The following is a 46,849-nucleotide window of genomic DNA, read 5'->3' on the forward strand; positions in this document are numbered from 1 at the left end:
TGGTTCTGGAGCACCAGCATGGTCTGGAACAGCGGGTGGCGGTTCTGGGCCCGCTCGGGGTCGAGCGCGTCCACCAGGCGTTCGAAGGGCACGTCCTGGTGGGCGTAGGCCGCGAGGTCGAACTCCCGCACCCGGTCGAGGACCTCGGCGAACGTGGGGTCGCCGCTCAGGTCGGTGCGCAGGACCAGGGTGTTGACGAAGAAGCCGACCAGGTCGTCGAGCGCCTCGTCGGTGCGTCCCGCGACGGGCGTGCCCAGCGGGACGTCCTCGCCGGCGCCGTGCGCGCGCAGCAGGACCGCGAGCGCGGCCTGGAGCACCATGAAGAGGCTGCATCCCCGGGACCGGGCGAGGTCGGCGAGGGCGCGGTGCGTCGCGGCGTCGACCGGGAAGGGGAACGCGTCGCCCCGGTGCGTGGCGACGGCCGGGCGCGGCCGGTCGAGCGGCAGGTCGAGGAGGTCGGGCAGTCCGGCGAGCGCGGTCCGCCAGAACTCCAGCTGCCGGGCGGCCGTGCCGGACGGGTCCTCCTCGTCGCCGAGGAGCTCGCGCTGCCAGAGGGTGTAGTCCGCGTACTGGACGGGGAGTGCGGCCCAGGCCGGGTCCTCCCCCGCGACGCGGGCGCGGTAGGCCGTGCCGAGGTCGCGGGCGAGCGGGGCGAGGGACCAGCCGTCGCCCGCGATGTGGTGGACGAGGAGCACCAGGACGTGGGAGTCGTCCCCGAGGCGGAGCATCCGGGCCCGCACCGGCCGTTCGGCGCCCACGTCGAAGGCGTACGCGGTCTCGGCGCCGAGGACCGCGTCGAGCAGGTCCGGTGCGACGTCGCGGGGCGTCAGGTCGATGTCGGCGCCGGCGGCGTCGAGGACCCGCTGCCCCGGCACGCCCGCGGTGTCGGGGAAGACCGTGCGCAGGCTCTCGTGCCGTTCGACCACGTCCGTGAGGGCGCGGGTCAGGGCGTCCGTGTCCAGCGGGCCGTCCAGCCGCAGGACGAGCGGCACGTTGTACGTGGAGCTCGGGCCCTCGAAGCGGTGGAGGAACCACAGGCGCTGCTGGGCGTAGGACAGCGGCATCGGGTCGGGCCGGTGCGCGACCCGTCCGAGCCGTGCCCTGGCCGCGCCCGCGCCGTCGAGGGCGGCGGCGAGGGCCGCGGGCGTCGGGTGTTCGAAGACCGTTCTGACCTCGGTCTCCACGTCGAGCACGGTGCGCAGCCGGGCGGCGAGGCGGGTGGCGAGCAGGGAGTGGCCGCCGAGGGCGAAGAAGTCGTCGTCGGCGCCCACCGTCCGCAGGCCGAGCAGGTCGGCGAAGAGGCCGCAGACGATCTCCTCGCGGGCGGTGCGCGGGGCCCTGCCGCGGGCCGGGGCGTCGTGGTCGGGCGCCGGGAGGGCGGCGCGGTCCACCTTTCCGTTGGGGGTGAGCGGGAACGCGTCCAGCGGGACGATCGCGCCGGGCACCATGTAGGCGGGCAGGGCGCGGCCGACCTCGCGGGCGAGTTCGGCGGGGTCGGGCCGGGCGCCGGCGGCCGGCACGACGTAGGCGACGAGCCGGCGGTCGCCCGGCACGTCCTCGCGGACCAGGACGAACGCGTCGGCCACCTCGGGGCGGCCCGCGAGGACGGCCTCGATCTCGCCGGGTTCGACGCGGTGGCCGCGCAGCTTGACCTGGCCGTCGGCACGGGCGACGTAGGCGATGTGCCCGTCCGGGGTCCAGCGCACGAGGTCGCCGGTGCGGTACATGCGGCCGCCGTCGGCCGCGAAGGGGTCGGCGACGAACCGGGTGGCGGTGGCTCCGGGGCGTCCGGTGTAGCCGCGCGCCACGCCGCGCCCGGCGAGGTACAGCTCGCCCACCACGCCCGGCGGGACCGGGCGGAGGGCGTCGTCCAGGACGTGGAGCCGCATGCCGTCCAGGGGGCGGCCGATGGGCGGCGGTCCGGCCGGGAGGTCGCCGGCGACGGCGTACCGGGTGGCGAAGGTGGTGGTCTCGGTGGGTCCGTAGACGTGCAGGACGCGGGTCTCCGGGGCGAGCGCGGCGACCCTCTGCATCGCGTCGGGGGAGGCGAGTTCGCCGCCCGCGCAGACCGTCCGGAGTCCGGCGAAGACCCCGGGGTCGGTCTCGGCGACGACGTTGAACAGGGCGGTCGTCAGGAAGACGGCCGTCACCCCGTGCTCGTGGACGGCGTCGTCGAGGGTCCGGGCCTCCAGGAGGCCGTCCGGTGCCACGACGACCCGGCCGCCGTTGAGGAGCGGGGTCCAGATCTCGAACGTGGAGGCGTCGAAGACGTACGCCGAGTGCATCAGGACGGCGTCGGCGGCGCCGTCCGCCCAGGCCGCGTCGTGCGCGAGGGCGACGACGTCCGCGTGGCCGACGCCGACGCCCTTGGGCAGGCCGGTGGAGCCGGAGGTGAACATGGTGTAGGCGAGGGCGTCCGGGGCGGGTACGGGCGCCGGGGTTCCGGGCCGGTCCGGGGCGCCGCGCAGCACGCGTCCGAGCCGGTCCACGACGACGACCGGCAGGGTGCCGGCCCGCGCGGTCACCCAGGGGGAGGCGGCGTTCTCCTCGTCGACGACCAGGACGCGGGGCTCCGCCACGGCGGCGACCCGGTCGAGCCGTTCGCCGGGCCAGCGCGCGTCCAGCGGCACGTAGGCGGCGGCCGCGCGGACCGTGCCGAGGGAGACGGCGACCACGGCGGGCGACCGGCCCAGGAGCACGCCGACGGAGTCCTCGGGTCCGACGCCGAGACCGGCGAGGTCGGCGGCGAGGGCGGCGGAGATCCGGTCGAGTTCGGCGTAGGAGAGGGTGGTGGCGCCGTCCGCGACGGCCGGCGCGCCGGGGGTGCGGCGGGCCCACCGCGCGAAGAGGGCGGGCAGGGTGGCGTTCCCGGTGTCGGTCCCGGTTCCGGTGTCGGCTCCGGATTCGGCTCCGGCGGGGAGGGCGCGGCCGGTGCCCCAGCGGGTGACGCGGAGGTGTTCGTCCGGGGTGAGCGGGTCGTGTCCGGACAGGCGCCGGTCCGGGTCGGCGGCCACCTGTTCGAGCAGCCGGACGAGCCGGGCCGCGAGCGCCTCGACGGTGGTGCGGTCGAAGAGCGCGGTGGCGTACTCGATGCCCGCGCTCAGGCCGCCCCCTTCACCGCCGCCGTCGCCGTCCCCGTTCTCGTTCTCGTCGAACGCGAAGGTGAGGTCGAACTTGCTCAGTCCGTTGTGGACGAGCCGGTGTTCGACGGTGAGGCCGGGCAGGTCGGGGCGGACGGACCGCTGGTTCTGCAGGACCAGCATGGTCTGGAAGAGCGGGTGGTGGTCCCGGGCGCGGACGGGGTTGAGGCTCTCGACGAGCCGCTCGAACGGCACGTCCTGGTGGGCGTGGGCCGTCAGGTCGAACTCCCTGACGCGGTGCAGCAGTTCACGGAAGGTCGGGTCGCCGGACAGGTCGGTGCGCAGGACGAGCGTGTTGACGAAGAAGCCGACCAGGTCCTCCAGGGCCTCGTCGGTGCGGCCGGCGACCGGTGAGCCGAGCGGGACGTCGTCGCCCGCGCCGTGCTGCCGCAGCAGCGCGGCCACGGCCGCCCGGAGCACCATGAAGAGGGTGCTGCCGGAGGCGCGGGCCAGGTCGAGGAGGGCCGTGTGCAGGGCGGGCGGCACGTCGAAGGCGACCACGGCTCCCCGGGGGTCCGCGACGGCGGGACGGGGCCGGTCGAGGGGTAGTTCGAGCAGTTCGGGCAGGCCCGCGAGCGCGCCGCGCCAGTGGTCGAGCTGCCGGTCGAGGACGTCGCCGTCCTCCCGGAGGAGGTCGTGCTGCCAGAGGGCATAGTCGGCGTACTGGAGCGGGGTGCCGGCCGCGGGTTCGGGCGCCCGGCCGGCGAGCCGGGCCCGGTAGGCGTCGCCCAGGTCCCGGGTCAGCGGCCCCAGGGACCAGCCGTCGCCCGCGATGTGGTGGAGGACCAGGACCAGGACGTGGTGTTCGGGGGCGGCGCGCAGCAGCCGGGCGCGCAGCGGCGGATCGGTGAGCACGTCGAACGGTTCGCGCACGGCGGCCAGGACGGCCGCCTCCAGGTCCGTCGGCGCCGTGCTCTCGACGGGCGGCCGGGGTACGGCGGTGGCGGCGGGCAGCACCACCTGGTGGGGCACTCCGTCCCGTTCGGGGAAGACGGTGCGCAGCGACTCGTGGCGCTCCACGACGTCGAGCAGGGCGGCGCGCAGGGCGTCCGCGTCCAGCGTGCCGCGCAGTTCCAGGACCAGGGGGACGTTGTAGGTGGAGCCGGGCCCTTCGAGGCGGCCGAGGAACCACAGCCTGCTCTGCGCGAAGGACAGCGGCAGGGGGTCGGGGCGCCGCCGGACGGGCGTCACCGCGGGACGGGCCGGTGCCGCCGGGTCCAGGACCCGGGCGAGGGCGGCGGCCGTCGGGTGCTCGAAGAGGGTGCGTACGGCCAGGTCGGCGCCGAGGACGGAGCGGATCCGGCTGACGACGCGCATCGCGAGGAGGGAGTGTCCGCCGATGTCGAAGAAGCTGTCGTGCGGTCCGACGGACGGGCGTTCCAGGACGTCGGCGAAGATCCCCGTGACCAGGTCCTCGCGCAGGGTCCGGGGGCCCGGCCCCGTCCGGTCCGGGTCCTCGTCGGGGACGGGCAGGGCGCCCCGGTCCACCTTTCCGTTGGGCAGCAGCGGCAGCGCGTCGAGGACGACGACCGCCTCGGGCACCAGCTGGTGCGGCAGGGTCCCGGCGAGCGCGTCCCGCAGGGCGGTGGCTCCCGGCGCCGGGTCGGTGGCGACGGCGTACGCGACGAGCCGGGGGCGCCCCGGGGTGTCCTCGCGGACCACCGCGCAGGCGGCCGTGACGCCGGGCAGGCCGAGGAGGGTCGCGGCCACCTCGCCCGGCTCGATCCGGAAGCCGCGGAGCTTGACCTGGTCGTCGGCGCGGCCGACGTAGGCGAGCCGCCCGTCGCGGTCCCACCGGACCAGGTCGCCGGTCCGGTACATGCGGGCGCCGGGGGCGTCGAAGGGGTCGGCGACGAAGCGGGAGGCGGTGAGCCCCGGGCGGTCGAGGTAGCCGCGGGCGAGGTTGGGGCCCGACAGGTACAGCTCTCCGGTGACGCCGGGCGGCACGGGGCGCAGCCGCCCGTCGAGGACGTAGGCGCGCATCGCGTCGACGGGCCGCCCGATGGGCACGGACCCGCCCTGCGCCGACACGGCCTCCGCCGGGTCCACCCGGTGCGCGGTGGCGTCGATGGTCGCCTCGGTCGGCCCGTACAGGTTGTGTGGCTCGGCGTGCCACCGGGCGGCGACGGCGTCGGCGAGGGTGCGCGGCAGGGGTTCGCCGCCGCAGAGGACGGCCCGCAGGGCGGGCGGCGGTCCGGCCTCGGTCTCCTCGGCGAGGACGAGCGCGAGGTGGGAGGGGACGAACTGGGCCACGGTGACGTCGAACCGGCTCATCCAGGAGAGGAGTTCGCGCGGTTCGCGGTTGGCGCCCGGGGGTGCCACGCAGACCTCGGCGCCCTGCGTGAGCGGCAGCCACAGCTCCCAGACGGAGGCGTCGAAGCTGGTGGAGGTGCGGGCGAGGACCCGGTCGTCCCGGGTGAGGTCCAGATGGCGCGCCATCCAGGCCATGTGGTTGGCGAGGGCCTCGTGGGGGACGACGACGCCCTTGGGGCGGCCGGTCGACCCGGAGGTGTAGATGACGTAGGCGGCGTCGGCCGGATGGGGCGGGGTCCGGTCCCCGGCCTCGGCGGCCGGACCGGAGGTGCGCACGGCCGGGTCCGCGACTCGCGCACCCTGGTCCGTGGCCCGTATTGCCGGGTCCGTGGCCCGTACGGCCGGGTCGTCGAGGGAGAGCCGGGGTATGTCGCCCGTCGGTATGCCGGCGGGGACGTCCGTCCCGGTGAGGAGGAGGACGGGGCGCGCGTCGTCCAGCATCTGGCGGATGCGGGCGTGGGGGTACTCGGGGTCGACGGGCACGTACGCGGCTCCGGCCCGCAGCACGGCCAGCATGGCGACCGCGGTGTCCACCGATGCGGGGACCGCGAGCGCCACCAGGGCGCCGCGGCCGGCGCCGCGCTCGCGCAGCACGCGGGCGAGGGCGTCGGCCCGCGCGTGCAGTTCGGCGTACGTGAGGGTGGTGCGGGGGTCGCGCACGGCGGGCGCGTCCGGGGTGCGGGCGGCCCACTCCCCCACGGCCTCGGGCACGGTGAGGGACGGCAGCGGGCGGCGTTCGCCGCGCCCCCGCTCCAGGAGGTCCGCGCGCTCGTCCGGGGTGAGCGGGTCGAAGTCGTCGACGGCGCGGTCGGGTTCGGCCACGGCGAGGGCGAGGACGCGGGCGAACCGGTCGGCGAGCGCGCGGGCGGTGGACCGGTCGAAGAGCTCCGTGGCGTATTCGAGGTGGCCGCCGAGCCGGACGGCGGGGCGTTCTCCCGTGCCGTCGGCGCCCGGGGCCTCCGAAGCCTCCGGGACCTCCACGAGCGAGAACGTCAGGTCGAACTTGCTGATGCCGGTGTGCCGTGACCGGTCCCGCACGGTGACGCCGGGCAGGTCGAGCACGGCCGTCCGCTGGTTCTGGAGCACCAGCATGGTCTGGAAGAGCGGGTGGTGGCCGCCGGACCGGTCCGGGTTGAGCTCCTCGACCAGCCGCTCGAACGGCAGGTCGGCCCGGTCGAAGGCCGCGAGGTCGAACTCGGTCACCCGGCGCAGCAGTTCGCGGAAGGCGGGGTTGCCGGACAGGTCCGTGCGCAGCACGACGGTGTTGACGAAGAAGCCCACCAGTTCGTCCAGGGCCTCGTCGGTCCGGCCCGCCACCGCGGTGCCCAGCGGGATGTCGGTGCCCGCGCCGTGGGAGCGGAGCGTCACCGCGAGCGCGGCCTGGAGGACCATGAAGGGCGTGCAGCCCGTGTCGCGGGCGAGGGCGCCGAGCCGCGCGTACGCGTCGGCGGGCAGGTCGAAGGGCACGGCGTCGCCGCGGTGGTCCGGGACCGCCGGCCGGGGCCGGTCCAGGGGCAGTTCGAGGAGGTCGGGGGCGCCGCGCAGGGCGCCGCGCCAGAAGTCGAGCCGGCGGGCCACCGGGCTCTCCGGGTCGGCGTCGTCGCCGAGCAGTTCCCGCTGCCAGAGGGTGTAGTCGGCGTACTGGACGCGCAGTTCGGGCCAGTCGGGCGCGGTGTCCGTGGTCCGGGCGCGGTAGGCGGATCCGAGGTCGCGGCAGAGCGGGGCGAGCGACCAGCCGTCGGCGGCGACGTGGTGGAGCACGAGGACCAGGACGTGCCGGTCGGGGCCGGTGGCGAGCAGCCGGGCGCGCACGGGGAGGTCGGCGGTGAGGTCGAAGGGCTCCGAGGTCAGCCGGCGCACGGTCCGTTCGGCCCAGTCGCCGGCCGGTTCGCCCGCCGGGGGCGTCTCGACGGCGAGGGGGACGAGCGACGCGGCGGTCCGGGCGTCGGCCACGACCTGGCGGGCCGCGCCGTCGTGCTCGGCGAGCACGGTCCGCAGGGTCTCGTGCCGGGCGACCACGTCGGCGAGGGCGCCGCGCAGCACCCCGGTGTCGAGGGGGCCTTCGAGGTCGAGGACGAGCGGCACGTTGTAGGTGTCCCCCGCGTCCTCGGCGCGGTTGAGGAACCACAGCCGCTGCTGGGCGAAGGACGGCGGGAGCGGATCGGGCCGGTCCCTGGGGACGACGGCGGGCCGGGCCTCCCCGGCCGTTCCGAGGGTGGCGGCGAGGGAGGCCACCGTGGGGTGGGCGAAGAGGTCGCGCAGTTCGGTGTCGGCGCCCGTCGCGGCCCGCACCCGCGAGACGAGCCGGGTGGCGAGCAGGGAGTGGCCGCCCAGGGAGAAGAAGTTGTCGTCGACGCCCACGGCGGGCACGCCGAGGACGTCGGCGAACAGGCCCGCGAGCACCTCCTCCTGCGGGGTGCGCGGGGCGGACCCCTGGGTGGTGGGGGCCTGGGGGGCGGGCAGGGCCCGCCGGTCGACCTTGCCGTTGGCGTTCAGGGGCAGCGCGTCGAGGAGGACGAACGCGGAGGGGACGGTGTACGCGGGCAGGACGCGGGCGAGGGCGTGGGCGAGTCCCGGGCCGTCCGGGCGCGTGCCGGGGGCCGGTACGACGTAGGCGACGAGCCGGCGGTCGCCCGGGGCGTCCTCGCGGACCAGTACGCGGGCGTCGCGGACGTCGGGGCGGGCGAGGAGGGCGTTCTCGACCTCGGCGGGTTCGATGCGGAATCCGCGGAGCTTGATCTGTCCGTCGGTCCGTCCCGCGTACTCGACGTCCCCGTGCGCCGTCCAGCGCGCCAGGTCGCCGGTGCGGTACATCCGGCCGCCGTTCCCGTCGTACGGGTCGGGGACGAAGCGGGTCGCCGTGAGGCCGGGCCGGCCCAGGTAGCCGCGGGCGACTCCGGTGCCGCTCACGTACAGCTCGCCCACGACGCCGGGGGGCACGGGGCGGAGGGAGTCGTCGAGCACGTACAGGCGCGTTCCGTCGAGGGCCCGGCCGATGGGCGGGACGCCGGGGGCACCGGGCCCGACCCGGTGGCGGGAGGCGAACGTGGTGGTCTCGGTGGGTCCGTACACGTGCAGGACGTGGGTCCCGGGGGCCGCGGCGGCCATCCGTCCCATCAGGTCGGGGGCGGCGGCCTCGCCGCCGGCGGCGACCAGGCGCAGGCCCGCGAAGGCCGTCGGGTCGGTCTCGGCGACGACGTTGCAGAGCGCGGTGGTGAGGAAGACGGCGGTCACGCCGTCGCGGGCGGTCGCGTCCTTGAGCCTGCGGGCGTCCAGGAGGCCCTCGGGGGCGACGACGACCCGGCCGCCGTTGAGGAGCGGCACCCAGATCTCGAACGTGGAGGCGTCGAAGACGTACGCCGAGTGCATGAGGACCGCGTCGCCGGCGCCTCCGGTCCAGGCGGAGTCGGCGGCGAGGGCGAGGACGTCGGCGTGGCCGACCCCGACGCCCTTGGGCAGGCCGGTGGAGCCGGAGGTGAACATGACGTACGCGAGCCGGTCGCCGCGGAGGGGTCCCGGCAGCGGGCCGGGCCGTTCCGGGCCGCCCCGGAGGACGGTGCCCGTGCGGTCGACCACGAGGACGGGCAGCCGGGTGGCGGCCTCCTTCACCCAGTCGCGTCCGGCGGCGTCCTCGTCGACGACCAGGGCGCGGACGCGGGCGGTCCCGGCGACGCGGTCGAGGCGTTCGGCCGGCCAGTCGGCGTCCATCGGCACGTAGGCGGTCCCCGCCTGCACAGCGCCGACCGAGGCGGTCACGACGGCGGCCGAACGGCCCGCGAGGACGCCGACCCCGTCCTCGGCGCCGAGGCCCCAGCCGGTGAGGGCGCGGGCCAGGGCCGTGGCCCGCTCGGCCAGTTCGGCGTACGGGAGGGTGGTGGCGCCGTCCACGACGGCGGGGGCGCCGGGGGTGGCGCGGACGCGCGCGGCGAACGCCTCCGGCAGGCTCGTGGCCGTGGTCCCGGCCGGGAGTTCCGCGCCGCGCCCGTGGTCGAGGAGCGCCCCGGCGGCCTCCGCGTCGAGCAGCGGGAGGTCGCGCACGGGCGTGTCGGGGTCCGCGTCGGCGAGGGCGGTGAGGAAGCCGACCACGGCCTGCTGGTGGAGCCGGACGTCGTCGGGATGGTAGAGCGCCGGGTTGGTGTCGAAGCCGATCAGCGGGCCGGTCGCCTCGGCCCGTTCGGAGACGAACAGGGACACGTCGTCGACGGGGCCGATGGACAGCAGGCGGGAGGTGGCGGGGCTGCCGGCGAAGTCCAGGTCGTAGCCGTAGCCCATGATGTTCACGACGAGGTCCGTGAGCCGTGCCGCCCCGTCGGCCAGGTTCAGTTCGCGGGCCAGCTGTTCGCGCGAGAAGCGGCGGTGGCGCAGGGCTCCGCGCATCTCGGCGGCGACGCTCCGGACGAGTTCCCCGACCGTCGTGCCGGGGTCGACGGTCAGTCTCAGGGGCAGGACGGTGGAGGTCATCCCGACCACGTGCAGGAGCGCGCCGTGGCGGCCGTGGGAGGCGAGGCCCACGCAGACCTCGCGGCGTCCGGTGACCCGTGCCGCGTAGGCGGCGACCGCCGCGACGAGGACGGCGCTCCAGGTGGTGCGGTTGCCGGCCCCGAGCCGTCGCAGCCCGTCGAACACGGGCGGGGGGAGGGTCTCGCCCGTGTGGAGGGCGACGGCGCCGGGACCGGACGGGTCGTCGTTACCGGGGCGTTCGCCGTCTTCCGGCCGGTCGGTGCGTCTTCTGAGGAGGGGTGTCCCGTCCGTGCCGCCGGCTCCGTCCGCGGCGCGGTCGGAGAACTTCTCGGTCCAGTAGGCTCGGTCAGCCTCCAGCCGGCCGGAGGTGCGGTGGGCGGCCTCGTCGGCCACCAGGGCGTGCAGGGGGCCGGTGGGCGGTTCCAGTGCCGCGAGGTCCTCGCCGCGCGCCGCACGCGCGTAGAAGTCGGCCACGGTCCGGGCGAAGAGCGAGCCGCCGAGGCCGTCCACGGCGATGTGGTGGTAGCGGACGTACCAGTAGTGGAGCCGCGGGCCGAGCCGGAGCAGGGCGAAGTGGTGGTGCGGCGCTTCGAGGCGGTCGACGGTGGCCATGTCGTCGGCCATGTACCGTTCCGCCGCCGCGACGGGGTCGTCGGCTCCGGTGAGGTCCACCCGGTGCAGCCGGTCGGTTCCGGCCGCCGGGCGGAGGACGCGCTGGCGGACGGGGCCGTCCTCGGCGACGAACGCGATGTTCAGGCTGTCGCAGAGGTCGGCCGCCCGGTTGAGAGCGGCGGAGAATAATCTCTCGTCGAGCCCTCCGTGAATCTCCAGGCATTCCCCGATGTTGTATTTGGGGCTGTCCGGGTCGACCAGTTGGCCGTACCACACACCCTGCTGGGCCGTAGTCAGTTCGAGGAATTCGGGGGTTGACTCGTCCGACGGAAAGGAGTGGTCTTCAGGCATGCCGACGACACCTTCGGTGAGGTTTTCAGGGGACGGTTGAGCGGAGTTCTGGCATTCGGCACGACGAGATCGCGAGGGCTTTCTTCCGTGCGGCGGCATGCGCGGGGAAACGCCGCCCGGTCTTCACCGCGGGCGTCGCGGAGATCTCGTGCGGGAAGGTGCCCGCCCCGTGCGGAACCGCGCGGACCGGAGGGTTCCGCACAGGGGGGAGGAAGGCCACAGGGCGCCCCTTCGACGGTTTCCGAAGGAGGTTCCGGGGCGTCATGAACAGTCGGTCACTACAAATGACCGACCGGGTATCACTCTTGAGCGAAACTGATCACCATGTGCGCGAAGTTGACAGCCGGGTCACCGGAAGTACGCCCTGACCTGCACGATGCTTCCGGCGACCCGGCGAGACGTCAACGCGCTTCGGCCTCCATCGCCGCCACCAGGCCGGCGGGGCGCATGTCGGTCCAGACGCTCTCGATCCGCTCCAGACACTCCTGGCGCGACCCCTCGACGCCCTCGCGGTCCCAGCCGCCGGGGACGTCGAGGTGCGCGGGCCAGAGGGAGTACTGGGCCTCGCGGTTCACCAGCACGACGAAGCGTCCCGCTTCGTCATCGAAGGGATTGCTCACGTTCCCACCCGTTCTCGATATCTCGTTCCAGTCTTTTTCACGCGCGGTCCGTCCGGTTCCACCGGGCGGCCGAAGCGGGATTTCCCCGTCACCGCGCGGCGCGCGCGCCGCCCCCATCCGAGGGGAACTTCGCCACGACCACGGAGGCAGGCGGTCCACCCCGCTCCCGATCGGGACGACGAGCGCCCCCGGCCAAGACTTCCCCCTAAAGCGGAACTCACTCCGATCACATTAAAGGATCCTCCTCGGCCAAGGATGTGGACCTTCATGTTACTTTCCAGTAATTCATCAGACGGAAAGCTCGGAAAAGGCGACGGTCATATGCCAACCGCTGCTCCCGGCTGGATATCCGGCCATCGAAAGACCGTTTTGCGTTCAGTTGTTCCTCTATCACCCATCCGATTCCGGCTGGCCGCCCGAACCACCCGCCGATCCCCCGTTACGCCCCTCGCGGGCATGCCACGCTCCCGTGCGCCGGGCATGCGCCCCGCCCGACAGGCAACCTCCAGCCGGAAAAAGCGGTCTCCCGGCCACCGGTGCACGTGCCGGACGGCCGGTTGACGACGCTCCTCCGCCCCGCGCCCGGAGGGGCAGGCCTCCCCCAAGCCCACCCGGAAGGGGGTATCGGTCAGAGAAGGTTGACGGTCACCACGACTTCTCGACACATCCCGCTCCGTAACCCCACACTCTCGGGGAGTGATCACGCCTCACGGGGTAACCGGGGTACGAAGCGCCGCCGTCCCGGGGCGGCGTCCGACGCTGGAGCCTTCGTGTCCCGAGCCAGTTCCCCCGTCCCGCCCGTCTGCCGCGAGATCAAGTGGAAGACCACCGCCTTCCTGCTCTCCGACTCCTGCCGCGTCCCCCTCGAAGCCACCGTCCGCTACCGGTCCCGCTCTCCCTTCACGGTCGAGCTCACCCTGCACACCCCGACGGGCGACACGGTGTGGCGCCTGGACCGGGACATGTTCCTCGCGGGCACCGAGAGCCCCGTCGGCATCGGCGAGGTGCACATCCGCCCCGCCCCCTACGACCAGGTCGTCCTGCGCCTGGGCGACCCGTCCCACACCGCCCTGATCGCTCTCGGACGCGGACCCGCGCTGCGCTGGCTGAACACGACGTACACCGTCGTGCCGGCCGGGGCCGAGAGCTCCCACATCGACTGGCAGCCGCTCCTCGACGTCCTGACCGACTGACGTCCTCGCCGACCGGGCCTGCGCGACGACCCGGGCCACGCGGCCCGGAGCCCTTCGCCACGGCGGGCGCATACTGGCCCTGTGGGATGGTCGCCTCCTTCTGCGGACGACCTGAGGGAGCGGCTCGGGAGCGAACTCTTCCGGCGCGTCGCCGGACCCTCGGGCGAACAGACGCGCGCCCGCATCCACGGAACGCCGGGGCCCCGGTGGTTCGGTCCCGACCGGCCGATCCGCACGGTCCACGGCGACGCGGCCATGTTCGTCGGGGGCCTGACGGCGCTGCTGCTGCAGTCGCTGCACCCGTCGGCCATGGCGGCCGTGGCGGCCCATTCGGGCTTCCGGGGCGATCCGTGGGGAAGGCTGCAGCGGACCAGCACCTTCCTCGCGGTCACGACCTTCGGCACGGCCGACGACGCGCGGCACGCGGTGGAGCGCGTGCGCGCCGTCCACGAGCGGGTGCGGGGCACGACGCCCGGGGGCCGGGCGTACCGGGCCTCCGATCCGCACCTCCTGGGCTGGGTGCACGTGGCGGAGGTCCACAGCTTCCTGCGGGCGCACCTGCGCTACGGGGCCGCGCCGCTCACCCGTTCGGGCTGCGACGGCTACGTGGCCGACACGGCGCGGATCGCCGAGGAGCTGGGGGTGGAGGGGCCGCCCCGGAACCTGACCGAACTGGTGCGGCGGGTGGAGTCGTACCGGAGCGAACTCGACGGCACCCGCGAGGCCCGGCAGGCCGCCCGGTTCCTGCTGGTGGACCCGCCGATCCCCTGGCAGGCCCGGGCGCCGTACGCGCTGCTCGCGGCGGGGGCGGTGGAGCTGCTGCCGCCGTGGGCCCTGGGGGTGCTGGGCCTTCCCCGGCTCCCCCGGCCCGCGAGGGTCGCGGCGCGGGCGGGCGGACGGCTGGCGATCGGCGGGATCCGCTGGGCGATGGCCCCGCCGCCGCCCCCGCCCGCCTCTGGTGGAAGTCCCGGTCCTACCGGAAGAACGCCAGGTAGTAGTCCGTGAACGTCATGCGGTGCCGCCCGTCCTCGTCGGAGGCCGACGGGACGAACTCCGGCGCGTTCTCGATCTGTTCCTTGGTGCAGCCGACGAAGACGGTCTCCGTCTCCCGGTCCACGGTGGTGACGACGCCGGCGGGGATCACGACCTGCCGGCCCAGGATCCAGGGACCGGTGTCCACGACCAGGTGGTACCGGCCCGCCTCGGCGGAGTGCTTGTCGATCTTCCCGATCCCGCCGTCCGTCGCTTCGACCGCGTAACCGGTCAGATCCGTGTCGATCGCGTGGAGCGCGGTACCGGGAAAGGTCCATATGTCGTGCTGCAAGGCTGCTTCCTCTCTTTGAGGTCTTCGAGGTCTTCGAGGTGGACGAGGGCGGAGGGGTTGTACGGGGTGTGCGGGGCGCGCGATCGGCGCCGGCCGACGGGGCCCCTCTACCGGCCACTCTCCGGCGTCAGGGGCTCGGCCGTGGTCCGGTACGACGGTCCGGGAGGTGTCTCCCCCGCCGCGGACGGGGCGCCGATCGACCCGGTCAGCGTCGCGCCGAGCACGGCCAGCGCCGCACAGGCGGCGAGGGCCCGGCCGGAACGGCGGGGACCGGGGTCCGGGCGCGACGCGGTGTCCGTCGTCCCCCGGGCGTCGCGCGGGGTTCGGGCTCCCTCCGGTGTGCCGGCGAGGCCGCCGAGGGGCGACGCGCCGTCTCCGCCCGGCATGGCCGCCAGGACGCGGAAGCAGGTGTCGGCGTCGGGCCGGCCGGTCTCGTCCGGGTCCGTCATGGCCTCCACCAGCCCGGCGAGGTCCGCGGGGAGGCCCGCGGGAACGACGGGGGGCCGGTGCAGCCGGGCGACCGCGGACTCCAACGGGGCTCCTCCGTACTCCAGTTCGCCCTTGAGCGATTCGAGGAGCACCAGACCGAGGCTGTAGACGTCCGCCGCCGGCCCGGCCCCCTTGCCCAGGACCTGTTCCGGCGCCATGTAGGCGGCGGTTCCCACGAGGGGGCCGGTCTCGGTGCGGGTGGCGGCGTCGAGCAGCCGGGATATGCCGAAGTCGGTCAGGTACGGGAGGCCCGTGCCGTCCAGGAGGACGTTCGACGGCTTGACGTCGCGGTGCACGACGCCGGCCGCGTGCACGTGGGCGAGCGCGGAGGCGAGCGCGGCTCCGGTCCGGGCGGTCTCGTGGGGCGTGAGGGGCGACGCGGCGATGCGCCGGCGCAGTGTCGTTCCCCTGACGAGCTGCATCACGAGGTAGGGCCGCCCCTCCTCCTGCCCGGAGTCGTACAGGGTCACGAGGCCGGGGTGCCGCATCTGGGCCAGCAGACGGCCCTCGTCGTCGAGGTGATGCCCCGTCCGGGGTTCGTCGCCGCACGGCCGGAAGAACTTGACCGCCACCGGTCGCCGGAGCCGCAGGTCCAGCGCCTCGTACACGTCGGCCGCGCCCCCGCGTCCCAGCAGACCGTCGAGCCGGTACCGTCCGGCGACGGCGTGGGCCGTGAGCCGGAGGTCCGGTCGGACCGACCATGGACGGGCCATCATCGACGCTCCCTGCGTTGTGTTGCCGTCTTCGTTTCTTCTGTCTTCTGTCTTCTTCGGGTCTTCTTGTCTTCTGTCTTCCGCCGTTCGCCCGTCCGCGGGCAGACCGGTCGCGGACCGCCGTGCGTTCAGGGTCGTGGACGCCGCTCGTGCGCGGGTACAGGGGTACGCGTGCCCCGGGAGTGCCGGTGCATCCCCGCGCGGGACCGGGGAATTCGGCGGAGGATCCAGGAGGGCGGGACGGTACGACCACCGGGCCGGGCACCCGGCAGAGCGGCGCGCCCTCCCTTCGTCGACCGTGCGTCCGCCGTAGCGTGACGGCCCGAAGTCAGGTGGTCCGGAGTACGACGGTCCGGGGTCCGGCGAGGAATGAGGAGTGAGGGCGTTCATGGGACAGAGGGACGACGGCGTCGACGTGGTGGTCGTCGGAGCGGGGGCCGCCGGTCTGGCCTGCGCGGCCGATCTGGTCGCGGGCGGGCTCCGGGTGGAGCTGCTGGAGGCCTCCGACGCCGTGGGCGGCCGGATGCGCACCGACCGGGTCGCGGGCTTCACCGTCGACCGCGGCTTCCAGGTGTTCAACACCTCGTATCCGCAGGTGAAGAGGCGGTTGGACCTGCGGGCCCTGCGGCTGAGGCCGTTCACGCCGGGCGTGCTCGTGCACACCGACGACGGGTTCCGCCGCTTCGTCGACCCCACCCGCCGTCCCCGCGAGGGCCGGGACCTGCTGCCCGGGCGGCTCGCCTCGGCCCGGGACCTGGCCGCCCTGGGCGTGCTGTCGGCCCGGGACGTCCTGGCGCCGGTCCGGTATCTGCGGACCCGGCCCGACGCCACCACTCTCACCGCCCTGGCCGACGCGGGCGTCTCGGCGGACCTGGTGGAGACCTTCTTCCGGCCGTTCCTGTCGGGGGTCTTCCTGGAGGACGAGCTGGAGACCTCCGCCCGCTTCTTCCACCTCGTCTGGCGCACCATGCTGCGCGGCACCCTCTGCCTGCCGGCCGACGGCATCGGAGCCGTACCCGCGCAGTTGGCGTCCGGGCTGCCCGGTGGCGTGCTGCGGACCGGGGTGCCGGTCGCGTCGCTGACCGACCGGGGCGTGGCCCTGGCCGACGGCGGCGAGGTGGCCGCCCGCGCGGTGGTGGTCGCCACCGGACAGCGGGCCGCCGCCGGGCTGCTCCCGGGTCTGGAGGTGCCGGACGGACGCGTCGTCACGACCTTCTACCACGCGGCGGAACGCTCACCGCTGTCCGAACCGACGCTCGTGGTCGACGCGCGGCGGCGCTTCCTCAACACCTGCGTCCTGACCGAGGTCCACCGGGGCTTCTCGCCGGACGGCCGGGCGCTGGTGTCGACCTCCGTCCTCGGGGACCCGGGTCCGGAGCGGGAGACGGAGGTCCTCACCGCCCTCTCCGAGGTCTACGGGACGGATGCCCGGTCCTGGGAGCCGGTGCACCGCGTCGTGGTGCGCGACGCGCTCCCGGCCATGCCCCCGCCCCTTCCGCTGTCGCGTACCGGCCGTTTCGCTCCCGGCCGGTACGTGTGCGGCGACCACCGGGCGACGGGCTCGGTCCAGGGGGCCCTGGCCTCAGGCACCCGTACGGCCCGGGAGGTGCTGGCCGACCTGTGACCGCGCTCCTCGCCCGGTGAGGGGGCGGGCCGGTGGACGGCGCCACACCTTCCTCCGGCCCGCTTCGTCAGAACCGCACGTCGGAGCAGGCGTAGAAGGCGTTGCCGGTGTCGGCGACGGTCCAGACGCCGAGGATGAGGTGACGGCCGCTCTTCCGGGGCAGGACGCCCGTGTGGGTGACCGTGGCACCGGGCCGCTGCCCGCCGAAGGGCACCGTCAGGAACGGCTGCGGATCCAGGTCGGCCCTGGTCAGCGGCTTGGTCGGGTCCCAGCCGTCCTTGGTGACGTAGTAGCGGAAGTCGGTGGTGGCGTGGCGTGCGGTGATCCGCCAGACGAAGGTGTGGTTCTGGCCGGCGGTGAGGGCGGTGGCGGGCCAGTTCCCGCCGCGCGGGTCGTCCAGCTCGGAGAAGCGGCCGTTGCCGCCCGCGCAGATGGTGCCGTCGACCGGCCCGCGCGCGGGGAAGCCCTTGAGGCCCTCCACGCTCGGCGGCTCCCACTGGATCTGCCCGCATCCGCGGACGGTGCCGTTGCCGCAGAGCTGCTGGCGGCTGACGGGCGAGTCGGTGTAGCCGTGGCCCTGGGCGCTGCCGGTGGCGGCGAGCAGGGTTCCGCCGACGAGGCCGAGGCCGACGAATAAGGAGGTGATCTTCCTGCGCATGACGTGCTCCCGTGGTCCTGGAAAACGAGTGGGGGCGGACGCGTACTCCGGATGTGCCGCCGGTTCGAGCAGTGGGGACGGGTTGGGGAACGGCAGCAACCGGAAGATCCGCGTCCGATGCGGTCTAGACCAAGTGAAAGGCTAGACCCGCTACTTGAACATGTCCATACCAATGATGAGCGCGGACGCCGAGGCCCCGCTCCCCCGCCGCCGGACAGGTGAGCGGCCCCTCGGCACCCGTCAGCCGGGTCGGTGAGCGGGCCTCGGCGCCCGTCAGCCGGGCAGGTCGCCGTCGCCGCCCAGGTCGGCGAGGTCGTCGAAGACGCCGTCGAAGTCGATCCCGAGATCGTCCCGCTTCGCCGGCCGCCCGGTCAACGCCGGGTGGGTCCACCCGCCCGGCGACACCGGACGACCGAATGACGGACGACGCCCGCGGATGGAACGATCCACAGCGTGATCACTTGGATGCACCGCGCCCCACGCCGGGTGGTCGTGTCGGTCTGCGCCATCGCGGCCGTCCTGGTCCTCGTCGGCGCCTCCGCACACGTCACCGACCTGCTCAGACACGGTCTGCACCCGTACGAGTGGGCACCGGACCGGCTCAACCTCTACTGGTCGTCCCTCGCGGTGTTCGACGTGCTCGCCGCCGTGTTCCTGATCAGGGGCAGACGCCTGGGGACCGACCTCGCCTGCGCCGTCGTGTCCACCGACCTCGCCGCCAACTGGTACGCGGTGTACGGCATCCAGCACAGCGATCTCGCCGCCCGGCCCGGCCTGCAACGGCTGACCGCCTTCACCGTGCTCGTCCTGGCAACGGCGCCGTTCGTCCGGCGGCACCTCTCCGGGTGAGGCGGCGCCCGGGCGGGAGGCCGACGCCCTCCCGGCGACACGTCGGACGACGCATCGGGCGACGCATCGGGGCGGACGGAGGGACGGGAGTTCCTATCCTGTACGTGTTCACCGCGTCACTCTTCGCACAGGGAGCTTCTCGTTGGGTACGCAGTCTCAGACGGTCGAGGCCGGGGCCGGGGCGCCGTGGCACGAGCGGGCGCGGGAGGCCGCCGCGTTCGGCGGCTTCGATCCGCGCCTCGCGGCCGAGGCGGAGGAACTGGCGCTCGCGGGCGGGTTGACCCCCCGGGACCTCCGGATCCTGCTGCTCGTGACGGACGACCACCCCGGCTGGCTTCCCGCCCGCGGGCACGCGCTCGCGGCCCTGGGCTCCCGCCCGGAGGCGGCGCAGCAGGTGCTGGTCCTGCACGCGCAGCGGGAGGCCTGGGCGCCGCCGACCTACACGGAGTCCGCCGAGCCGCTGCCGGACGGGAGGACCCTCCACCGGGCGGAGGTGCGGATCGGCCCGGCCGACGCGGTCGTGAACGGCCCGGCCCGCACGGCGCCTTCGTCGGAGCAGGCCCGCCGGGCGGCGGCCGACGCCGTGCTCCGGATCCTGGCCGGCGTCGGGACGGAACGGCTGCGGCCGCCGGGCATGGCGGCGGAGCGGTTCGAACCCCTCCTGGCCACCCGCCTCGAGGGCGCGGAGGACCCGGGCGAGGAGCTCCGCGCCGAGCTCGTGCGGCGGACGGGCGCCTCGCGCCTGCGGCACCGCGACGCCCTGCGGCTGCTCTTCGACACGGCGGCCCCCGGCTGGCGGGAGGTCCGGCTGCTCGCCCTCGAACAGACGGCGCGGATGCCTCCGTCGGCGGCGACCCTGTTGCAGTGGCGGGCCGAGGCGTGCCGCGCCGAACTCCGCCACGCGTCGGTGGAGCGCTCCGGGGGCTTCGCCTCGGCGTGGAGCTGGACGGAGGCCGACGGCCGGGTCCGTACGGGGCCCGAGCGGGTCTCCGACGACCGGCGCACCTCCCTGCACGCCGCCGCGGTCGCCCTCCTCGCCCTGCTGTGCGGGCTGCCCGAACCGCGGGACCTGGTCGTGGAGAAGCCGCGGAAGGCCCCGCCCCGGATCCAGCCGGTGCCGGAGGGCAAGGACCCGGTGAAGTACCTGAACAAGTACACCCAGCTGGAGGTGATCACGAGGCCCGAGCCGACCGTCACCTCCAGGCCCAGGAGCATCGCCTTCACGTACACGTGTGAGCACGTGGCGACGGGCACGACGGTACGGGCCACGGGCACGGCGCGCGTGAAGGGGGACGCGCGCCGGGAGGCGGCCGCGGCGCTCCTCGACGCGCTGGCCCGTCTGGACGCGCGGACCGCCTCGCGGCCGGAACGGTCCGCGCCTCCGGCGCCGCCTCTGTCGCCGCCCGTCGTGCCGTCTCCCTCCACCCCCGTCGTGATCCCGAGGCCGCGGCCCGCGCGGCCGGCGGTCGTCCTGCCGGCACCGCGCACGGAAGCGGTTCCCGCGATGCCGGAGGCGCCGGCGGTACCGGGGAATCCGGAGGTACCGGGGACGCCGGGAGCACCCGGGACTCCGGGAGTACCGGAGGAAGCGCTGCCGGCTGTGGCCGTGATCGGTGAGGCGCTCGCGGCCGGATGCGCGCTCTCGCTCGTGCCGCCGACCGGTGACGAGCCGGCGGCCGGGATGCTGGTGTACCGGGCCGACGGCGCGCCGATGCCCGGGGTGCCGCTGCCCGCCCCGCTCGCCGCGACCGTCCGCCGGCTCGTCGTGCCCGCGGCCGACGGGCCCGTGCCGGTGGCCGGTTGGCTGCTGCCCCTCGCCGGGGCCGTACCGCTCCTGCTCGGGCGGTCCCGGTTCGCCGCGTGGCACTCCACGGCCGTGGAGTGGGAGCAGGCGGCCCGCCTGGGCGTGCGCCTCGTGGCCGCCGGGCTCGTCCGTCCGGCGCTCGGCCCCGACGGGATCGGCCGGTGGCGGGTCGGCCCCCTTCCGGACGCCGTCTTACAGGCCGTGGACGAACTGGCGCGCCACATGTCGCCCCACGCCCACGCCGTCACCGCCGACGGGCCCGCGTGGTCGGCGCGGGAAGCGGTCCTCGTCTTCCTGGACGCCGTGGCCGACGGTCTGGTGCGCACGCCCGCGGCGGTCATGTTCGGCTCCGGCCCGTTCACCGGCCCCGCCGGCGGTTGCTTTCCGCCCGCGGAGGCCGAGGCGGTGCGGCCGTGGCTGGACGCGGTCGAGGACCGGACGGACGACGGGCCGCTGCCCGGCCTCGTCCTGGAGATGCGGGACCCCTCCGAACAGGAGGCCCGGGAAGGGCGGCTGACGGGCCGTCTCCTGCTCCGCTCCGGATCGTCCGGTCGGGAGGCGGAGGACGAGGTCGCGGCCCGTCTGCTGTGGTCGGGACGCGCCTTCCTGCGCGGTGTCGACCGGAACCGGTCGCGCGAGCGGGTCGGGCGCCGTCTGGAGCGGCTGGAACGGCTGTGCCCCGGCCTGTCGGGCCTGGCCGCGCGGCCCGGGGCGTTCACCGTGGACGCGGCGGGGATCACGCGGCTCCTCCGGGCGGAGAAGGAGCTGGCCGCCGCCGGGATGCGGCTGCGCTGGCCGGACGGCCTGCGCCGGGGGCTCTCCTCGTACGCGGTCGTCGGTACCGCGACGGACACCGGCAGCACCGGGGCCCCGCGGTTCGACCTCCAGGCCCTGCTGGACTTCCGGTGGCAGGTCGCCCTCGGTGACGACACCCTCGACGAGGCCGAGATGGACGCGCTCGCCGAGGCCGCCCGGCCCCTGGTGAGGGTGCGCGGCCGGTGGGTCCTGCTCGACCCCACCGTGCGCGCCCGCGCCCGGCGCCGGGAGATCGGCCGGCTGCCCGGGATCGCCGCGCTCACCGCCGCGCTCACCGGCACCGTCGGCGTCGACGGGCACCAGGTCGCCTGCCGGGCGGCCGGCGACCTGGCCGGTGTCGTCGCCACGCTGCGCCGGGGCGAACAGGTCTCCCCCGTCCCCGTTCCGGCCCGGCTGAGGGCCGTGCCGCGCGGCTACCAGGAACGCGCCCTGGCGTGGCTCGCGCACACCGGCCGTGCCGGGTTCGGGGCCGTCCTCGCCGACGACATGGGCCTCGGGAAGACCCTCACCGCGATCGCCTACGTCCTCCACCGCCACGAGACCGGGCACACCGGCCCCGTCCTGGTGGTATGCCCGTCCTCCCTGGTCATCAACTGGCAGCGGGAGATCGGCCGGTTCGCCCCCCATCTGGACGTGGTCCGCTACCACGGCGCCGACCGGAGCCTCGCCCCCGTCGGCGGGCGCACGGTCGTCCTCACCACCTACGGCGTCCTGCGCCGGGACGCGGAACTCACGGACGTCGCCTGGGACCTGGTGGTCGCGGACGAGGCGCAGCACACCAAGAACCACGCCTCGGCGACCGCCGGGGCCCTGCGCTCGCTCACCTCCACGGCCCGGCTCGCGCTGACCGGCACCCCCGTGGAGAACAACCTCTCCGAGCTGTGGTCGCTGATCGACTGGACCAACCCGGGCCTGTTCGGCACCCTGAAGGCGTTCCGGTCCCGCTACGCGACCGCCGCCGAACGCGAACCCGACGGCCCCGCCGCCCGCGCCCTCGCCCGTCTCGTCGCACCGTTCGTCCTGCGCCGCACCAAGAGCGACCCCGGCATCGCGCCGGAGCTGCCCGCCAAGGTCGAGACGCGGAGGATCGTCGAGCTCACCCCCGAGCAGGTCGCCCTGTACGAGGCCGTCGTCCGGGAGACGATGGACCGGATCGCCGACTCCTCCGCCGCCACCCGCTCCGGCCTGGTCCTGAAGCTGATCACCGCGCTCAAGCAGATCACCAACCACCCCGCCCACTACCTCCGCGAGGCGCATCCCGGTGCCGCGCACGTACGGCCGTTCGGCAGGCGGTCGGCCAAGCTGGAGGCGCTCGCCGAGCTCACCGGGACGATCGCCCGGCGCGGCGAGGCCGCCCTCGTCTTCACGAGTTACGTCGCCATGGGCCGGCTCCTGGAGGAGCACCTCGCGCATCTGGGCCACCGCCCGCTGTTCCTGCACGGCGGTCTGGACGCCGGGCGGCGGCAGGAGCTCGTCGACGCCTTCCAGAGTGGCGGGGCGCCCCTGCTCGTCCTCTCCCTCAAGGCCGGGGGCACCGGGCTCAACCTGACCCGGGCCAGCCACGTCGTCCACTTCGACCGCAGCTGGAACGCGGCGGTCGAGGACCAGGCGTCCGACCGCGCCCACCGGATCGGCCAGCGGCGGACCGTCACCGTCCACCGGCTCGTCACCCGGGGCACGATCGAGGACCGGATCGACCGGCTCCTGGCCCACAAACGCACCCTGCAGAACACGGTCCTGGCCTCCGGCGGCACCGGGTTCGCCCGCCTCACCGACTGTGAACTCACCGAGCTCGTCCGCCTGGGGGCACCCGTATGACCACGATCCCGCCCGCCCGGCGCGCCGCCGCCGAGCCCTTCCCCCGTACGCTCCTTCCCGCCGGGAACCCGGGGAACGGCACCGCGCCCGACGACCGGGCGGCCCCCGTGCCCGAGCCGCGAGCGGCCGGAGCCGTCCCCCCTCCCCCCACGCCCGCGGAGGACACGGTCACGGACGCGCCCCTCCTCCCCGCCCAGGGCGTACGGACCGGGCCCCTGCCCCCGCTCCCGCCGCTCGATCTGCACGGCACCGCGCCGGTCCTCGACGCGGTCACCGCCGAACCGCCCGCGCCGCTGCCGGACCTCGCCGTCCTGCGCGCGCTCGTCCGGGACGCCGCCCGGCGCGCCGCCGCGCTCCTCCAGGGGCACGTCCCCGAGGCCCACGACACCGTCACCGACGTCGTCCGCTTCACCGTCGGCAGCGGCGGCGCCCACCTGGAGACCGCCGCCGCCCATCTCGGCCTCACGCCCCTCCGGATGCGGCAGCTGACCGCCGCCTACCACCATGGCGGTCCGCACGGCGCCGCCGTCTGCCTCTCCCCCCGGCCCGCCGATCCGGCCGTTCTCGCCGGGGCGGAAGCCGCGATCCGGCCGCTGCGCCCCTTCCCCGGCACCCCCGTCGAGCTGCGCCCCGACCGGCTCGTCGATCCGTCCGCCGGGGTGGAGCTGCGCCACGGTCCGGACGGGCGCTGGTATCCGTACGCCGACCGCCACGGCGTCCGGCAGCCGGTCGCGGGGCCGCACCGGGACCCGGCCCGCGCGTACAAGGCCGCCCGCCTCGCCCTGCGACAGCACCGCTGATCACGGGGGCGCATGCGGGTCGGCCGCCGGGGTAGCCGGGCCAGTGACCGGAGGAAAGGAACAAACACCATGAAGCCGTCACGTCTCGTGTTCAAGCCGCTCTCCCTCGCGGTGAGTGCGGGAACCGGCGTGCTCGCGGGAGCCGCGTTCAAGAAGACGTGGCAGATCCTGGGACACGACGACGACACTCCCGACGCCACCGACGAGCACCGGGGCTGGGGCGAGGTCCTGATCGCCGCGGCGCTGCACGGCGCGATCTTCGCCCTGGTGAAGGCCGCCGTCGACCGGGGCGGGGCCACGGCGGTGCGCCGTGTGACGGGCACCTGGCCCGCCTGAGCCCGTACCGCTCACCCGTAACGGCCGGAGGGCCCCCCAGGGGGGCCCTCCGGCCGTTACGGGTCTCTCCTTCAGTCGCCGGCGGTCGTGATCCGGGCGCAGGCCTTCACGACCTCGTGGAGGTCCATGCCCTCGTCGCGCAGGGCGCGCTGGCGGTCCGCCCCGCCGCCCCGGGCCAGGTGCGCGGCGATCCCCTTGCGGGCCTCGTCGAGGTCGCCGGTGTCCGCCAGGGCCTCCTCCACGTGGGAGAGCAGGGCGTCGAACGCCTCCTCGGAGGGGGTCTCCCGCAGGGTGAGGGGGTGGAGGAGCGGTCCCCCGAGCCCGGACCGGGCGGCGCGCCAGGACGCGAGGCGCAGGAGGCCGGCGGAGAGGGGGGCCGGGGGCTCGCCGTTCCGCCAGGCGCGGGCGGCGGTCTCCACCAGGCCCCGGGCGAGGGTCGCGACGAGCACGGTGGTGTCGGGCTCCAGGCAGACGTCGGCGACCCGGATCTCCACGGTCGGGTAGTTCGCGGAGAGGCGGGCGTCGAAGTAGATCATGCCGGAGTCCTTCAGGACGCCGGTCCCCACCATGGCCTCGACCTGCTGGTGGTAGACGGCCGGGGTGCCGAAGAGCTCGTACGGGCCGGCCGACGGCCAGCGGTTCCAGACCCGGCTGCGGTAGCTGCTGTACCCGCTGTCCTCCCCCTGCCAGAACGGGGAGTTCGCGCTGAGCGCGTTCAGGAGGTAGAGCCAGGGCCGGATCCGGTCGAGGACGGCGACCCCCTCCTCGTCGGAGTCGACGGCCACGTGGACGTGGCAGCCGCACGTGAGCTGCTCCTTGGTGGTGAGGGCGAACTGCTCGGCCATCCACCGGTACCTCTCGCCCCGGTGGCGGGACGGCTCGACGGGGACGGGCGAGGTCGCGAGGGCGGCGACGACCGCGTCGGACTCCCGGGCGTACCGCAGCGCCTCGCCCCGCCAGCGCACGATCTCCTTGCGCATCTCCCCCATGTCCGTCAACGGCTGGGTGGAGAACTCCAGCTGCTCCTGGTGCAGCTCCTTCTCGAAGACCTCCCCCGCCTCGTCGCCGTGCAGGGCCGCCGACGCCAGGACCGCCGACGACACGGCGAACGGCTCGCCCGTCCTGGCGTTGACGAGCATCAGCTCTTCCTCGACTCCTACCGTGCGCATCGACTCTCCCCTACGTCACTGGACGCCCCGCACCGCCGACCGCCGCCCGAAGGGGCGGCGAGCGGGGCGGGGCAAAGAACTTTCTCCCTCGTATGCCCGCTTCCGCGTCCGTGACGCGCCTCGCGCCACCCCTCTCAGCAGGAGTTTTCAACTCCGCCGGTACGGAACCGAGTCGAGGGCGCCACGGGCCTCCGGGCGCCCCGGAAACCGATGTCGTGGCGCCGCCGCGCCGTGCCGGAACGTCGGGTGCGGGCATGTCCCGCCGTACCTGCCCCCGGTCAACGGGGCGCGGGGGCGGGTCGCGCACACCTCGGCGCGCAGCGAGCCGACCCGGACGCCGGACCGACGCTCCGGGCCCCGGCGGAGGCCGGGAGCACCGGCTCAGCCGTAGGTGACGGTGACCTTCTTGAAGCCGAGGGCGCGCAGGAGGCCCTGGAGCATGGCGGTGGTGTTGCGTTCCGACCGGGTGGTCAGGTCGCTCTCCTTGGCCGCTTCGCCGATGCGCTGGGCGGCCAGGACGTTCACGGCCTGCTCGCCCGCCGGGTTGTCGGAGAAGAGGTCGCCGAGCCGGTCGAGGAGACCCCGCTGCTTGGAGACCGTGTAGGATCGCTCGGGGTCGAGGTACGGCCGGTCGAGTCGGGCGTGCGGCAGGCGGAGGGTGGCGGTGGTGCGCTCCTCGTCGACGGTGACGGCGTCCTTGGCGAGGCTCGAGAAGTCGACGTGGGCGCCGACGCTGCCGCTGGCGACGTACAGCGTGCGGGTGCCGCGGATCGCGTCGGGCAGGAACCGGGCGTCCTTCTCCAGGTCGACCACGACCTGGTAGGTGCCGACGGCCCCCTCGTGGCGGTTCATGTCCTGGATCGACTTCAGGACGGCGGGGCCGGTGCGGTCCTTGGTCTCGCTCCCGAACAGGTCGCCCAGGCCCGGCGGCTGGAAGAACCGGCCCACCAGGACAAGCACCAGGACGAGGGCGAGGAGCGCGGCCGCGAGGGGCCAGCCGCGGCCGGCGCGTCCGGACCGCCGGGGCTCGCGCGAGGGTCTGCTCTCCGTGTCGTGTTCCATGCGCGTCTCGTGCCCGCTGCGCTTCCTGCCATGCGGAACCCGGCCCGGTTCACGGCTTGTTGGGGTGTACGGGGCGGCTGTGGCCGTTGCCGTGCGGGCCCGGCGCGCGCGTGGGTTGCGGCGCCGCTTCCCGGGTAGCCGCACCACCTCGAAGAGGCCTGACGATGGGGGCGGAACATGAGGACGTGGAGACGGGACCGGAGCGCGGACGGCACGGCGGAGAAGGGCGGTCCCGTGCCCGCCCAGCCTCCCGTGGCACCCGAGCCGCCCCGGGAGGCGGAGGAGCGGCGGGGACCGGGCCGGGCGGTCCGGGTGCTGGTGGCGCTGGTCGGCCTCGTGGGGATGGTGGCGTTCGCGATCGTCCTGGCGAAGCTCACCCTGAACGCGTCGCCGGCGTCCGTGCCTCTCACCCACAGCAATCTGAGGCCGGGCAGTTCCATCCGCGCGTACCTGGAGCAGCCGGCGTTCCTGGAGACGGTGAAGCAGCTCGGTGGCAACGTGCTGCTGGGCGTGCCGTTCGGCGTCCTGCTGCCGCTGCTGTCGCGCAGGACCCGCGGTCTGGTGCGCGTGGCCCTGCTCACGGTGGTGACGATGCTGCTCGTCGAGCTGGTGCAGGGCGCCCTCATCACGGGGCGCGCCTTCGACATCGACGACGTCATGCTCAACACCACCGGCGCGCTGCTCGGCTATCTGCTCATCGGCCGGCGCCTGGGCCGCGCGGTGCACCCCCGCGTCCGGCGCCGGTGGTGGCAGCGGCGCACCGTCCGGGGGAAGGGTGCCGAACGGGCGCTGCCCGTCGACGGATAGGACGGCCGGTCCGGCGGACCGGGAACGGGCGGGTTCCCGGTCCGGGCGCGCGCCGTACGGCCCGGCTCAAGGACCGGCGACGAGCTGTCCGAGTCGCACGGCCAGCCACGGTTTGCGGCCGCCGGCCCGCATCCGGCCGCTCGCGACCGCCTTCCAGGTCGGTGTGCGCCGGAAGGAGACCAGGAGGAAGGTGGCCGGCGCCGCGACGATCCGGCAGTCGTAGGCGCGCGGCGGGGCGTCGCGGGTGACCGTCACCGTTCCGTCGTCGACGACGACCGCGAGGCGCGGGCCGCCCTTGACGGCGAGGTCGAACGCGATGCGCACGCCCCGCGCCCTCACCGGGTCCAGGGCCGCCGCCATCATCGTCGGCATCGACTGCCCCAGGACGAGGCGGACCTCGTCGTCGCCTATCGTCCACGGGAGGCGGGCGCCGCGCGCGACGTCCAGGCCGTGGACGAGCGTCTCGCTGAGCAGCAGACCGGTCACCGTCGCCAGGGTGAACGGCACCTCCCCGTACCAGGGCGCGGAAACCGGGGTGTCCGGGTCGAGCCCTTCGGTGACGCGCAGGAACGTCTCGCCCCGCTCGGCGACGAAGTCGGGCACCTTCACGCGGTCCTCACCGCCGAACAGGGTCACGGACCGCGCGTTCATGGCCGTGATCCGCTCGACGAACGTGCCCTCGCCGGACCTCCCTTCCCCCGAGGAGAGGACGTCGTCCCACTCCACCGCCTCGTCGGGCGAGACGAGGGAGGTGTACGCGAGGTACACGGCCGCCAGGTGCGCGCCGACGTCGCCGACCGTCCACTCGGGGACGCCCGACCCCGCGTCCGGGTCGGGCACGGCCCGCAGCAGCGCGACCAGACGCGGAACCGCGGCGGCGAGCGCGGCGCGGGTCCTCTCGTGCTCGGTGACGGGATCGAACGTCGTGACGGTGCCCATGCCACTCCCCCAAGTCGCTGACGGAGCCGCACATTACCGTCGAGTAGCACGGCTGCGACAGTCCTCGCGCACCACGGATCCCGTGTCCGACCCGGACACCGGGCACGCGCCCCCCGGACAGCGGCAGCGACTACGGCGGATCGGCGGATCACGGTCCCGCCACCCACCGGGCCCGCCCCGGCGCCGCCCTTTCGGCCCAGTGGCGGCCCGGCCGGTGGCGCGATGCCAGCCGGGGCCGGAGCGCCGGGTCCGCGCGGCGCAGCACCGGCGCGGGCCGCGGCCGGAGCGGTCCCGGCCGACTGGCGGGCGGGGCACGCGGAGGGATGATGGAGGTCCGGCCCCGTGAGCGAGGGGCCCGGTGTGACATGGAGGAAACGCTCAAGGCGAGCCCGCGCGGGGATGCCGTGTCGTGTGAGGGAGGCAGAGCACGAGGTGGACGACGAGATCCCGCCCTTCGCACCGGAGTACCGGGGGCTGCCCTTCGCCGGTGAGGCCGCAGGGGCTCTGCTCGACGCCGGGGGCCGGATCATCGGGTGGACGCGCGCGGCGGAGGAACTGCTCTCCCTGTCCGCCGACCGGGCCTGCGGCCTGCACATCGGAGACCTGCTCAAGGACCCGGACACCCGGACTTCCCCGCCGCCCGGCGGGAGGCCGGAGGCCTGGTCCGGCGTGGCCGAGGTGCTCACGGGCAGCGGCGGGGAGCTGAGGGTCGACTTCCAGGTCCTGCCGCTCACGGACGCCGGCGCGTGCGCCGGGGCGTCCCGGTACTTCGTCCTCGCGGCCCCGGAGGGGACCGCGGCCCGGTGGCGGCAGGACCAGGCGTTCACCACGGAGCTGTTCCTCCAGGACCGGCTGGGCCTGGCCGTCTTCGACCTGGACCTGCGGCTGGTCAGGACCAACACCCACCTCCTCCCGTACACCGGGCTCGCGCCGGACCTGCGGGGACGGCGGCTCATGGACTTCCTGTACGCGGAGGACGCGGCGGCCGTCGAGCGGCAGCTGCACGAGGTGCTGCGGACGGGGCTGCCGCTCGTGCGGGCGGAGCAGACGGTCCGCACCCTCCAGGAGCCCGGGGGCGGGGCGGTGATGGCCATCTCGGCGTTCCGGCTCCAGGCGCCCGACGGGCAGGTGTTCGGGGTGACCGCGCTGTTCACGGACGTCACCGAGCTGCGCCGCACCAGCGAGCGCCTCTCCGTGCTGCACCGCGTGACCGCGGCGGTCGGCGGCTCGCTGTCGGTCGTCGGCACCGCCGAGGACCTGGCGGCGGCGCTGGTGCCGGCGGTGGGCGACCTCGCCGTGGTGGAGATCGCGGAGGAGGTGTTCACCGGCGAGGAGCCCACCCCGGCCCCGGACGGGAGCATGCCGCTGCGCCGGACCGCCGTGGCCGGGCACCGGACGGCGGAGGCGCCCCTCGACCACGTCGTCCTGGCCAGGCCCGACGCCCCCGCGGCGCCGGCCGACCCGCTCACCTCGATGACGGTCGCGCTGCGCGCCCGGGGCAGCGTCCTGGGGCGCATGACCGTCCACCGGGACGCCGGGAAACCGCCGTACGAGGCGGCCGACCTGCATCTGCTGCACGAGATCGCCGGCCACGCCGCGCTCGCCCTGGACAACGCCCGCCGCTACACCCGCGAGCACCGCGCGTCGGTGGGGCTCCAGCGGAGTCTGCTGCCGCCCTCGGAGGCGGAGAACGTCGCCGTGACCACCGCCGGGGTCTATCTGCCGGCCGACACCGGGACCGGCGTCGGCGGGGACTGGTTCGACGTCATCCCGCTCTCGTCCGCCCGGGTCGCCCTGGTCGCCGGCGACGTCGTCGGCCACGGGCTCTCGGCCACGGCGATGATGGGGCGGCTGCGGACCGCGGTGCGCACCCTCGCCGACCTCGACCTGGAGCCGGACGAGCTGCTCGTGCACCTCGACGACCTGGTCTCCCAGCTCGGCGTGGAGACCGACGGGAGCGACGAGTCCGACGACGCGACGGGACCGGCCCGGCCCCGGACCGACCCGATCGGCGCGACCTGTCTGTACGCGATCTACGACCCGGTGTCCCGGCGGCTCGCGATGGCCTCCGCCGGGCATCCGCCGCCGGCCGTGGCGGCGCCGGACGGGAGCGTCGCGTTCGTCCCCGTGAACCCGGGGCCTCCGCTGGGCGTGAGCGGGCTGCCCTTCGAGATCGCCGAGGTCGACGTGGAGCCGGGGAGCATCCTCGCCCTCTACACCGACGGCCTGATCGAGAGCCGCGAGCGCGATGTCGACGAGGGCATGGCCGACCTCGCCCACCGCCTCGCGGAGCCGGGCGTCTTCGACACCCCGCTGCGGAGGCTCGGGCGCGAGATCGTCGCCGGCCGTCCCGCGCACCACCTCACCGACGACATCACCCTGCTGCTCGCCCGTACCCGCGCGGTGCCGTCGTACGACCACGTCGTCTGGCCGGTGGACGCCGATCCGGCCGCCGTGGCCGAGGTGCGCGGAGCCGCGGCCCGGCAGCTGGACGACTGGGGCCTGACGGAGCTGGCCTTCACCACCGAGCTCGTCCTGAGCGAGCTGGTCACCAACGCGATCCGCTACGCCGGCGGTCCGGTGGAGGTGCGGCTGATCCGGGCGGGCCGGCTGGTCTGCGAGGTGTCCGACCCGAGCGCCACCCAGCCCCGCATGCGCCGGGCCCTGCTCACCGACGAGGGCGGCCGCGGCCTGTACCTGGTCGCCCAGCTCACCACCCGGTGGGGCTGCCGCTACACGCGGCACGGCAAGACGATCTGGGCGGAGCAGGAGATCCCGGACGGGGCGGACGCGGGGCGGTAGCGGAACCGCGCGGTGGTGGAAACGCGTGGTGGGGGGTGCGCGTCAACCGGCCTTCCCGCGAGGGTCATTCCCTCCCGAACTTATCCGAAACAGATCAAACCGCTGCTACCGTCGGGCGCTCGACAGCTCCCGGCGCGTGATCGGCGCGCCGGGTCCGATCCGGGAGAAGCGCACATGAAGGTACTGATCACCGGCGGGGCCGGGTTCATCGGCTCCACCGTCGCGGCGGCCTGCCTCGACGAGGGGATCGACGTCGTGGTCCTCGACAACCTGTCGGCGGGCCGCGCCGAGTTCGTCGAGGGGCGGACCTGGTACCGCGGCGACATCGCCGACGGGGAGCTGATCGACCGGATCTTCGCCGAACACCCCGACATCCACGCTACCGTCGGGTGCGCGGCGAAGATCGTCGTCCCCGAGTCCGTGGCGCGGCCGCTGCACTACTACACGGAGAACGTCACCAAGGGCCTGGCGCTCCTCGGGCACCTGGTCCGCAACGGCTGCGAGCGCTTCCTGTTCTCCTCGTCGGCCGCGATCTACGAACCGGGGCAGGGCATCACCGAGTCCTCGCCGCTCCGTCCGACGAGCCCCTACGCCCGGACGAAGGCCCACTTCGAGAACGTGCTGGAGGACGTCGCCGCCGGCACGCCGCTGCGCGCGGTCTCCCTGCGGTACTTCAACCCGATCGGCTGCGACCCCGAGTTCCGCTCGGGCCTCCAGGTCAGGCGGCCCACCCACGCCCTCGGCGTGATGATCGACGCCTTCCACGAGGGGCGCCCGTTCCCCGTCACCGGGACCGACTGGGAGACCCGGGACGGTTCCGGGATCCGCGACTACGTCCACGTGCACGACCTGGCGCGCGCCCACGTCGCGGCCCTCCGCCGCTTCGACGCGATCACGTCGCGGGACGCCGGCGGCACTCCGTACCGGCCCGTCAACCTGGGGACCGGGCACGGCACCACCGTCTTCGAGCTGATCCGGGCGTTCGAGAGCGTCACCGGCAAGCCGCTGCCCGTCGAGGTGGCGGGCCGCCGGCCCGGTGACAACGCGGGCGCCTACCCCGACATCGCCCTCGCCCGCGAACTCCTGGACTGGGAGCCGGTCCTCTCCGTGGAGCGGGGCATCGCGGACTCGCTGGCCTGGCACGCCCGCCGCGACCTCGTCCTCGCGGCGGACGCGGACGGCTGACCCCCGGTCACGGGCGGCGCCGGCGCGCCGGCAGGAGCCGGCGCTGCTGCGGCGGGTCCGGTACGGGGACCTCGACGGCGCCCTCGTGGACGGCCCGTTCGGCCGTGTCGTCGTCGACGCCCGCGAAGACCAGGACGTCCCGGGCGACCAGCCGCACGCTCTCCCACACGGTGACCGTGGGGGTGAGTCCGGCGTCCGGGGCGTCCCGGACGGCGTCGAGGACCCGGCGGGTCGCGTGCCGGCGGACCGCGCGGCTGCCGGGCGCCGCCGCGAGCGCGTCCAGGGCGCCCGACAGGGCCCGCAGCGTGGGGGCGAACTCCTGGCGGTGCCGGGTGTCCAGGGCGAGGGCGCGGCGGACGAGGGTGAAGCAGCTGTTGCCGAGCAGGTCCAGGTGGAGCGCGGTGACCGTCTCCCGGGTGAGGTGCTCCCTGCCGCCGCGCCGGTGGAGGGTGCGGCCGGCGACGGCGGCGCTGTCGGTGCGTGCCTGGCCCAGCTCGTCGAGCAGCGCGTAGACCGCGCGCACCTCGTCCCAGGTGCGGGCGGTCCGTTCGTCGTCCCCGGCGTCCATCTCGCGCGCCGTGAGGCCGAGGGCGTCCGCCAGGCCGGACAGGGTGGTGGACTCGGCCTTCCGCAGCAGGGTGAGGGGGTGGACGGGGAAGAGGAGCTGGCTGAAGACCAGGGCGACGGCGCCGCCGATGAGCGCGTCCAGGACGCGGTCGATGCCGGCCTGCTGTCCGGCGGCGACGCAGATGACGGCGCCGACGGCCGCCTGGGCCATGGTGATGCGCCGGCCGTCGAGGACGAGCGCGACGAGGAGCGCGCACAGCACGGCCGCGCCGACGGTGACGGCGCCGTGGCCGAGGAGGGTGAAGGCGAGCTGTCCGACGACGACGCCGCTGATGACGCCGACCAGGACCCGCACGGTGTTGGTGCCGCGCCCGCCCAGGGGGGTGTTGAGGGCGACGAGCGTGGCGATCGGGGCGAACAGGGGGACGTGGTGGTCGATGAGGTCGTCCGCGATCCACCAGGACAGGGCCGCGGCCACGGCCTGCTGGAGCACCGGCCACAGGTTGTCCTCCACGCGCCTGCGGAGCTTGGCCATCGTCCCCTTTCCGCCCGTCTCCCGCCAGACCCTCCGGCGGGGTGCCGGTCCGTCAGACGACGTCCTCGAAGAGGCGCCGTCCCGGCTGGTGCCAGTGCTTCAGCTCGGGGAGCCGGTCGGCCGCCTCCGGGCCCCAGGTGCCGGGGGCGTACGGCAGGGGCGGCTCGGCGGGGTCGAGGACGGGGCCGACGATCCGCCAGCACTCCAGGATCGTGGGGAAGAAGGCGAAGGCCTCGGGGTCGCCGACGACGGCGCCCCTGAGGATGTTCTCGTACGGCAGTTCCTGCCGCCCGAGGACCTTGGCGAAGTCGACGCCGATGGGCACGGTCACCGGACGTTCCACGCCCTCCTCGGGCTTGCGGAGCATCAGGTCGGCCCGGATGCCGGTGTCGCCGTCGATGCGGAAGCGGATGAGGTTGGGCGGGGTCTCCGACACGTCGCCGCCGAAGAGTTCGAGGGGCGGGGTGCGGAGCTGGACGATCACCTCGGTGGCGGTGACGGCCATCGCCTTGCCGCTGCGCAGGTAGAAGGGGACGCCGGCCCAGCGCCAGTTGTCGATGAACAGACGGGTGGCGAAGTACGTCTCGGTGGTGGAGTCCGGCTTGACGCCCTCGACGTCGAGGTAGCCCTCGTACTGGCCGCGGACGGTGGCGGCGGGCTCCATGGTGCGGGCGGCGTGCAGGACCCGCCACTTCTCCAGGCTCTGGGCGCGGGCGTTGGAGACGCTGGGCGGGTCCATCGCGAGGAAGGCGAGGACCTGGAGCAGGTGGTTCTGGACGACGTCGCGCAGGCAGCCGACGGCGTCGTAGAAGGAGCCGCGGTCGGCGACGTCGAAGTCCTCGGCGAGGGTGATCTGGACGTTGTCGACGTAGGAGCGGTGCCAGATCGGGGCGAGGAGGGTGTTGGCGAAGCGGGCGACCATCAGGCTCTCCACGGCGCTGTTGCCGAGGAAGTGGTCGACCCGCAGCAGGTGGCGGTCGTCGAAGCAGGTGTTCAGCTCCTCCTGGAGCGTGCGCGCGGACTCCAGGTCGTGTCCGAACGGCTTCTCGACCACCAGGCGGGCGTCGCGGTTCAGGCCGGCCTCGGCGAGGGCGCGGGCGACGGTGGTGAACAGGGACGGCGGGATCGCCAGGTAGTGGGCGACGAAGCCGTGCCCGGCGACGGCCTCGCGGAGCCGGTCGAAGGTGGCCTTGTCGGTGAAGTCCCCGGTGACGACGGACAGGTTCGCCGCGAGCCGGGCGAAGACCTCCTCGTCGAGGTCCGGGACAGCGGCGGCGACCGCCTCCCGGGCGTGCCGGCGCAGTGCCTCGTCGTCCCAGTCGCCGGCGGCCACGCCGATGACGGGGACGGTGAGCCGGCCGTCCTCGGTGAGCCGGTAGAGGGCGGGCAGCAGCATCTTCTTGGCGAGGTCGCCGGTGATGCCGAAGAGGACGAGGGCGTCGGCCGTCTCCAGGTCGTCGGGGCCGAGGAGGGTGTCGCTCATCGCGAGCGTCCTTTCTGCGGGGATGCGGTCCCCCGGGGGCCGTCGGAGCGGTCCGGGCGGTCCGGCTCGTGCTTGAAGCGGGCGTCGAGGGCCTCTTCGATCTGCCCGGCGTCGCGGCCGCGGGTCTCGGGCAGGTACCGGCCGACGAAGAGGAACGCGAACAGGCAGATCCCCGCGAAGATCCAGAAGGTCTCGCCCTGGCCGATGAGGTTGGCCAGGGGCAGGAAGGCGAGGCTGACGACGAAGTTGGACACCCAGTTGACGGCGGTGGAGAGGCTCGATCCCTCGGCCCGGACGGACGGCGGGAAGATCTCGCCGATCAGCGTCCAGAAGACGGGGCCGAGGCCGCCCGCGAAGGCGGCGATGTAGATCACCATGAACATCAGGGTCAGTTCCGAGTTCATGTCCACCACGAACGCCAGGCCCAGCATGAAGATCGAGACCGCCATCAGGCCGAGCGAGACGAGGACCATGGGCCGTCGTCCCACCCGGTCCACCAGCTTGATCGCCACCAGTGTCATGACCAGGTTGATCAGGCCGATGAAGACCGAGTAGAGGATGGCGTTCGAGGCGTCGAGTCCGGTCTGCTGGATGATGGTCGGCGCGTAGTAGATGATCGTGTTGATGCCGGCGAACTGCTGTACGGCGGCGAGGGTGAGTCCGACGATCAGGGCCGGCCGCACGTCGGGGGCCAGCAGCCGCCGGGTCCCCTTTCCGCCCGCCGCCTCGTTCCGCTTCTGCTTCTCGCGGTCCTCGGCCATGCGCTGCCGGGCCCGCCGGACCAGTTCGTCGGCCGTCGGCCCGTCGGTCAGGGCGGCGATCCCCCGGCGGGCCACGTCCTCCTGTCCGTGGGCGATCAGCCACTGCGGCGACTCGGGCAGCAGCCACAGCGTGGCGGCGATCATGAGGAGGGCGGGGATCGCGCCGACGGCGAACATCGCCCGCCAGGCCTCGTTGCTCGCGAAGGCGAGGTTGACGAGGTACGCGACGAGGATGCCGATCGTGATCATGAGCTGGTTCATGGTGAGCAGCCGGCCGCGGATCTTCGTCGGCGAGATCTCCGAGAGGTAGACCGGGACCGTGGCGGAGGCGGCGCCGACGGAGAGTCCGAGCACGATCCGGCCCACCATGAGGGTCGGGTAGCCGTTCGCCAGGGCGGCGATCGCGGTGCCGACGACGAACACGACGCCGATGAGGCGCAGGGCCCTGCGTCTGCCGAGCCGGTCGGCGAGGCGGCCCGCCGAGGTGGCGCCGACCACGGCGCCGATGAGCAGGACGCTGACCACGCTGCCCTGTTCGAAGGAGTTGAGGTCGAAGTCCTTCTTGATGTAGAGCAGCGCGCCGGAGACGACGCCGGTGTCGAAGCCGAACAGGAAGCCGCCCAGCGCGATCGCGGCGGCCCAGAGGGTGATCCTCCGTATGCCCTCCGGCGCGACCTCGGTGAGCGGACCGTGGGTCCCCGGTTCTCTGGAAAATCCCTGGACCATGCGACGCCCTCGTCTCCCGGACGCGCGCCTTCCCGACGCACGTCTCCTCGGTGGTCTTCGCGATCATCGTCACCGCACGGCGGCGGTGACGACATCTGTGCGGGCGATCGGGTGAACGGGAGGGCGCGTCGGGTGTCGGTGGGAGGCCGTAGGTTGGGGCCGACCCGGCACCGACCGGCAGCACACGCGAACAGGACGATCCGCATCGTGGGAATCCCCTCCGCCGAGCACGGCGTTCCGCTGACCGACCGCGTCATCGCCTCCGTCCGCGCCGATCCCGGGCGGCCGGTGCTGGACCACGACGCGTGGGCGGGGCCCTGGCTGGCGGGAGCGGCGGAGCCGCTGGACGACGGCGTGCTCGCGGCGGCCGTGTTCCCCAGCGGGCGTCCGCTGCCGCCCAGTCTGCGCCGGTGGCTGGCGTTCGACAGCGGTCTGCTGCGCCGGTTCGGCTGGTTCGACTCCGGGTCGCGCTTCATGCCGCGGACGCTCGGGCGGATCGGCCGGGACGAGTTCGGCGACGGCTGGGGAGCGCCGTTCGAGGCGCTGTCGGAACGTTTCGACGAGTGCTTCCTCCTCCCCGGCGGTTCCGACTCCCGCCGGGTCCTCGCCACGGGTGAGCCGGACGCGTTCGGCGAGTACCCGGTGTTCGCGCTCGACGTGGACGACCTGCCGTGCGTCGAGCTGATGTACCCGGGGCTCGACGTCCACCTGGCGGACACGGCGGGCCTCGTCGTACGGCCGGAGGGCGGCTACTCCTCGCTCGCCTCGGATCCCGTGTACGGCCCGCGGATGCGGACCCACGCGCGGAACGTCTTCGCCGGGAGGTTCCACGAGGAGTGCCTGGACTGGCCGGACGCGTGAACCGGACCGGCCGGCGCGCGGGCCCGCGACCCCGGGCCCGGCCGTGATCCGCCGGAGGGGCCCTATCCGACGGCGGGGACCTGGGTGACGAGGCCGAAGGCGTTGTGGACGATCCGCACGCGCCTCTCGTTGTAGTCCATGGTGACCATCGCGCCCTCGGGGACGTGCACGATCTCCAGGTCGGGCCGGTCGCGCAGGATCACCCGCTCGGCCCAGGCCTTCGGCAGCCCGAGGGTCTCGGGCCAGCTGGTGCGCTCCCCGGCGGGGTCCGTCGTACGGGCGCCGGGCAGGGCGGCCGCGTCGAGGACGGCGGGGGCCGCGGCGGCGGTGGTGGCGGTGGCGTCGGCGGTCTCCGGGGCCGCGGTGGCGGCGGCCGGAGCGATCAGGGCAGTGGCGGAGGCGGCGGCGAAGGCCGCCAGAAGCATCTTCTTCACGTCCGACAGAACGATTCTCCGCTCCGGCGGTCACCGCGTACGGGCTCCCGGTCGCCTGTACGGCCCATCCGGCGGCGCCTCCGGGCGGGCGCCGCCGGACGGGTCCGGGCGTCAGATCCGCGTCGAGAGCGGGACCGTGATCTGCTTCAGCCAGCGGCCGGCCGCGAAGTCCCGCGCCCTGACGACGACGCGGTCGTGGAAGACCTCGACCTGGAGCCCCTGGTTGAACGTGCCGGGGACGGAGACCTCGCCGCCCTTGCCGTCGTCCGTGAAGCCCGTCTGCACGGCCCCCGTGTTGACGACGGAGAAGCCGTCCAGGTTGGCGGTGCCGGGGACGACCCTGCGGACGTACCAGTCGGACAGGGCGAGGTCCCAGTGGGTGTGCCCGCAGAAGAGGAAGACGTCGCGGTGGCGGCCGAGGATCCCGAGGAGCCGGTCCGCCTGGAGGTAGTCGCGGTAGTACAGCCGGTTGTGGCTGCCGGAGACGGTGTTCGGGAGCGGGTGGTGGGTGACGACCATGACGGGCTTGCGGCGGCGCGCCCAGTACGCGAGGCGCTGTTCGAGCCAGGTGAGCTGCGCCTCGCTCAGCCACACCTCGTCCCAGAGCTTCGGGTCGTGGTAGTGCATGTACTTCTCGGTGCCGAGGCTCAGCACCGGGATGCCGCCGAAGGAGTGCTCGGCGTGCACCGTGTTGCGGCGGGCGAAGCGGTAGAAGCTCCGGAAGAGGGAGTCCTCGGTGGTGCCGTTGGGCCAGGTGTCCTGCGCGAGGGTCGACGGGTCGCGCCACTTGGGCACGTAGAACTCGTGGTTGCCGATGGCCCAGGCGACCGTACGGGCGTGGGTGTGGCGCGCGAGTTCGGCGGAGACCTCCGCGTACTCGGCGTCGTAGCCGCGCGGGGTGATGTCTCCGGCGACGGCGAGGCCCGAACTCCGGGGGTTGGTCCGGTTCATGTCCTCCAGGGCCACTCCGAGGTCCTGGAGGTCGCCCTGGATGTCGCTGATGACGTTGAAGGCGGTGACGGGCCGCCCCGGGCCGGCGTGCGCGGGCGTCGCCGCGCTCGCCGGGGCCGGGGAGACGGCGACCGCGCCCACCGCGCCCGTCGCGGCGGTGAGGAGAGACCTGCGATCCACAGAGGGTTCCTTCCGGTTGCGGCGGTGCCGCCGACGGGCCCCCGCCCCGGCGTCGGCGCCTGCCCGGGCGCCGCGCACACGCGTCCGGGGCACCGCCCTTCGAACTGGACCCGTTATACGTACGCGACCTTGTTGGACCGCCGTCCGGCTCCGGGTGTCCGGGGCGTGAACGCGTTCCGGCGGGGAGGCGCCGACACGCGCTCACGCCGGGATCACCCGGCCCTTGGGGGCGGGGACGGCGAAGAAGGCGAGGACCGCGAGGGCCGCCGCGAGCAGCAGGGCGCCGGACAGCGCGACCAGTTGCGGGCCTTCGCCGATCCCGGCGACGAGTGCGGCCGCGACGAGGACGCCGGGACGGCCGGGAGGGCCGCGGCCGGGAGCGCGGCCTGCACGAGGGCGCCGGCCCAGAGGATCGTGCCGGGGCGGGCCCGGTCCCGGGCGCCGATCGTGTCGGGGAGGCTCAGCCGGGCCCGTCGCCCAGTTCGCTCCTGACGGCCTCGCCCACCAGGCCGCGCAGCCAGGCGTGGGCGGGGTCGGCCTCGTAGCGGGGGTGCCAGGCGAGGGAGAGCCGCAGGGTCGGCAGGTCGAGGGGGATCGGGAAGGTGACCAGGCCGAAGCGGCGGGCCGTGGCCGAGTGGACGTGCTCTCCGAGGATGCCGACGAAGTCGGTGTCGAGCAGGGCGAGGAGGGCCGAGGCGAAGGTCGGGTAGACGGCCACGACCCGCCGTGTCAGGCCGTGTTCGGCCAGGGCCGTGTCGATCGGGCCGGTGAACCGGCCCCGGCGCGAGTGGTTGAGGTGGTCGGCGGCGGCGAACCCGGCGAGGGTGACCCCGCCGTCCAGGAGCGGGTGTCCGGCGCGGACGACGCCCACGAAGCGGTCCTCCAGGAGCGGTTCGATCCGGGTCTCGGGGCCGGTGCCGGCGATGTGGCCGAGTTCCAGGTCGGCCAGGTCCTCACGGAGGAACTGCACGTCCTGCGGCCCCTCGCCAAGGAACCGGAGGGAGACGCCCGGGGCCTCGGCGCGCATCCGGGTCAGGAGCGGCGCGCCGAGGCGGACGACCAGGGACTCGTCCGCCTGGACGGTGAAGACCCGTTCGAGGAGGGCCGGTTCGATCGCGCCGGCCGGTGCGAAGACGGCCCGGGCCCGTACGACCAGTTCGTGGACCTCGGCCCGTACGGCCAGGGCGCGCGGGGTGGGGACCATGGACCGCCCGGACCGGACCAGTACGGGGTCGCCGAGGGCGCGCCGGATGCGGCCGAGAGTGCGGCTCATCGCGGGCGACGACAGGTTGAGCCGGTCGGCGGCGCCGCCGACGCTGCCCTCCTCCAGGAGGGCGTCCAGGGCGACCAGCAGGTTCAGATCCAGATTCAGATTCAGTTGCATGGCGTGCACTTATCTCTTCGCGAAGTTGCATTTGAAGGCAAGTCCGGTGCGACCCTACCGTGGCGGTGCGGCTGGCCGGCCCCTCTCCTCACCTTCGGTCCTTCTCCGGTTCTCCACCGGTCTCTTCGAACGAAAGATCCTTCCCATGCTCCTGGATGAAGTGCGTTCCTCGCCGCGTCCCGCCGGCCGCCGGACCGTGTACGCCGTCATGGCGGCGTGCTCCGTGCTGGTGGTGTCGCTGGTGGCGGCGGTCAACCTGGCGGTCCCGAAGCTGGCGGCGAGCACGCTCGCGCCCTCCCCGGGCCAACTCCTCTGGATCGTCGACGCCTACGTGCTGGTGTTCGGCTGCCTGCTGATCCCCGCCGGCGCGCTCGGCGACCGGTACGGCCGCAAGGGCGCGCTGCTGACCGGTCTCGCCCTGGTCGCGGCCGGCGCTCTGGTCTCCGCGGCGGCTCCGGGCGTGGCCGTCCTGCTCGCGGGCCGGGTCGTCACCGGCGCCGGAGCGGCGCTCGTCATGCCGGCCACCCTGTCGCTGATGCTGGAGGTGACCGAACCGGCCGGACGGCCGCAGGCGGTCGCCGTCTGGACGGCCGCGACCGGCGTCGCTGGTGTCGTCGGGAACGTCGGCGGGGGCCTGGCCCTCCAGTACCTGCCGTGGCAGGGCCTGTTCCTGTCGGTCGCGCCGCTCGCCGCCGTTCTCGGCCTCCTCGCGGCCCGTTTCGCCCCGCGCGGCGAACGGCGGCCCGCGACCCCGGACCCGGTCGGCTCGGTCCTGCTCGTCGCGGGCGTCGGGGCCCTGCTGTACGGGATCGTGGAGGGGCCCTCGTCCGGCTGGGTCTCCGTGCCGGTGGTCGGCGGACTGCTCGCGTCGGCCGCCCTGCTCGCGCTGTTCGCGGTGTGCTCGCTGCGCTCGGACCGTCCGCTGCTCGACCCGCGCGTCTTCCGCGCCCGCAGGCTGCGGGCCGGTTCCCTCGGCGTCGGGGCCGCGTTCTTCGGCCTGTTCTCCCTCTTCTACGTCAACGCCCAGTACCTCCAGTACGCCAAGGGGTACTCGCCGCTGGTCGCGGGCTGCGCGATCGTCCCGCTCGCGGTCGGCATGATGGTCGCCTCGCGCCACAGCGTCCGGCTGGCCGCCCGCTTCGGCGACGGCGTCGTCGCCGTCGGGCTGGCCGGCATCGTCGGAGGGCTCGTCCTGATGTCCTTCGCCACCGCCTCCACCCCGTACCCCCTCTACGCCCTCTGTCTCCTGGTCCTCTCCGTGGGCATGGGCCTGTGCGTGCCCGTCCTCTCGGCCGCCGTCATGACCTCCCTGCCGCAGGCCCGGGCGGGTCTGGGGTCGGGCCTGAACGGCGCGGCCCGTGAGATCGGCAGCGCGCTGGGCGTCGCCGTCATGGGGACGTCCCTCTCCTCGCACGGCTCGGAGGTCTTCTCCGCCGCGATGTCCTTCGGCTTGCGGGTCGTCGCCGGGATCGTCCTGGCCGTGTCCTTCGTCACCCTCGTGTGGTGGCGCGGCGGTGACGGGGCGCCGGAGACGGCCCCGGCGGGGTGGTCCGGGGAGGTCGGACGCGGTCCTGTGGGGTGATCCGGGCACGTCGGACGCGGTCCGGCGAAGTGGTCCCGGCACGTCGGAGGCGGTCCGGCGGGATGTTTGGGGTGCCGGTCGACGGTCAGGCGTGTCGACGAACCTGTTCGACTCATCGACTGGGGAGCACATGGAGAGCGTTCTTCGGCTGGCGGCGTCCGTCGGCGGCTCGGCACTCGTGGCGTTCGTCGTGGTCCGCGCGGCGGACGTGCTGGCGCGCCACGCGGACGCACGTCACCACGAGACACCCTTGTGGGGGCTGCTGCGCCGCTGCCGTACGCCCTTGTTCGTCGTCCTGCTGACCGCCCTGCTGCGCTGGACCTACCCGGCGTCGACCTTCGCCGTGCTGGAGGAACACGCCCAACTGGTGGGCCACGTCCTGCTGCTGTGCCTGATCGGCGGCGGTGCCTGGCTGACGATCCGGGCGGCCTCGGCCGTCGTCGAGTCCTCGTACGCGCGCTACGCCGTGCGGGCGCGGGACGCCGCGCGGCTGCGCCGGGTCCGTACCCAGGTCACGCTGATCATGCGGGTGGTGTCGGTCGCCGTCGGGGTGCTCGCCGCCGCCGTCGCCCTCGTCACCTTCCCCTCCTTCCGCACGCTCGGCACGTCCCTGCTCGCCTCGGCCGGCATCATCGGCATCGTGGCGGGCGTGGCGGCGCAGTCGACGCTCGGCAACCTCTTCGCCGGTTTCCAGATCGCCTTCGGCGACATGGTCCGCATCGGGGACACGGTCGTCGTCGACGGCGAGTGGGGCATGGTGGAGGAGGTGACGCTGACCTTCCTCACGGTCAGGACCTGGGACGAGCGCCGGGTGACGCTGCCCGTCTCGTACTTCACCTCGCGGCCGTTCGAGAACTGGTCGCGGGGCGGGGCGCAGATGACGGGGTCGGTCTTCGTCCACTGCGACCACTCCACGCCCGTCGCGCTGATGCGGGCCCATCTGCGCGAGTTCCTCGCCACCTGCCCGACCTGGGACGAGCGGGGCTGGGACCTCGCCGTCACCGACACCTCGCCGACCTCCATCACGGTCCGGGCGATCGTGACCGCCAAGGACGCCGACGACCTGTGGACGACCCGCTGCGCCGTACGGGAGGAGCTCGTGCGCTGGCTCGCGCGGGAGCACCCGGGCGCCCTGCCGAAGGTCGTCACCGCTTCCGTGCCCGGCGAGCCGGACGAGAGGGCGGCCTGATCCCCCGCGCGTCCGGGCGGCGGCTCAGAGGACGACGTGCGGGTGGTCCGGAGCGAGGTGCCGGACGGCGGTGCGCTCCGCGTGCGGGGCGAGCAGGTCGCGCAGTTCGTCCGCGGCGGTGTCGAGGAGCCGGCCGTCGTGGTCGGCGCGGAGGGTCTCCAGGGCGAAGACGACGCGGGTGGAGTCCTCGGTAACGCGGGTGCGGTGGGCGTCGCGGTGGTTCCAGTGGCGGGTGAGGATCCCGGCGGCGTCCGCGTAGACGATCTCGCCGGGCCGGGGGGTCTCGACGGTGTCGGGCTCGCCGAGCGGGGTGAAGGCCTCGGTGCCGTGGGCGGGGCGGATGTCGACGTCGCCGGTGACGTGGTCGAGGTCGAAGGCGCCGGCGGGCAGGCCGTGGCGGACGGAGACGGTGTTGTAGGAGTCCACGGCCGGGTTGATCCGCGGCAGGGCCCCCTTCTTGGCGAGACGGCGGCCGAGTGCGTCGACGCTGGGGCGGACGCGGCGGGGGTTGGTGCCGAAGGAGCGGTACGCGGCGTGCCAGGCCTCGATGCGGGGGTCGGTCTCGCCGGCGGGGAGCCAGGTGCCGTCGGCGAGCCGCCGTTCGAGCTCGGCCACGGCTTCGGCGGTGCGGGGCCAGGGCGCGCGGCCGCGCAGGCCGGTGGCGGTGACCAGGGCGATGCGGGTGCCGGGGAAGGCCTCGGCGACGGCGGGGGCGAGGCGGAAGGCGGTCATGGGGTTTTCCGTTCCGTGCGGGGGCGAAGGCGGTCTTCGTACGGGACGTCCCGGCCCTCAGGCCAGGGCGAGGAGGCCGACGGCGACGGCGGCCGCGCCGAGGCCGACGAGCTGGCCCCGGTGGATGCGCTCGGCGAGGACACCGCGGGCGAGCAGGACCGTGCCGGCCGGGTAGAGGGCGGTGACCACGGCGACAACGGCGAGGTCACCGCCGCGGACGGCGAGCAGGAAGAGCAGGTTCGCCACGGAGTCCAGCGCTCCGGCGGCGGCCGAGACGGCGTACGCGGGCTTCTCGGGGCCCAGCCTGCGGTACATCAGCCCGGCGGCGGCCAGGGTGACGGCCGAGGAGACCGCCCGGCCCACGATCAAGGGGGCCACTCCGCTGTCGGAGGGCGCCTGGTGGAGGAAGACCAGCTGGAGGGCGATGGCTGCGCCCGCGCCGAGGGCGAGCAGCAGGGCCGTACGGGAGGGGCGGACGGCTCCGGCGCCGTGCCCGGCACTGACGAGCACCACCGCCGCCAGCGCGAGCGGCAGGCCGAGGAGGCCTGCGGCGCCCAGGTGCTCGCCCTGGAGCAGGCCGACGCCGACGGGGAGCACGGCGGACACCAGGGCGGTCACGGGCGACAGGATGCTCATCGGGCCGATGGCCAGGGTCCGGTAGAGCAGGGCGAACGCGGCGGCCGAGGCGACGCCGGACGCGGCTCCCCAGCCGAGGGCGCCGGGGCTGAACGAGGCGCCGAGGAACGGCCACAGCAGCAGCTCGACCGCGAGGGAGGCGGGGGCGGCGACCATCACGGTGCGCAGGACGTGGGCCTTGCGGGCTCCCAGGCCGCCGAGGAAGTCGGCGCAGCCGTAGGCGAGGGAACTGCCCAGGGCCAGCAGCAGAGCGATCACGAAAACATCCTTGCCTTCTCAACAGAACGACCGAACCGTACAACGAACCGACCGACACGTGTCAACCGATCGACCGGGCGGTACATTCCAGTGATCCGCTCACGAAAACCGGGCGGAGGCCGGACGGGGATCGGGAAGGGTGATCGAATTTTGGCCGAGACAGAGGCGGCCCTGCGGACGCTCGCGCACAACGTCAGGACGGCCCGCGTCCGCGCGGGCCTGTCCCTCGACGAGCTCGGACGGCGCGCCAAGGTCAGCAAGGGCGCCCTGGTGGGCCTGGAGAAGGCCCAGGGCAACCCCAACTTCGCCACCCTGGTCCGGCTGGCCGACACTCTCGGGGTCTCGGTGTCCGCCCTGATGGAGGGCCCGGCGGAGGGCCGCGTCCGCGTGGTGGACGCGGCCGGCGTCGCACCACTGTGGACCGGCGAGCAGGGCGGCGAGGCCCGGCTCATGCTGACGACCTCGGGCCCGGCGCCGGTCGAGGTCTGGCGCTGGCGGCTGGAACCGGGCGAGGAGTACCCCAGCCACCCCCACCAGGCCGGGGTCGTCGAGACCGTCAGCGTCGCCTCGGGCCGGATGACCCTGGTCGTCGACGGCGTCGAGCACCCCGTCGGCACCGGCCAGACCGCCGCCTTCGACGGCGACACCACCCACACCTACCGGGGCGCCGGCACCGACACCTGCCACCTGATCATGACGGTCCACCTGCCCCCGGGCCCGGCTTCCACGTCCTGAGGGGCGCCGACCGGAGCCGCCTTCCCGTACCGGCGCGTACCGACCGGACCGGCTTTCGCCGACAAACGGGTACAGGACGGCCGATGGTGCGGGAGCATGCACGGAAACGGGACACGGCACGGTTTCGGGGGGATGCGTGGACAAGCAGGGTCGCGTGGACGCGGTGGACGCGGAGATGGCTTCCCGCCTCCTGCCCGACACGGTCGTAAGGGCGCTCAGCCGGTGGTGGGACGCGAACGAGGCGACGCACAAGGACGGAACACCCGGCGCACACACGGTCCGCTACACACCGGCCCGGTGGGCCGGGACCGCCCCCTGGCCCTCACGACTGGCACCCGTGACCGGGACCGGTGACGCGGAGGTCAGCGGGCAGGGGTGGCGGCGGCGGTCGCCGACGCGCTGGAGCGGGAGGCGTTCCGGGAGGCGCTGATCGCGACGTATGTATGGGGGAAGGGCAAGCGGGGCACCCAGGGCGGAAGCGGACCTTCGACCCTGCACAAGATCCTGGCGGTCGACGACCTGAACGCGGTGCTCGCGGACGCGGTCACCGCGCTGCGCGAAGCCGGGGCACGGGAAGCCTACGCCGGGCTCCTCGGAAGGGGTAACGGTCTCGGGCCCGCGTTCTCGACCAAGTTCCTGTACTTCGCCGGGCAGGCCCTGCCGCCCGCGCAGGGGCCGGCGCCGCTCATCCTGGACAGGGTCCTGGCGGAGCGCCTCCACCACCTGGCCGCCGCGGTCGGCCGGGAGACCGGCATCGACCCCGACGGGACGGCGACGGCCCGGGCGTGGAAGCGGTCGAACTGGTCGCCCCACCGTTACGGGGTCTACCTCTCCTTCATGGAGGCGTCCGCCCGCCAGTTGGCGGACACGAAAAGCTGGCCCTCCCGCGCCCGTCCGGACCTCCTCGAACGCGCTCTGTTCGCGACCGACTTGGCGACGCACGCCTGACCGGCCTCCGTCGCCTCCGAAGGCGTGGACGACCCACTCCCGCACCCCGGCCCCGAAGATGGGTGGCGACACCCATGACGCGAAGGGCCCGTTGGGTCAAGCTGTCCTCGGTCGAGAGCGTCGTCGCAGGTCAGATCGTTCGAGGACGGGACGGGGGCGGCGCGCGTCCGGTCCGTGGGGCGGGCGACGCACCACGGCGTTCGTCCCCTTCCGCCCTCGCGTTCCGTCCGTTCCTTCCGGAGAAGCCCCGATGCTCGTCCTCATCGCCCTCTCGGCCGTCGCCGTGTTCGGCTCGCTCGTCCTGTGCACCGTGACCGTCGCGCGGATGCGGGAGCTTCCGGCGTGGCGGCGGTTCCTCCCCCTGAGCCTCTTCCTGGTCGCGCTGGCCGCGAGCCTCCTGCGGGCCGTCGACGTCCGCGAGATCGCCGACGCGACCGCCTTCCCCCTCAACGCGGCGGCCGTCCTCCTGTCCGTGCGCGAGATCCGCGCCCGGCGGCGCCGGAACGCGGCCGAGGTCTCCTAGGGCCCGTCCGGCCATGAGCCGCTGGACGGGGGACGGGGGCGTACTCCCCCGGACGGCACGGCAGTTCGGGGTGGACTTACTAGGACGTCCAACTATATGTTCGTGGCACAAGGTCCGCGGTGCAGGGAAGCCGGCGTGAATCCGGCACGGTCCCGCCACTGTGACCGGGGAGCGTGCTGCCGTCCACACGTCACTGACGAGGTCCGTCGGGAAGACGGGCGGCACGCGGGGATCCGGGAGTCAGGATACCGGCCGCGGAGCGTTCCGTGTTGTCCACGAGGATGGAGCAGACACGCATGGCACCGGTCCGTACCCACGACCCTGGTGATCCGGCGGAGCGAGCGGCGACCCCCGCGCTCACCTACTGATCTTTTCGTTAGTTCGATGGGTATGGCGGCCGTGCTGGTGGGATCCTGGTGTGGTGTCTTTCAAGCCTTCGTCTGTGGTTCCTCCTTTGACGCGGCCGCAGTTGGCCGAGG

At 74.4% G+C, this 46,849-nt stretch carries 32 protein-coding genes and 1 riboswitch (1 of these 33 only partly in view); of the genes, 16 read left to right on the forward strand and 16 right to left on the reverse strand.

Translation table 11 applies throughout. From position 1 onward, the window contains the following. On the reverse strand, positions 1–10,877 hold the 5' portion of the coding sequence (locus AB0398_RS25250) for an amino acid adenylation domain-containing protein (protein ID WP_366377902.1). It extends 3,871 nt beyond the left edge of the window; 10,877 of the gene's 14,748 nt are visible here — the first part of the coding sequence; its start codon is at positions 10,875–10,877; its stop codon lies beyond the left edge, outside the window. Positions 10,878–11,278: 401 nt separating this feature from the next. Continuing rightward, the gene (locus tag AB0398_RS25255; RefSeq protein WP_366377903.1) at positions 11,279–11,497 is read right to left on the reverse strand and encodes an MbtH family NRPS accessory protein; all 219 of its coding nucleotides are present in this window, start codon (positions 11,495–11,497) and stop codon (positions 11,279–11,281) included. 770 nt (positions 11,498–12,267) lie between these two features. Between AB0398_RS25255 and AB0398_RS25260 the strand changes: the two genes are divergently transcribed. Together AB0398_RS25260 and AB0398_RS25265 are read left to right on the forward strand one after the other, a co-directional pair. After that, entirely contained in the window at positions 12,268–12,690 is a 423-nt protein-coding gene (locus AB0398_RS25260) for an SsgA family sporulation/cell division regulator (RefSeq protein ID WP_366377904.1), read from the forward strand. Positions 12,691–12,771: 81 nt separating this feature from the next. Continuing rightward, entirely contained in the window at positions 12,772–13,695 is a 924-nt protein-coding gene (locus tag AB0398_RS25265) for an oxygenase MpaB family protein (protein ID WP_366377905.1), read from the forward strand. Here AB0398_RS25265 and AB0398_RS25270 read toward each other — a convergent pair. Next, on the reverse strand, positions 13,664–14,014 hold the full coding sequence (locus tag AB0398_RS25270; RefSeq protein WP_366377906.1) for a PRC-barrel domain containing protein: 351 nt from the start codon (positions 14,012–14,014) through the stop codon (positions 13,664–13,666). The two genes, AB0398_RS25265 and AB0398_RS25270, sit on opposite strands and share 32 nt — an antisense overlap. Before the next feature lie 107 nt (positions 14,015–14,121). After that, positions 14,122–15,219: a serine/threonine-protein kinase gene (locus AB0398_RS25275; protein ID WP_366377907.1), complete on the reverse strand. Its 1,098-nt coding sequence runs from the start codon at positions 15,217–15,219 to the stop codon at positions 14,122–14,124. Between the two features lie 385 nt (positions 15,220–15,604). Here AB0398_RS25275 and AB0398_RS25280 point away from each other — a divergent pair, with 385 nt between their 5' ends. After that, on the forward strand, positions 15,605–16,840 hold the full coding sequence (locus AB0398_RS25280; protein ID WP_366377908.1) for an FAD-dependent oxidoreductase: 1,236 nt from the start codon (positions 15,605–15,607) through the stop codon (positions 16,838–16,840). A gap of 67 nt (positions 16,841–16,907) precedes the next feature. On the opposite strand, the gene AB0398_RS25285 is transcribed toward AB0398_RS25280, so the two are convergent. Continuing rightward, complete coding sequence (locus tag AB0398_RS25285) at positions 16,908–17,498, reverse strand: lytic polysaccharide monooxygenase auxiliary activity family 9 protein (protein ID WP_366377909.1); 591 nt, start codon at positions 17,496–17,498, stop codon at positions 16,908–16,910. Positions 17,499–17,951: 453 nt separating this feature from the next. Here AB0398_RS25285 and AB0398_RS25290 point away from each other — a divergent pair, with 453 nt between their 5' ends. The 4 genes from AB0398_RS25290 to AB0398_RS25305 all read left to right on the forward strand — a co-directional run bounded on the left by AB0398_RS25290 (position 17,952) and on the right by AB0398_RS25305 (position 23,921). Then, on the forward strand, positions 17,952–18,347 hold the full coding sequence (locus AB0398_RS25290) for a hypothetical protein (protein WP_366377910.1): 396 nt from the start codon (positions 17,952–17,954) through the stop codon (positions 18,345–18,347). A 142-nt stretch (positions 18,348–18,489) separates the two neighbouring features. Continuing rightward, a complete protein-coding gene (locus tag AB0398_RS25295; protein WP_366377911.1) occupies positions 18,490–22,785 on the forward strand; it encodes an SNF2-related protein in 4,296 nt (1,431 codons plus the stop codon). After that, complete coding sequence (locus AB0398_RS25300; RefSeq protein WP_366377912.1) at positions 22,782–23,585, forward strand: hypothetical protein; 804 nt, start codon at positions 22,782–22,784, stop codon at positions 23,583–23,585. The genes AB0398_RS25295 and AB0398_RS25300 overlap by 4 nt, the downstream gene beginning before the upstream one ends. A 69-nt stretch (positions 23,586–23,654) precedes the next feature. Beyond that, on the forward strand, positions 23,655–23,921 hold the full coding sequence (locus AB0398_RS25305; protein WP_053642726.1) for a DUF4235 domain-containing protein: 267 nt from the start codon (positions 23,655–23,657) through the stop codon (positions 23,919–23,921). A 71-nt stretch (positions 23,922–23,992) separates the two neighbouring features. On the opposite strand, the gene AB0398_RS25310 is transcribed toward AB0398_RS25305, so the two are convergent. After that, positions 23,993–25,090 (reverse strand): glutamate--cysteine ligase, encoded by a 1,098-nt coding sequence (locus tag AB0398_RS25310; protein ID WP_366377913.1) that lies wholly within the window; start codon positions 25,088–25,090, stop codon positions 23,993–23,995. A gap of 381 nt (positions 25,091–25,471) precedes the next feature. Then, positions 25,472–26,152 carry a DUF4230 domain-containing protein gene (locus AB0398_RS25315; RefSeq protein ID WP_366377914.1) on the reverse strand — a complete coding sequence of 227 codons (681 nt, stop codon included), beginning with the start codon at positions 26,150–26,152 and terminating at the stop codon, positions 25,472–25,474. Between the two features lie 177 nt (positions 26,153–26,329). Here AB0398_RS25315 and AB0398_RS25320 point away from each other — a divergent pair, with 177 nt between their 5' ends. Next, positions 26,330–26,959, forward strand: coding sequence for a VanZ family protein (locus tag AB0398_RS25320; protein ID WP_366377915.1), 630 nt, complete (start codon positions 26,330–26,332; stop codon positions 26,957–26,959). 66 nt (positions 26,960–27,025) lie between these two features. Here AB0398_RS25320 and AB0398_RS25325 read toward each other — a convergent pair whose 3' ends face one another. Continuing rightward, positions 27,026–27,898: a maleylpyruvate isomerase N-terminal domain-containing protein gene (locus tag AB0398_RS25325; protein WP_366377916.1), complete on the reverse strand. Its 873-nt coding sequence runs from the start codon at positions 27,896–27,898 to the stop codon at positions 27,026–27,028. A gap of 411 nt (positions 27,899–28,309) precedes the next feature. On the opposite strand from AB0398_RS25325, the gene AB0398_RS25330 reads away from it, so the two are divergent. Next, positions 28,310–30,700: a SpoIIE family protein phosphatase gene (locus AB0398_RS25330; protein ID WP_366377917.1), complete on the forward strand. Its 2,391-nt coding sequence runs from the start codon at positions 28,310–28,312 to the stop codon at positions 30,698–30,700. A gap of 174 nt (positions 30,701–30,874) precedes the next feature. Continuing rightward, positions 30,875–31,885: a UDP-glucose 4-epimerase GalE gene (galE, locus tag AB0398_RS25335; RefSeq protein ID WP_366377918.1), complete on the forward strand. Its 1,011-nt coding sequence runs from the start codon at positions 30,875–30,877 to the stop codon at positions 31,883–31,885. A gap of 7 nt (positions 31,886–31,892) precedes the next feature. On the opposite strand, the gene AB0398_RS25340 is transcribed toward galE, so the two are convergent. The 3 genes from AB0398_RS25340 to AB0398_RS25350 are packed head-to-tail and all read right to left on the reverse strand — an operon-like array spanning position 31,893 to position 35,957. Beyond that, a complete protein-coding gene (locus AB0398_RS25340; RefSeq protein WP_366377919.1) occupies positions 31,893–32,987 on the reverse strand; it encodes an FUSC family protein in 1,095 nt (364 codons plus the stop codon). 52 nt (positions 32,988–33,039) lie between these two features. Further along, positions 33,040–34,470, reverse strand: a complete 1,431-nt coding sequence (gene zwf / locus AB0398_RS25345; protein ID WP_366377920.1) for a glucose-6-phosphate dehydrogenase — start codon at positions 34,468–34,470, stop codon at positions 33,040–33,042. Continuing rightward, positions 34,467–35,957 carry a sugar porter family MFS transporter gene (locus AB0398_RS25350; protein ID WP_366377921.1) on the reverse strand — a complete coding sequence of 497 codons (1,491 nt, stop codon included), beginning with the start codon at positions 35,955–35,957 and terminating at the stop codon, positions 34,467–34,469. Before AB0398_RS25350 ends, zwf begins: the two co-directional genes overlap by 4 nt. A 207-nt stretch (positions 35,958–36,164) precedes the next feature. On the opposite strand from AB0398_RS25350, the gene AB0398_RS25355 reads away from it, so the two are divergent. After that, positions 36,165–36,818: a hypothetical protein gene (locus tag AB0398_RS25355; RefSeq protein ID WP_366377922.1), complete on the forward strand. Its 654-nt coding sequence runs from the start codon at positions 36,165–36,167 to the stop codon at positions 36,816–36,818. Between the two features lie 62 nt (positions 36,819–36,880). On the opposite strand, the gene AB0398_RS25360 is transcribed toward AB0398_RS25355, so the two are convergent. The 3 genes from AB0398_RS25360 to AB0398_RS25370 all read right to left on the reverse strand — a co-directional run bounded on the left by AB0398_RS25360 (position 36,881) and on the right by AB0398_RS25370 (position 39,767). Continuing rightward, the gene (locus AB0398_RS25360) at positions 36,881–37,243 is read right to left on the reverse strand and encodes a serine protease inhibitor (protein WP_366377939.1); all 363 of its coding nucleotides are present in this window, start codon (positions 37,241–37,243) and stop codon (positions 36,881–36,883) included. 120 nt (positions 37,244–37,363) lie between these two features. Then, positions 37,364–38,383, reverse strand: a complete 1,020-nt coding sequence (locus AB0398_RS25365; protein WP_366377923.1) for a DUF4073 domain-containing protein — start codon at positions 38,381–38,383, stop codon at positions 37,364–37,366. A gap of 460 nt (positions 38,384–38,843) precedes the next feature. Continuing rightward, on the reverse strand, positions 38,844–39,767 hold the full coding sequence (locus AB0398_RS25370) for a LysR family transcriptional regulator (RefSeq protein WP_366377924.1): 924 nt from the start codon (positions 39,765–39,767) through the stop codon (positions 38,844–38,846). 145 nt (positions 39,768–39,912) lie between these two features. Here AB0398_RS25370 and AB0398_RS25375 point away from each other — a divergent pair, with 145 nt between their 5' ends. Beyond that, positions 39,913–41,349, forward strand: coding sequence for an MFS transporter (locus AB0398_RS25375; protein WP_366377925.1), 1,437 nt, complete (start codon positions 39,913–39,915; stop codon positions 41,347–41,349). A 130-nt stretch (positions 41,350–41,479) separates the two neighbouring features. Next, positions 41,480–42,538: a mechanosensitive ion channel domain-containing protein gene (locus AB0398_RS25380; protein WP_366377926.1), complete on the forward strand. Its 1,059-nt coding sequence runs from the start codon at positions 41,480–41,482 to the stop codon at positions 42,536–42,538. Positions 42,539–42,562: 24 nt separating this feature from the next. Here the strand turns inward: AB0398_RS25380 and AB0398_RS25385 are convergent, their stop codons facing one another. Continuing rightward, positions 42,563–43,270, reverse strand: coding sequence for a phenylalanine--tRNA ligase beta subunit-related protein (locus tag AB0398_RS25385; RefSeq protein WP_366377927.1), 708 nt, complete (start codon positions 43,268–43,270; stop codon positions 42,563–42,565). A 57-nt stretch (positions 43,271–43,327) separates the two neighbouring features. Beyond that, the gene (locus AB0398_RS25390; RefSeq protein ID WP_366377928.1) at positions 43,328–44,164 is read right to left on the reverse strand and encodes an EamA family transporter; all 837 of its coding nucleotides are present in this window, start codon (positions 44,162–44,164) and stop codon (positions 43,328–43,330) included. 150 nt (positions 44,165–44,314) lie between these two features. Between AB0398_RS25390 and AB0398_RS25395 the strand changes: the two genes are divergently transcribed. From AB0398_RS25395 to AB0398_RS25405, 3 genes are all read left to right on the forward strand, one after another. After that, on the forward strand, positions 44,315–44,899 hold the full coding sequence (locus tag AB0398_RS25395; RefSeq protein ID WP_366377929.1) for an XRE family transcriptional regulator: 585 nt from the start codon (positions 44,315–44,317) through the stop codon (positions 44,897–44,899). 375 nt (positions 44,900–45,274) lie between these two features. After that, positions 45,275–45,847 (forward strand): hypothetical protein, encoded by a 573-nt coding sequence (locus tag AB0398_RS25400; RefSeq protein ID WP_366377930.1) that lies wholly within the window; start codon positions 45,275–45,277, stop codon positions 45,845–45,847. A 250-nt stretch (positions 45,848–46,097) separates the two neighbouring features. After that, a complete protein-coding gene (locus AB0398_RS25405; protein WP_366377931.1) occupies positions 46,098–46,370 on the forward strand; it encodes a hypothetical protein in 273 nt (90 codons plus the stop codon). An 86-nt stretch (positions 46,371–46,456) separates the two neighbouring features. Continuing rightward, a riboswitch (cobalamin riboswitch) is annotated at positions 46,457–46,642 on the forward strand. The last annotated feature ends 207 nt before the right edge of the window (positions 46,643–46,849 follow it).

This window comes from Streptomyces sp. NPDC086147 (assembly GCF_040702165.1).
Lineage (GTDB): Bacteria > Actinomycetota > Actinomycetes > Streptomycetales > Streptomycetaceae > Streptomyces.

Excerpts from the sequence above, each read along its gene's own strand:
- AB0398_RS25275 (WP_366377907.1), bottom strand. The coding sequence starts at position 15,219 with ATGATGGCCCGTCCATGGTCGGTCCGACCGGACCTCCGGCTCACGGCC.
- AB0398_RS25280 (WP_366377908.1), top strand. The coding sequence starts at position 15,605 with ATGGGACAGAGGGACGACGGCGTCGACGTGGTGGTCGTCGGAGCGGGG.
- AB0398_RS25285 (WP_366377909.1), bottom strand. The coding sequence starts at position 17,498 with ATGCGCAGGAAGATCACCTCCTTATTCGTCGGCCTCGGCCTCGTCGGC.
- AB0398_RS25300 (WP_366377912.1), top strand. The coding sequence starts at position 22,782 with ATGACCACGATCCCGCCCGCCCGGCGCGCCGCCGCCGAGCCCTTCCCC.
- AB0398_RS25305 (WP_053642726.1), top strand. The coding sequence starts at position 23,655 with ATGAAGCCGTCACGTCTCGTGTTCAAGCCGCTCTCCCTCGCGGTGAGT.
- AB0398_RS25310 (WP_366377913.1), bottom strand. The coding sequence starts at position 25,090 with ATGCGCACGGTAGGAGTCGAGGAAGAGCTGATGCTCGTCAACGCCAGG.
- AB0398_RS25315 (WP_366377914.1), bottom strand. The coding sequence starts at position 26,152 with ATGGAACACGACACGGAGAGCAGACCCTCGCGCGAGCCCCGGCGGTCC.
- AB0398_RS25320 (WP_366377915.1), top strand. The coding sequence starts at position 26,330 with ATGAGGACGTGGAGACGGGACCGGAGCGCGGACGGCACGGCGGAGAAG.
- AB0398_RS25325 (WP_366377916.1), bottom strand. The coding sequence starts at position 27,898 with ATGGGCACCGTCACGACGTTCGATCCCGTCACCGAGCACGAGAGGACC.
- galE (WP_366377918.1), top strand. The coding sequence starts at position 30,875 with ATGAAGGTACTGATCACCGGCGGGGCCGGGTTCATCGGCTCCACCGTC.
- AB0398_RS25340 (WP_366377919.1), bottom strand. The coding sequence starts at position 32,987 with ATGGCCAAGCTCCGCAGGCGCGTGGAGGACAACCTGTGGCCGGTGCTC.
- zwf (WP_366377920.1), bottom strand. The coding sequence starts at position 34,470 with ATGAGCGACACCCTCCTCGGCCCCGACGACCTGGAGACGGCCGACGCC.
- AB0398_RS25350 (WP_366377921.1), bottom strand. The coding sequence starts at position 35,957 with ATGGTCCAGGGATTTTCCAGAGAACCGGGGACCCACGGTCCGCTCACC.
- AB0398_RS25360 (WP_366377939.1), bottom strand. The coding sequence starts at position 37,243 with ATGCTTCTGGCGGCCTTCGCCGCCGCCTCCGCCACTGCCCTGATCGCT.
- AB0398_RS25370 (WP_366377924.1), bottom strand. The coding sequence starts at position 39,767 with ATGCAACTGAATCTGAATCTGGATCTGAACCTGCTGGTCGCCCTGGAC.
- AB0398_RS25375 (WP_366377925.1), top strand. The coding sequence starts at position 39,913 with ATGCTCCTGGATGAAGTGCGTTCCTCGCCGCGTCCCGCCGGCCGCCGG.
- AB0398_RS25380 (WP_366377926.1), top strand. The coding sequence starts at position 41,480 with ATGGAGAGCGTTCTTCGGCTGGCGGCGTCCGTCGGCGGCTCGGCACTC.
- AB0398_RS25385 (WP_366377927.1), bottom strand. The coding sequence starts at position 43,270 with ATGACCGCCTTCCGCCTCGCCCCCGCCGTCGCCGAGGCCTTCCCCGGC.
- AB0398_RS25405 (WP_366377931.1), top strand. The coding sequence starts at position 46,098 with ATGCTCGTCCTCATCGCCCTCTCGGCCGTCGCCGTGTTCGGCTCGCTC.